The sequence below is a fragment of the uncultured Acetobacterium sp. genome (assembly GCF_927416815.1).
GTDB lineage: Bacteria > Bacillota > Clostridia > Eubacteriales > Eubacteriaceae > Acetobacterium.
In genome coordinates, this window is the sequence record NZ_CAKMJU010000068.1 from 1 (window position 1) to 57,671 (window position 57,671).

General features: G+C 46.6%; 49 protein-coding genes, 1 pseudogene and 2 riboswitches (1 of these 52 running past the window's edge). Of the genes and pseudogenes, 36 read left to right on the forward strand and 14 right to left on the reverse strand.

The genetic code is table 11. The annotated features are described in order from the left end of the window. Window positions 1–420 (forward strand): annotated as a pseudogene (locus QZ998_RS10395) (hypothetical protein); the annotation flags it as partial. Between the two features lie 215 nt (window positions 421–635). Here the strand turns inward: QZ998_RS10395 and QZ998_RS10400 are convergent. Together QZ998_RS10400 and QZ998_RS10405 are read right to left on the reverse strand one after the other, a co-directional pair. Continuing rightward, window positions 636–2,045 (reverse strand): trimethylamine methyltransferase family protein, encoded by a 1,410-nt coding sequence (locus tag QZ998_RS10400; RefSeq protein ID WP_296560358.1) that lies wholly within the window; start codon window positions 2,043–2,045, stop codon window positions 636–638. A 392-nt stretch (window positions 2,046–2,437) separates the two neighbouring features. Next, on the reverse strand, window positions 2,438–3,223 hold the full coding sequence (locus QZ998_RS10405; RefSeq protein WP_296560359.1) for a PepSY domain-containing protein: 786 nt from the start codon (window positions 3,221–3,223) through the stop codon (window positions 2,438–2,440). Between the two features lie 170 nt (window positions 3,224–3,393). Continuing rightward, window positions 3,394–3,477, reverse strand: a riboswitch (cyclic di-GMP riboswitch). A 159-nt stretch (window positions 3,478–3,636) separates the two neighbouring features. On the opposite strand from QZ998_RS10405, the gene QZ998_RS10410 reads away from it, so the two are divergent. From QZ998_RS10410 to QZ998_RS10445, 8 genes are all read left to right on the forward strand, one after another. After that, window positions 3,637–5,886: an HD domain-containing phosphohydrolase gene (locus QZ998_RS10410; RefSeq protein ID WP_296560362.1), complete on the forward strand. Its 2,250-nt coding sequence runs from the start codon at window positions 3,637–3,639 to the stop codon at window positions 5,884–5,886. A 256-nt stretch (window positions 5,887–6,142) separates the two neighbouring features. Beyond that, a complete protein-coding gene (locus QZ998_RS10415) occupies window positions 6,143–6,511 on the forward strand; it encodes an HsmA family protein (RefSeq protein WP_296560364.1) in 369 nt (122 codons plus the stop codon). Window positions 6,512–6,602: 91 nt separating this feature from the next. Further along, window positions 6,603–7,604: a DUF3089 domain-containing protein gene (locus QZ998_RS10420; protein ID WP_296560366.1), complete on the forward strand. Its 1,002-nt coding sequence runs from the start codon at window positions 6,603–6,605 to the stop codon at window positions 7,602–7,604. A 158-nt stretch (window positions 7,605–7,762) separates the two neighbouring features. Next, window positions 7,763–7,933 (forward strand): hypothetical protein, encoded by a 171-nt coding sequence (locus tag QZ998_RS10425; RefSeq protein ID WP_296560368.1) that lies wholly within the window; start codon window positions 7,763–7,765, stop codon window positions 7,931–7,933. Between the two features lie 44 nt (window positions 7,934–7,977). Beyond that, window positions 7,978–8,478 carry a hypothetical protein gene (locus QZ998_RS10430; protein ID WP_296560369.1) on the forward strand — a complete coding sequence of 167 codons (501 nt, stop codon included), beginning with the start codon at window positions 7,978–7,980 and terminating at the stop codon, window positions 8,476–8,478. Between the two features lie 57 nt (window positions 8,479–8,535). Continuing rightward, complete coding sequence (locus tag QZ998_RS10435) at window positions 8,536–9,594, forward strand: cobalamin-dependent protein (RefSeq protein WP_296560370.1); 1,059 nt, start codon at window positions 8,536–8,538, stop codon at window positions 9,592–9,594. A 5-nt stretch (window positions 9,595–9,599) separates the two neighbouring features. Next, entirely contained in the window at window positions 9,600–10,607 is a 1,008-nt protein-coding gene (locus tag QZ998_RS10440; protein ID WP_296560371.1) for a GGDEF domain-containing protein, read from the forward strand. Between the two features lie 5 nt (window positions 10,608–10,612). Beyond that, window positions 10,613–13,186, forward strand: coding sequence for an HD domain-containing phosphohydrolase (locus tag QZ998_RS10445; RefSeq protein ID WP_296560374.1), 2,574 nt, complete (start codon window positions 10,613–10,615; stop codon window positions 13,184–13,186). Between the two features lie 241 nt (window positions 13,187–13,427). On the opposite strand, the gene QZ998_RS10450 is transcribed toward QZ998_RS10445, so the two are convergent. The 5 genes from QZ998_RS10450 to QZ998_RS10470 form a co-directional block, all read right to left on the reverse strand. Then, window positions 13,428–13,937 (reverse strand): GGDEF domain-containing protein, encoded by a 510-nt coding sequence (locus QZ998_RS10450; protein ID WP_296560375.1) that lies wholly within the window; start codon window positions 13,935–13,937, stop codon window positions 13,428–13,430. A gap of 1,015 nt (window positions 13,938–14,952) precedes the next feature. Further along, a complete protein-coding gene (locus QZ998_RS10455) occupies window positions 14,953–15,372 on the reverse strand; it encodes a DUF2177 family protein (RefSeq protein WP_296560378.1) in 420 nt (139 codons plus the stop codon). Between the two features lie 11 nt (window positions 15,373–15,383). Then, a complete protein-coding gene (locus QZ998_RS10460) occupies window positions 15,384–16,139 on the reverse strand; it encodes a DUF1295 domain-containing protein (protein ID WP_296560380.1) in 756 nt (251 codons plus the stop codon). Beyond that, window positions 16,121–17,422 carry a DegV family protein gene (locus QZ998_RS10465; RefSeq protein WP_296560381.1) on the reverse strand — a complete coding sequence of 434 codons (1,302 nt, stop codon included), beginning with the start codon at window positions 17,420–17,422 and terminating at the stop codon, window positions 16,121–16,123. Before QZ998_RS10465 ends, QZ998_RS10460 begins: the two co-directional genes overlap by 19 nt. A 50-nt stretch (window positions 17,423–17,472) precedes the next feature. Beyond that, a complete protein-coding gene (locus QZ998_RS10470; protein ID WP_296560382.1) occupies window positions 17,473–17,952 on the reverse strand; it encodes a DAK2 domain-containing protein in 480 nt (159 codons plus the stop codon). Between the two features lie 334 nt (window positions 17,953–18,286). Between QZ998_RS10470 and QZ998_RS10475 the strand changes: the two genes are divergently transcribed. From QZ998_RS10475 to QZ998_RS10490, 4 genes are all read left to right on the forward strand, one after another. Beyond that, on the forward strand, window positions 18,287–18,979 hold the full coding sequence (locus QZ998_RS10475; RefSeq protein WP_296560384.1) for a molybdopterin-dependent oxidoreductase: 693 nt from the start codon (window positions 18,287–18,289) through the stop codon (window positions 18,977–18,979). A gap of 126 nt (window positions 18,980–19,105) precedes the next feature. Further along, a complete protein-coding gene (locus tag QZ998_RS10480; protein WP_296560386.1) occupies window positions 19,106–19,693 on the forward strand; it encodes a type IV toxin-antitoxin system AbiEi family antitoxin in 588 nt (195 codons plus the stop codon). Further along, window positions 19,690–20,592: a nucleotidyl transferase AbiEii/AbiGii toxin family protein gene (locus tag QZ998_RS10485; RefSeq protein WP_296560387.1), complete on the forward strand. Its 903-nt coding sequence runs from the start codon at window positions 19,690–19,692 to the stop codon at window positions 20,590–20,592. Before QZ998_RS10480 ends, QZ998_RS10485 begins: the two co-directional genes overlap by 4 nt. A 108-nt stretch (window positions 20,593–20,700) precedes the next feature. Beyond that, window positions 20,701–21,156, forward strand: coding sequence for a DUF1499 domain-containing protein (locus tag QZ998_RS10490; RefSeq protein WP_296560388.1), 456 nt, complete (start codon window positions 20,701–20,703; stop codon window positions 21,154–21,156). 171 nt (window positions 21,157–21,327) lie between these two features. Here the strand turns inward: QZ998_RS10490 and QZ998_RS10495 are convergent, their stop codons facing one another. Continuing rightward, a complete protein-coding gene (locus QZ998_RS10495) occupies window positions 21,328–22,746 on the reverse strand; it encodes an FAD-dependent oxidoreductase (RefSeq protein ID WP_296560390.1) in 1,419 nt (472 codons plus the stop codon). A 215-nt stretch (window positions 22,747–22,961) separates the two neighbouring features. Between QZ998_RS10495 and QZ998_RS10500 the strand changes: the two genes are divergently transcribed. From QZ998_RS10500 to QZ998_RS10565, 14 genes are all read left to right on the forward strand, one after another. Then, a complete protein-coding gene (locus QZ998_RS10500; protein ID WP_296560392.1) occupies window positions 22,962–23,558 on the forward strand; it encodes a CDP-alcohol phosphatidyltransferase family protein in 597 nt (198 codons plus the stop codon). After that, window positions 23,545–24,279 carry a TVP38/TMEM64 family protein gene (locus QZ998_RS10505; RefSeq protein WP_296560393.1) on the forward strand — a complete coding sequence of 245 codons (735 nt, stop codon included), beginning with the start codon at window positions 23,545–23,547 and terminating at the stop codon, window positions 24,277–24,279. The genes QZ998_RS10500 and QZ998_RS10505 overlap by 14 nt, the downstream gene beginning before the upstream one ends. Next, window positions 24,279–24,965 (forward strand): extracellular solute-binding protein, encoded by a 687-nt coding sequence (locus QZ998_RS10510; protein WP_296560396.1) that lies wholly within the window; start codon window positions 24,279–24,281, stop codon window positions 24,963–24,965. Before QZ998_RS10505 ends, QZ998_RS10510 begins: the two co-directional genes overlap by 1 nt. Continuing rightward, the gene (locus tag QZ998_RS10515; protein WP_296560398.1) at window positions 24,911–25,543 is read left to right on the forward strand and encodes an ABC transporter substrate-binding protein; all 633 of its coding nucleotides are present in this window, start codon (window positions 24,911–24,913) and stop codon (window positions 25,541–25,543) included. The genes QZ998_RS10510 and QZ998_RS10515 overlap by 55 nt, the downstream gene beginning before the upstream one ends. 24 nt (window positions 25,544–25,567) lie before the next feature. Next, window positions 25,568–26,692 (forward strand): FAD-dependent oxidoreductase, encoded by a 1,125-nt coding sequence (locus tag QZ998_RS10520; protein WP_296560400.1) that lies wholly within the window; start codon window positions 25,568–25,570, stop codon window positions 26,690–26,692. After that, the gene (locus tag QZ998_RS10525) at window positions 26,682–27,581 is read left to right on the forward strand and encodes an ABC transporter permease subunit (protein ID WP_296560402.1); all 900 of its coding nucleotides are present in this window, start codon (window positions 26,682–26,684) and stop codon (window positions 27,579–27,581) included. Before QZ998_RS10520 ends, QZ998_RS10525 begins: the two co-directional genes overlap by 11 nt. Further along, window positions 27,578–28,378 carry an ABC transporter permease subunit gene (locus QZ998_RS10530; RefSeq protein ID WP_296560403.1) on the forward strand — a complete coding sequence of 267 codons (801 nt, stop codon included), beginning with the start codon at window positions 27,578–27,580 and terminating at the stop codon, window positions 28,376–28,378. Before QZ998_RS10525 ends, QZ998_RS10530 begins: the two co-directional genes overlap by 4 nt. 9 nt (window positions 28,379–28,387) lie before the next feature. Then, on the forward strand, window positions 28,388–29,413 hold the full coding sequence (locus QZ998_RS10535) for an ABC transporter ATP-binding protein (protein WP_296560405.1): 1,026 nt from the start codon (window positions 28,388–28,390) through the stop codon (window positions 29,411–29,413). Window positions 29,414–29,654: 241 nt separating this feature from the next. Then, window positions 29,655–31,625, forward strand: coding sequence for an EAL domain-containing protein (locus QZ998_RS10540; protein ID WP_296560406.1), 1,971 nt, complete (start codon window positions 29,655–29,657; stop codon window positions 31,623–31,625). A gap of 59 nt (window positions 31,626–31,684) precedes the next feature. Beyond that, complete coding sequence (locus QZ998_RS10545; protein ID WP_296560408.1) at window positions 31,685–33,136, forward strand: glycosyltransferase family 4 protein; 1,452 nt, start codon at window positions 31,685–31,687, stop codon at window positions 33,134–33,136. Further along, window positions 33,105–33,281, forward strand: coding sequence for a hypothetical protein (locus QZ998_RS10550; protein WP_296560410.1), 177 nt, complete (start codon window positions 33,105–33,107; stop codon window positions 33,279–33,281). Before QZ998_RS10545 ends, QZ998_RS10550 begins: the two co-directional genes overlap by 32 nt. A 36-nt stretch (window positions 33,282–33,317) precedes the next feature. Further along, entirely contained in the window at window positions 33,318–33,989 is a 672-nt protein-coding gene (locus tag QZ998_RS10555; RefSeq protein WP_296560412.1) for a hypothetical protein, read from the forward strand. Between the two features lie 13 nt (window positions 33,990–34,002). Next, window positions 34,003–34,683: a zinc ribbon domain-containing protein gene (locus QZ998_RS10560; RefSeq protein WP_296560414.1), complete on the forward strand. Its 681-nt coding sequence runs from the start codon at window positions 34,003–34,005 to the stop codon at window positions 34,681–34,683. Between the two features lie 54 nt (window positions 34,684–34,737). Further along, the gene (locus QZ998_RS10565; protein ID WP_296560415.1) at window positions 34,738–36,465 is read left to right on the forward strand and encodes an HD domain-containing phosphohydrolase; all 1,728 of its coding nucleotides are present in this window, start codon (window positions 34,738–34,740) and stop codon (window positions 36,463–36,465) included. 129 nt (window positions 36,466–36,594) lie between these two features. On the opposite strand, the gene QZ998_RS10570 is transcribed toward QZ998_RS10565, so the two are convergent. Continuing rightward, window positions 36,595–43,278 carry a non-ribosomal peptide synthetase gene (locus QZ998_RS10570; RefSeq protein ID WP_296560417.1) on the reverse strand — a complete coding sequence of 2,228 codons (6,684 nt, stop codon included), beginning with the start codon at window positions 43,276–43,278 and terminating at the stop codon, window positions 36,595–36,597. Window positions 43,279–43,661: 383 nt separating this feature from the next. Between QZ998_RS10570 and QZ998_RS10575 the strand changes: the two genes are divergently transcribed. Next, window positions 43,662–44,705, forward strand: a complete 1,044-nt coding sequence (locus QZ998_RS10575; RefSeq protein WP_296560418.1) for a sensor domain-containing diguanylate cyclase — start codon at window positions 43,662–43,664, stop codon at window positions 44,703–44,705. Window positions 44,706–44,859: 154 nt separating this feature from the next. Beyond that, window positions 44,860–45,129: a late competence development ComFB family protein gene (locus tag QZ998_RS10580; RefSeq protein ID WP_296560420.1), complete on the forward strand. Its 270-nt coding sequence runs from the start codon at window positions 44,860–44,862 to the stop codon at window positions 45,127–45,129. Window positions 45,130–45,248: 119 nt separating this feature from the next. Here the strand turns inward: QZ998_RS10580 and QZ998_RS10585 are convergent, their stop codons facing one another. The 5 genes from QZ998_RS10585 to QZ998_RS10605 form a co-directional block, all read right to left on the reverse strand. Then, window positions 45,249–46,454, reverse strand: a complete 1,206-nt coding sequence (locus QZ998_RS10585) for an aspartate kinase (RefSeq protein ID WP_296560421.1) — start codon at window positions 46,452–46,454, stop codon at window positions 45,249–45,251. A 79-nt stretch (window positions 46,455–46,533) separates the two neighbouring features. Next, window positions 46,534–47,289, reverse strand: a complete 756-nt coding sequence (gene dapB, locus QZ998_RS10590; protein ID WP_296560423.1) for a 4-hydroxy-tetrahydrodipicolinate reductase — start codon at window positions 47,287–47,289, stop codon at window positions 46,534–46,536. A gap of 9 nt (window positions 47,290–47,298) precedes the next feature. Further along, window positions 47,299–48,177 carry a 4-hydroxy-tetrahydrodipicolinate synthase gene (gene dapA / locus QZ998_RS10595; RefSeq protein ID WP_296560425.1) on the reverse strand — a complete coding sequence of 293 codons (879 nt, stop codon included), beginning with the start codon at window positions 48,175–48,177 and terminating at the stop codon, window positions 47,299–47,301. A gap of 306 nt (window positions 48,178–48,483) precedes the next feature. Next, entirely contained in the window at window positions 48,484–49,482 is a 999-nt protein-coding gene (locus QZ998_RS10600; RefSeq protein WP_296560428.1) for an aspartate-semialdehyde dehydrogenase, read from the reverse strand. Window positions 49,483–49,567: 85 nt separating this feature from the next. Then, a riboswitch (Lysine riboswitch) is annotated at window positions 49,568–49,740 on the reverse strand. A gap of 128 nt (window positions 49,741–49,868) precedes the next feature. After that, a complete protein-coding gene (locus QZ998_RS10605) occupies window positions 49,869–50,063 on the reverse strand; it encodes a DUF1858 domain-containing protein (protein WP_296560461.1) in 195 nt (64 codons plus the stop codon). A 186-nt stretch (window positions 50,064–50,249) separates the two neighbouring features. Between QZ998_RS10605 and QZ998_RS10610 the strand changes: the two genes are divergently transcribed. The 7 genes from QZ998_RS10610 to QZ998_RS10640 form a co-directional block, all read left to right on the forward strand. Continuing rightward, window positions 50,250–50,525, forward strand: coding sequence for an HPr family phosphocarrier protein (locus QZ998_RS10610; protein ID WP_296560434.1), 276 nt, complete (start codon window positions 50,250–50,252; stop codon window positions 50,523–50,525). Between the two features lie 190 nt (window positions 50,526–50,715). Then, complete coding sequence (gene cobS, locus QZ998_RS10615; RefSeq protein WP_296560436.1) at window positions 50,716–51,477, forward strand: adenosylcobinamide-GDP ribazoletransferase; 762 nt, start codon at window positions 50,716–50,718, stop codon at window positions 51,475–51,477. A gap of 144 nt (window positions 51,478–51,621) precedes the next feature. Then, window positions 51,622–53,592 (forward strand): YgiQ family radical SAM protein, encoded by a 1,971-nt coding sequence (locus QZ998_RS10620; protein ID WP_296560438.1) that lies wholly within the window; start codon window positions 51,622–51,624, stop codon window positions 53,590–53,592. After that, the gene (locus tag QZ998_RS10625) at window positions 53,573–53,947 is read left to right on the forward strand and encodes a metal-dependent transcriptional regulator (RefSeq protein ID WP_296560440.1); all 375 of its coding nucleotides are present in this window, start codon (window positions 53,573–53,575) and stop codon (window positions 53,945–53,947) included. Before QZ998_RS10620 ends, QZ998_RS10625 begins: the two co-directional genes overlap by 20 nt. Before the next feature lie 201 nt (window positions 53,948–54,148). Continuing rightward, window positions 54,149–55,516 carry a 23S rRNA (uracil(1939)-C(5))-methyltransferase RlmD gene (rlmD, locus tag QZ998_RS10630; protein ID WP_296560442.1) on the forward strand — a complete coding sequence of 456 codons (1,368 nt, stop codon included), beginning with the start codon at window positions 54,149–54,151 and terminating at the stop codon, window positions 55,514–55,516. Between the two features lie 345 nt (window positions 55,517–55,861). Then, entirely contained in the window at window positions 55,862–57,472 is a 1,611-nt protein-coding gene (locus QZ998_RS10635; RefSeq protein WP_296560444.1) for a restriction endonuclease subunit S, read from the forward strand. After that, on the forward strand, window positions 57,473–57,671 hold the start of the coding sequence (locus QZ998_RS10640; protein WP_296560446.1) for a class I SAM-dependent DNA methyltransferase. 1,283 nt of this gene lie beyond the right edge of the window; only the first 199 of its 1,482 coding nucleotides appear in the window; the start codon lies at window positions 57,473–57,475; its stop codon lies beyond the right edge, outside the window.

Sequence of the window (57,671 nt, forward strand, 5' to 3'; positions counted from 1 at the left end):
GCCGGCAGCGGCTGGACGAAAAAGTACCCGGAACGGGAATTTGCCGACTATTATCGGGCGGGTTCCTTGAAAATAATCGACTGCGAACGTGATTTAAAACAGACTGCAGCACCCTGGACGGGAGCGCTGCCGGAGCTGCAAACCTACGAAGAACGGGGCGCCCGGATGCTCAGCAAAAGCGCCTGGCAGGGGAAGTGTTTGACCTGCTACTGGGCAGCCATGGCCAATGTTGAAATCCAATGGGACTTTGATCGTGATATTAAGAAATATCGCTTTGAAACCTATTGTTACGGGCCCAAATCCTGTCGGTATTATAAAATGGGTCGGAGCCGGTCGGTCCCTTATAAAAATCGGGATTCCGCCATCGATGACGGCTACCTGGACGAGCTCTGCACCGAAGGCCGGGATGATGATGACTAAACTCGCGACAGCCCATCCGGGTCAAGATAAACTTGGCGGGCCCGGAAGGGTTAGGGTACTGGAGTTTGACTTTTTCAAAGTCATTGAGCCTTTATAATTTATCAAAAGAACCGTCCCCTTGATATTCAAAAGTGCCTCAAAATGATGTGATCAGCATAGCAGGTTTGGATCAAGCATGCGATACGTCATCTTTTGAGGCACTTACACGTTATCAATTAAAATTTACATTTACTAGGCAAATAAGGTTGAAGGATGTTTTTCTGGGTAGCGGTAAGATCTGGTAATTGATAACGTTCAATGCGGTTGGCTAATTCGTTTTTAACGATCAAGTCAACATCGGTCTTCTCGGGACTCATATCATCAGAAACGCCATACTTACTAAAAATTTCACTTAAGTAATGTTCATCTCGATAATTCTTAGGCGTTCGACCGCTCAAGAAGGTATTTTTTTCTTGTGCAGTTTTCAGGTTTTGCATATATTTTGAGTCGACCTTTAAGTTAACGCCTTGCAAGGAGCGATTAACATTTCGCATCATTTCTTCATCTAGAATTAACTTTTCAAAGCTACCACAATACCATGCCGACATATGACCGGGATAACACCAAACGGTATCAATATCGGTAATATAGTAAGGGAGTATGGTGGTCAGTAAACTTTCAACACCGGCCTGATAATCGACCTTGGCCGAATCCGCTAAACTGCCAACCATTGTACAGCCGATCTTTAATTCTTTGCAAAACTCATAAAAAATCGTCGAGATGTAAACGGTTTCAGCTGTTCCGTAGGCTGGCTGGACACTTCTCATATCGGTTGAGGCGGAACATGGACAGAGCGTCACATCAATGCCGGGAGAGAGAAGCTGGGCATACACAATTCCGGCAAAAGAAAGGGCAAGGTCATGAATGGCAAGGCCAAGCAAACTAGGTGGTCCAGTTAAGTTTGTTAAGGTACAGGGGCAGATGACGATATTCTGTTTTTCGTCAATTGTTGCATCTAAATTTTCTAAGCATTCATAATCATAAGCTAATGGGGACATGGGGCAAAGTCCTTGTCCCATTATCGGCTCATCCCATTTATCATGGAATTTCTTGACCAATTGGAAGGCACCTCTCATGCTTTGATAGATATCGCCATTTTTTGAGTTACCAGCGGTCGCCCTCATTCCATTGGAAATCCATTTATCACTGTATTTAAGGAGCATGGCAATTTGTCCAATATATTGATCCTCCGTATCATTTCCTTCTGGTTCGACCACACTGGGATTAGCACACTCGTACAAATCTGAAGTTTGGGTCAATTGATACATTTTGATAACATCGTCAATCGTTCCTTTTTGGTAATTTTTTGACTCGTTATTATAAATTATCGGGACGTTACCAAAAGGGCTGGTTGCAGTAATTCGCTGTGGGGTAAGATCAGTATAATCATATTTTGGCAAGCTACTCAGCGCTTTTTCCAAGAGTTCGTTAGAAATAAAAACGCGGTCTCCCTCTACTTTTGCACCGTGCTTTTTAAATAGGTCTAACGCCTTTTCAGTACCAAAAGCGATCCCAATATTTTCGAGAATGTCTCTGATATACTTATGAATCTCTCCAATTGTGTTAGCATCTAATAATCTTGGCATGTTTTTCTCCTTAATCGATATATTTTTTAAACGATTGTTATTTTATCGATGGTATTTACGATGCGTTTGTTATTTCCCCTAAGTTATTATGAAAAAATTTTAGCATGGAATTAACAAACCAGTCAAGCTCTTATTAAGTATGTTGGTCTTTTGCTAGCGGTGTCATGTCTTAACAGAAGGAACCCGTGCCTGACAGAACCTGTCGAGGCCACAAGGGAGCGGCGACGGTGTACCGAATCTTGACCTTTTTGGAAGTCGCCAAGCCGCTGCAAATTAAAATAGGGGACAAAAAAACAGGCGATCGGCCAGTAGCCACGGGGGTACTGGCCGGCCTACCTGTTGTTGCTGATCATCAAGAACGGCGGCGTGGTTCTAAATCAAGTCATCCGGTCTTATTTTTTGCTGTTTCCTTTAGGTTTTGCAGGTGCTTGATTGCTTTGGTCAATGGCTTTATCTTTTGTTTTTTCAATGACCGGCTTTTTAGCATGCTTGTCATTGGCTGCTTTTAAAATGTCGCCGGTGGTCGCATCAATTTTTATCGGATTCGCTTTTTTACCGGTTTGAATAATAACCTTGTAAACCATCACATCGTTGTCTGCCCCCAATCGGATCGAAACAAATGCGCCGTTACTTACCGAATCCAGGGCAATCTGTACGGCGTTTTCAAATGAAACGGCTGGCAGAACCACTGCGGGTTTTGCGGTTGTCGGATCGGTTACTGGATCGGTTACTGGATCAGTTACTGGATCGGTTATTGGGTCGGTTATTGGGTCGGTAGCTGGATCAGTTACTGGATCGGTTACTGGATCAGTTGCCGGATCTGTTACTGGATCAGCTGTCTCAGGTTCGTTTTCCGATTCGAGTTTTAACACGGCACCGGTTATCGCATCAATTTTTACCATATGCATCACTGCGCCGTACTTAACCTGAATCTGGTACACTTTTACAGCATGCTGTTTGCCAAGTTTAATGGAAACTACCGAGCCTTGGGGCACCGCTTCTAAAGCAATTTCGATGGCTGCGCCAATGGTGAGGACGCCAGATTGGGGCTCTTCCGCAACAAGCGGTGGATCTGGCGTAACCGGGTTCGCCACAGCTTCCGTTTCAGCAAACACCATCCCGGTGGTGCTAAATGCTAACAAGCCGCTTAAAACAAACGTGACTAATCGTTTTTTCATCGTGTTGATCTCCTTTTATTTTTTAAAATGACAGGCGCTTGCGAAGCTCGATGTAAAGCCCAGGGCACTTTCGCAATGACCTATTTAAAACCTAATCCAGCATTAATATTTGGCAATAAAAAAACAACGTCATGACACGTTGCACAAAAACACCATAAACGGGTGCTATGATTTGCAACTGGCTGTCATATAAAAATTACTTAGACCCTCTAGCTTTGCGTCCCTACCTTTCGATAAGTTTGCCAAATATTTAATTATCATCATAATATTACAATTTTCTGTTTTTGTCAAACTAAATATTAATTATGAGGAACCCGTGCCGACCCCAAACGATAGAAACCGGCAAACCGGGGTATATAGTGTCATATCAGAATCATCGGAATCCAAAAGCGGTTGGAGAAAGAGGAAAAAATATGAAACAGAATGACCGGAACTTTTTGTGGAAACGGATTGCCAAGAAGAAAAACACCGAAAGCCAGCAAGCGACCATGGCCCCGAAAGTCAAGAAAGCCTGGCGGAGACGGCTGGGCGAAGCGGATTATCAGGAGATGATGGTGGAGTGTAATTCCGAGGCGATGGCGCTGCTGGTTAAAACCGCGGGCGGCTGGGTCTATTGTTATAACAACTGGGAGCACGAAAAAATGACCGGTTTCGGCCAGAAAGCGATTCGCAATCAGCATTTAAAAACGGTGCTCGGGGAAGCCTATTATCAGGTCTACGAAAAAAACGCCGACTATTGCCGGGAAAGTGGGGAAACCATTCTTTTTAAGGGCACGGCCTGCTGGAATGGCGAAATCAGGGAGCGGATGTGTCGGATGACTCCGGTTGAAAATGACGGGCAGGACTTTATCGTGGTGACCGAGTTGAACACCAAAGTGCTTAAGGACTGGATGGCTAAAAACCAGCTGGCCACGACCCGCTTTGACCAGATGTTTCAGACCCACACCGCCACCATGCTGTTGCTCGAACCGGAGTCGGGGCGCATTGTCGATGCCAACCCGGCGGCTCTGGCCTTTTATGGCTATTCCCTGGAGGAGCTCAAGACCATGACCATTGACCAGCTCAGCACCCTGTCTGAGGCGGCGGTTGATGATCAGCGGCAGTCGTCCTTGCTGTTTCCCCACCGGCTGAAAAGCGGCGCCATCCGGATGGTCGATGTCCACGCCAGCCTCCTGGAGATTGACGACCAGCAGTATCTTTTTTCGGTCATCACCGATGCCACCGAACGGGAACAAAATGCCGCCGCCCTTTATCGGCAAAAGGAGCTCCAGAAAACCGTCATGGATGCCATCCAAGATGGGGTGATTGCCACCGATGCCGCGGCTAACATCAGCTACCTCAATCCGGCGGCCGAGCTGGCCAGCGGCTGGCAGCTTTTGGATGTACTGGGCAAACCCTTTGAGGTGATTTTCCCGATCTGTCATGAATATACCCGGGAGCCCCTGACCGGGCTGGTGGCTCAGGTTCTTGAGGACGGCCAGGGCCAGCAAATCACGGCGCCCACGGTGCTGTTTAACAAGGATGGCCTGATGATTCCGATCGAAACCAGCCTCGCCCCGATCCGTGCCAAAAACGGCAGCATCGACGGCGTGGTGATGGTCTTTCGGGATATTACCTTATCCCGGGAAAAGAAACGCCGAATTGAATACTTAAGCTACCACGATGCCCTGACCGGCCTTTACAATCGGCGCTTTTATGAGCAGTATTTTAGTCAGAAGGCGATCAAGCTGATCCATCCGATGGCCTTTGTGATGGGCGACATCAACGGCCTGAAGATGACCAACGATGTTTTTGGCCATACCATCGGGGATCTGCTGCTCCAGTCGATTGCCAAAACCCTCAAGCTTGTGGCTGGTGCCCGCAATCAGGTGATCCGCTGGGGCGGCGATGAATTCATGATTGTGATGCCGGGGTCGGATCTCAAGGATGCCGAAAGGCTGGTCAAAGGGATCAAGGAACAGCTAAAGGACATTTGCATTAACGGCACCATTGAAGCCAGCGTTTCCTTTGGGATGGCGCTTAAAAAGAGCCGTGATGATGAACCCGGGGCAGTCCTCAAAAAAGCCGAGGAAATGATGTATCAGATCAAGCTGTTAGAAAGCAAAAGCATGCGGGGCACCACCATTAACGCCCTGCTGGCAGCCCTCGATGAAAAAAAGGCCGAAACCAAGGCTCATACCATGCGCTTGTCCGATCACGTCATGAAGCTGGCCGAGCTGTTGGCTCTCAACGTCGAAGCCAAGAACCGCCTGATCCTGCTGACCATGCTCCATGATATCGGCAAGGTGGGGATTCCCGATCACATTCTCGGCAAGCCCGGCCGCCTGACGGAGGAAGAATGGCAGATCATGCAAACCCATTCGGAAATCGGCTATCGGATCGCCACCAATGTGCCGGAACTCCATGTGGTGACGGAGGAAATCCTCCATCATCATGAGAAATGGGACGGCAGCGGCTATCCGGCCGGCCTCAGCGGTGAAAAGATCCCGCTTAACAGTCGGATTCTGGCCGTCGTCGATGCCTATGACGTGATGACCCATGATCAGGTTTACCAGCCCGCCCGCTCCCATGAAGAGGCCATCCGGGAATTGCGGGAGCAGGCCGGCAGCCAGTTTGATCCCCGGCTGGTAGACCGTTTCATTAACCAGCTGTCCCACTGGTGATTGCCGAAATACCGAAACCATTACAAAGAAAAAGAGGTGACTTATGAAATCAAAAATTGACGGGATAATATAGACACCCCGAGCTGAATGTTCAAGCAACCACTTTTTCGGTATCAATCGTTTGAGTTGTTTCTGAAAGAGCTGCTAAAATAAATCATGTCACGTCGATGTGATTTTATTTTTATTGTCAAATGAACAATGTTCAGATACTGGGTCGGTTTATTTTATCAAAGTCTAAAAATCAGGAGGATTTATAATGTTAATTTATGCAAGCACCGCCATTACCCTGGCGCTGGTGTTCTATTCAATCGGGGTCTGGGCTGAGAAGCTTCAGGGCCAGCTAAAGGTGTGGCATCTGGTCGTGTTTTATCTTGGTTTGGCGTGTGATACCACCGGCACCATGCTGATGGGCGAACTGGCAGGCGGCGTCACGCTGTTGAGCTTTCATGGCCTGACCGGCCTGCTGGCGATTCTGCTGATGCTCTTTCATGCGGTTTGGGCCACGGTGGTTCTGGTCAGGAATGATCAGAAAGCCCGGGCCAGCTTTCATAAATTGAGTCTGATCGTCTGGTTGATCTGGCTGATCCCCTTTGTTTCCGGGGCGATTTTTGGGGTGGCGTTCTAACCGCCATCAGGTTAAAAAAGCTGTGATTTAACCCGGCTGATCGGGTATAATAAAATCAGCAACCTGAAAGGGGTTAAAGGAGAAATGAGAAATGAAAAGAAAAAACATCGCTTTGTTGGTGGTGGTTGTCGGTCTGGGTCTGGTTCTGTCGGGATGTGGGGCCCCGAAAGATGTCACCGATTACTCAAAAGCTGAGCATTGGCTCAATATCCCCAGCAGCACCGACAAGGCGGTCGATGTCTTTTATCTCTATCCCACCACCTACGCGCCAGCCGATCAAACCAATCCCAGCATCAGCACCATTGATGACGCCGGCATGATGGCCAACGCCAAACTGGCTTATGACCGCCAGGCGACGGCCTTTGAAACGGTCGCCAATATCTATGCGCCGTTCTACCGCCAGGATAACCTGTCACCGGTCGATCGGGAGGAAACCATCGCCGGGATTCCGACCACGGATGCTACCGCGGCCTTTGAGTACTACATCAAACACTATAACAACGGCCGACCCTTTATCCTGGTTGGTCATTCTCAGGGTGCCGACGTTACCAGCAACCTCTTGTCGGGCTATTTAAAAGACCATCCTGATGTCTACAAACGGATGGTCGTGGCCTATGTGGTCGGCTATACTGTCACCGAAGATTACCTGAGCGCCAATCCCCATTTGAAATTTGCCGAGGGCTCCGATGATACCGGCGTCATTGTTTCTTATAATACCGAAGCCCCCGAGGTTTTAGCCCCGGGCAACCCGGTCATCACCGCCGGCGCTCTGGCGATCAATCCGATCAACTGGAAACGTGACGAAACCCTGGCCACCGCCGCCGAAAACTTAGGGTCGATCGGGATCAATAAAGATGGTTCGGCCAAACGCAATGCCGAAGGAATCATTGAACCGGTGATGAATTTTGCCGATGCTCAGATTGATCTGGACAAGGGCGCCCTGATCTGCAGCACCGTTAATGTCGATCTCTATTCGCCCGGCAGTGCCACCTTTGGCAAAGGCGTCTATCATACCTTTGATTATCCCTTTTATTATTTCAACCTGCGCCAAAACGCCGAGAACCGCAGCGACAAGTATTTAGAGAAACAGTGAGGTAGAGGAGTAAAACTTATTTAATCGCTTGTCATACCGTTATTAATAATCGACAATAGCAAGTAGCTGGCAGACTTACCATTGCGCAACCGTTTCTGGTGTAGAAACTCATTCTAATATGCGCTGATAATCGCATTGAGCGATCTAAAGGAGAAGATATGAAACCATTGACTTGGATCAGATCAACCAGCCCGGCGGGGGAAAAGCCCGTGATTGTCTCAGAATATCTGCTTAATGAATTGGGCATTTTTGTCAAGCGTGAAAAACGGATGCCGAAAAAAGCCGGGCTGACGGCCTTAGCAACGCCCGGGGCAGCGGCATTTGGATAGCAAAAACGGCAAGCTTAAGGCTGAAAAAAAGGAGCGTGTGGCTGATGAAGACCAAGACAATCACCCGGGCAGCGATGACATTGACACTGATTTTTATTTGCTTTTCAATTTTTAAAGGCACCACTAATATTCTAAATGCTTTATTTATCCCGCTTGTTTTATATTTCGGTTTGTTTAAGCTAAAAAGCCGGGAGTTTATAGCAGTCACGATTGCCGCGATGTTATTTTGTTTTATTTTTTTCAAAGTCCAAATCATCTTTGTTTTGGCCTATTGCAGCATCGCTTTGCTGTTAATATGGCTCAATATAAAAAGCTATGGCTGGCTTTTATCAGTTGCGCTACTGACGGTGGCTATTGGCGTCAGCTTCTTTATCGCACTGACGATGACCGATTTTATCTTCGGGACCCAGATAAATTTTATGCTGATCCGGATGCTGGGTGGCAATTTGATCGCTTACAGTTTGCTGTTGCTGTGTGAAGGCCTGTTAATCAGCCTGATTCAAATTTCTGCGATCTGGAAATTCGGCAGCAGAATGATGGTCTAGGTTGGCAAACGACAGTCCTGCAAAATGACAATTTATTTTATGAAAGGCAGGTCCATGATGGAAAGTACACTGTTATCACAAAAAATAAAGACCGATCGCGAACTGATCGCGACAAACACATTTGAGCTGCAAATGGCCAAGATGCCCGAGTTAATGAAGCGCTATTCAGCCCGCCAGCTGGACAAAACCCAACAGGATATCCGTTATCATATCCAGTTTCTAATTGAAGCGGTATCCGCAAAAAGCCCCGTTTTATTTGCTAATTACCTGCTTTGGCTAAAGGAAATCCTGGATAACCTGGGTCTCCCGCCGGAAGATCTCAAAATGAGTATCCATTATCTGGCAGATACCCTCAGGGGTCTTTATTGCGCAGACTACGAACAGGATATTGCCCCGATTATCAATGACGGACTTCAAAAGCTTGAAATCACAGAGGTTCACACTGAAACCTTTCTAAAAGCAGGTCTTGCCCATACCGAGCTGGCCAAACGCTATCTGGCGGCCTTGTTGACTGGCGACCGCCATCAAGCCAATGAAATGATCCAGGCGGCGGTCAAAAGCGGCATTCCAATCAAGGAAATTTATCTTCAGGTGTTTCAAAATACCCAGTATGAAATTGGCCGGCTCTGGCAAATCGACCAGATTACGGTGGCCCAGGAACATTATTGCACGGCGGCTTCGCAATTCATCATGGCCCAGCTGTATCCGTATATTTTTACCGTTCCCAATCAAGGCATCACGGTTCTGGCAACCTGCGTGGGTAAAGAACTCCACGAAATCGGTTTGCGGATGGTAACCGATCTGATGGAATTATCGGGCTTAAACACCTATTATCTTGGGGCAAACGTTCCCACCGCAAGCATTATCAGCGCCATTAACCAAGAGCAGGCCGATATTTTGGCCATCTCAGCGACGATGACCTTTCATGTGTCGGAAGTCAAAGCTTTAATTGACCAGATCAGAACAGTCGAAGGGGGTCAAGACATAAAAATCATGGTCGGCGGCTATCCCTTTAATATTGATGGGAATCTCTGGAAACATGTTGGCGCCGATGGTTATGCAGCTGATTCGGAAACAGCGGTGCTACTGGCTTATGATCTAGCCAAAAGGAGTTGAGGGCGATGGGTGATCAGTCACAAACGATCCAGGATATTATTTTAGCCTGTAATTCAGAGGGTGTTGTCAAGAGCATTCTCTATCAGAATGCTAAGTTTTGTAATCTTTTTGAAGAAGGGGAATATTTTTTTAAGAATGTTCAGGTGGAAAGTCTGGCAAAGGCCTTGTCGTTTTTTTCAGAAGTCAAAGAAATTAAGCGTATCACCAATTATGAGATCAATTTTGTTTGCAATCAGACGGTTGAAACCTTGATTTTTTCCGGTTCTTATGACGAGCAGGAGTTGATTATTCTTGCTTCATCGCGGTTGGGCGGGTTTCCCTTGTACGATGAAATGATGGAGATCAATAACGAACAGGTCAATCTTTTTCGCCAGGAACTTAAAAAGAATAGCCTTAAGCAGCAGTCCGCAGACAATAACGAATATAAGTTTTACGATGAAATCAGTCGTCTTAATAACGAATTGACGAATGTGCAGAGAGAACTGTCAAAAAAGAATATCCAACTCAATCAGCTCAATCTTAAACTTGAAGAATTGACGATCCGGGATCCGCTGACGAACTTATACAACAAGCGCTATCTTTACACCAAGTACGCCGAAGAAATCACCCGGGCCCAACGCTTTCAATACTCCATCTCGCTGGTGATGATCGATATTAATAATTTTAAGCAAGTCAATGATCGCCTTGGCCATCAGGAGGGGGATCGGCTCCTGAAAAAATTTGCTGAATTATGCCAAGCAAATATCCGGGCCGGGTTGGATTATCCCTTTCGGGTTGGTGGTGATGAATTTGTGCTGCTGCTGACCCATTGCGAAGAAGCCACCGCTGAGAGCATTTTAGCACGGTTGGATTGTGAATTTAGTAAGCATACGGAGATTGCCTCTTTAGCCCATGGGAGCGTCAGTTTTATTGGTGGTAGCAATGATGAGGTGGAACTGGTTTTAAAAGAAGCCGATGTCAGGATGTATGCCCATAAAAATAAAATCAAGGCTTTAATGGACACAAAGGGATAGTTGTTATGCGGCCGCTAAAGGACAGCTCAAAAAACGGCCACCACGGCGAAGCCGATCCTCAAGAAAGGAACCAAAAGATGAAGCTGCTCAATAATCAAAACGCTGGCTCAAAAACCGTCAGAAACAATCGCTTTAAAAATAGCTTCACCAAAAAACAAATGATTTTGGGGGTTGCCTTGTTGACCGTTTTTGTGCTCGGCTTAAGCGGCTTATATTTGGGCTTTAAATGGCATCGCTATCAGCAGATGGCGGCCAACGAGGCCATTCAATTGGGGCAATCGGTGGAATCACAGCTGCATGTCGAGCATGTTGCCAACCTCTCCGGCGCCGCCGGGGATCTTGACAGTCCCGATTACAAGATGATCAAAAAAAGTCTTATTGACCTGGTTGCAGTCACCAATCCCTTTCATTTTGCTTACCTGATGGAGGAAAAAGAGGGTCAGATTATCTTCCTAGTTGATTCCGAGCCACCAGATTCGCCGGACTACTCGCCGCCGGGACAGGTTTATGATGAAGCGGATGCCGTCCTATGGGATGTTTTCGATTCTGGTCAGACGGTGCTGAGCCAGCCCTCAACCGATCGCTGGGGCACCTGGATCAGTGTTCTCGTGCCGGTAAACGATCCCCGCAGCGGCGAAACCTTGGCGGTCTTTGGACTGGACTATACGGCGGCGGAGTGGAATGCCAAGCTCTGGCAGAAGATGGTACCAGATCTGATCATTGTTTTTGTGACCTGGATCCTTTTTTCGGCACTGCTCTATATTGCCTTTCAGAACCATAATATTAGAAAACTGGCCCATAAAACCGCTTTGGATGAAGCCCTCTATCACAATGTCTTTGATCAAACCCCGGTCGGGATTGCTGTCGTCGAGGATAAAAGCTTTTTATCCCAGTCGCAACTGGGCAGTGCTAATATCAATCCGATGTTTGAAAAGATTGTGGCACGAACCAGCGCCGACCTGGAGCAACTGAAATGGCCCGAAATTACCCATCCCGATGATCTCCAGGAGGATCTGGAGAAATTTGATTTGTTCTACCGGGGTGAAATTCCTGGTTACTCCATGGAAAAGCGCTTTATCAGACCGGACGGATCGAGTGTCTGGACCAACATGAAGATTGCCCCGCTGCGGGGTCTACCTTATCCGCACAGCATGCATTTATGTCTGATTGACGATATTAGCAAACGCAAAGCAACCGAAGCGGCCCTAAAGCGGGCGCTGGAGCGGACCCAGTCGATGATCAATAATCACGAAGCGGTGATGCTGCTGATCGAACCGGAATCGGGTCAAATCATCGAGGCCAACACCGCCGCCAGCCACTTTTACGGCTATACCAAGCAGGAACTGCTAAGCATGACCATTCAGGACATTAATACCCTGGACAAACTGGCATTGCAGGCCTTGCGGATGCAGGTTCTCAATAAAGGCCATAAATATTTTACCTTCCCCCACCGGTTACAAAGTGGTGCGATCAGAATGGTTGATGTATATAGCAGTCCCATCGACTACGATGAGCAGAAAGTGCTTTTCTCGATCATCTTCGACGTGACTGAAAGAGAAGAGATCGCCAAACAAAATGAATTTTTAGCCTACCACGATTACCTGACCGGCGTCTATAACCGTCGCTATTTTGAAGCAGAATTCAAACGCCGCGTCGATCGCGGTGAATTTCCAATTGCAATCCTGCGGGGCAATATCGATGCCTTTAAAGGCTTTAATGTCGACTATGGCCATTTAGAAGGCGATCAGCTCTTGGTCAAGATTGCCCAGCGCATCAAAGCCCGGATCAATGATCGGGATACCCTCGCCCGGATTGGCGGCGATGATTTTGCCATCCTCGTATCCGGCAAACATGAAACAGAAATCCGGCAATACTTGGACAAGCTGAATCATCAGACGGTCAATGATTTTATGAACCTGGAAAAATATAAACGGGTTGATGTCTCCTGGGGTTATGGCATTCAAAGAAACAAGAAAGACCCCTTAGATCAGATTTATGATGAAGCCGAAGCCCATATGAACAACCGTAAGTATTACAATCAAAAGAGTATCCGAAGCAAAACCATTGATGTGATCATGCAGACCTTGTTTATCAAGAGTGAGCGGGAGAAAAGGCATTCGGAACGGGTCGGGAAACTGTGCGAAAAAACGGCGGAGAAACTGAATTTAAATAAATCACAGCTGGATAAGGTGCGGGTTGCCGGCTACCTCCATGATATCGGAAAAATTGGTATCGACGAAGCGATTCTTAATAAACCCGGCCGGCTCAATCCACTGGAGTGGGAAATCATGAAGCTGCACCCAGCCAAAAGCGCCGAAATTCTCGCCACCACCCGGGAGTATGCGGATATTGCCGAGATTGTCCGCTCCCATCATGAACGCTATGACGGCAGCGGTTATCCCAAGGGCTTAACCGGCTCCGAAATCCCCTTAATGGCCAGGATCATCGCCATCAGCGATGCCTATGACGCAATGACTGAAAAAAGAACCTACCGTGACCCGTTAAGTAAAGCCGCCGCGGTGGCCGAGCTGAAAAAATGCGCCGGCACCCATTTTGATCCTGTGTGGAAACGTGCCTGACATTAACTTATAAACTTATGACACACTCCATTTCAGTAAAGTTTATTAAACCCGTTTCAGACCATCGGCATCAAGATAAACCTAGCGGGTCCGGAAGGGGACGGGGTACTGGAGTTCGACTTTTTCAGAGTCATTGAGCCTTTATAATTTAGCAAAAGAACCGTGCCCCTGATATTTTACATAAAAAGAATTGGTCTAAATAGTGAGATGCAACATCAAATAGCAAAAAACAGAAAGTGCATTATGAACTTGTTCGATTGCGCTTTCTGTTTTTTGTTTCATACATTTTTAAATCGGCCAGATGTAATAGATCACTGAGCTTACGCGCATCGGTAGGGAAAGTGGCATATCCAAAGCTAAGCCCTTTAAAATCAAGGCCTTCCAAGTTGGTGGCACAATTAAATTTCTCCAGTTGTCGGCAAAAGGGCTCGATCTCAAGAGATTTTGACAGGATAACGAATTCATCACCATGGAGTCGATAAAGACCCTCGTTTGGTTTTAAGTATTCGCTGACTGATCTGGCAAACGCAATCAGATAGGCATCCCCGGCAGCGTGGCCGTAAAGATCATTGATCGATTTGAAATCATCCAAATCCAAAAAAATCAGCGAAAATGGGGTTTCATTAGCAATTTCATTCTGAGCATCATCGTATAATCCTTCGCGGTTCTTCAACTGAGTCAAGGCATCAATTTTTGTTATTTGACTTAAGGTTTCAGCTTTATGCTGAGTGAACACTAACTTATAAACCATCTGATAAGATAAGATCGCATTCAATATAATGATCAACAACATGATAAACTTCAATTGATGAGAACTGCCCTCAATAAAGATATAATTCACAAGAAAAATAGTGAAAAACCATGACAGGCTAATAAGTAAGAGTGAATTTTTCATGCGCGTTTCGATATTATTAAGAATGTAAATAAATGTTTTCGTTACAAACTTCAAATAATAAGGAAGGCTGATCAGATAGAAAAGGGTTTGAACAATAGTAACGGATAAACCTAACCACCTGAATGGAAATAAATACCCCACCTGAACTGAAAATGAGAATACAAAAACCGTATAGATCCATGAGGAGGACATAATAATGATCGTGTCTTTTAAAGACTGGTCAAACAGATATTTCAAAGGCAGTGCATAGAAAAAACCGCATAGAAAAAAATGCCTTTACCATTAAAATCCAATTGAATTGGGAGTTTGAGAAAAAGCAGAAAGAAGAGCCCGGAAATGATAAGGGTAATAATTGTCATGGATATGATTGTTTTGATTTCAGACATCTTTTTTTGAGAGCATAAATAGGTTGTGTAACTATTGACACTCAGCATTTCGAGTAGAATGATTAGGGTAAAATAGTTCAAGCTATCAGCTCCTTCCATAGTGTCTTATCCGGAAAATAGATTTTTGTGCGAATATCGAAACAGGGCGACAACTTTTACATGTGTGGTAGCCGCATTTTTGAATTATACCATGAAATTATCCGTAAGAACAAGGAGATGTTTTGTTTGTCACACCAATAACAACATGCTAAAATGTGAAAATAAGCAGCCTGGTTTAGTTGTGGCGGAACAACCTAAGGTAATGAATTGTAATCGACCGTGCCTGAAATTTACTTATAATTTGCTTATAATTAACGTAGAGAATGCCTGACACGAGTATCGTCGTGTCAGGCATTCTCCTCGTTCGATAAACTTTATTAAACTCCTTTCAGGCGATCGGGATCAAGCTAAATGGGTCAAGCCCCGGCCGGCCTGTGATGGTTAGCTTAACCGACTAATTTTATCAGAAAATAACTGATGATGGCGGTTGCGCCGCTCACTGCACTGCCCCAGATCAGGTCAATCACGGTGATGAAGGCCGGCCAGTCTTTAATGGTCGCCATATTGGTCAGGTCGTAGGTGGAGTAGGTGACCAGACCAAAAAACATCCCGGCAAAAAGGGCGAATTGCCAGCTCGCCTTGGTCAGGGCATGGTCAATGACAAAAAATAGCAGTCCCAGGATAAAGATCAGATAGAACAACAACGCCGCCCAGAGGTTGGGGTTAGGGGCCATCAGATAGCCTAGATATTTGCTGTAAGTGTTCTTGGCAATGACCAACAGCCAGACCATATCAATGACCAGAAAAACCGCCAGGGCGATGAAATAATGCTTGAAGTTTGCCAATGTAAATAACGATTCCATCATAAATCCTCCTTCTATTTTTTGGGAAACCAGGGAATAAAAATACTGGTTTTGCTGGCATATTCCTCAAAACCCGGTTTAGTTTTCATCGATTTTTCCAAAAGCGGAATCCCCGAAACAAATAATAGCAGACAGGTGATGGTGATCGGGCTGATGATGGCAATCGGACTGGTGCCGCCGCTCAAGGCAATCAGGAAGATTCCCCACCACATGGTCGCCTCACCAAAATAATTAGGATGCCGTGTAAACCGCCATAGACCGGTCTGCATGATTTTGCCACGGTTGTCGGGATTAGCAATAAAGACCTTTAGTTGATAATCACCAACCGCCTCAAAAAAGAATCCCAGAATCCAGATGCAGGCGCCCACAATCATCACCGGCAGGCTCACCTGACTCACCTGCGACGGGAACAGGATCACCGCCAGGGAAACCAGAAACATGAAGACCCCTTGCAGCATATAGACCTGTAAAAAAGCCCGGGGAATGACAAACTTACCCCACTCTTTGCGCCAGGTTGCATACCGGAAATCTTCCGGTTTTCCGAGATTTCTTTTCAAGATATGGTAGAACAGTCGCAGCCCCCAGATCGACACAAAAAGCGTCATCAGGATTTGTGGCAGGGGCTGACTTTCGCTTCTTAAAAAGACAAACCAGGCGACCATGACAAAGCCGATACCCCAGCCCATATCGACAATTGAATTGTTTTTGATGAGCGTACCCACGATAAAAAAGATGAAAAAATACACAAAAATTAACAGCATGACGTCCATTTGTTTTCCTCCTTAATTTGATCTGATACAGACAGCAACCGTTCCAATACCGAATTGATTGCGATGATTGACGAAATTTCGGCGATGAATTCTGGTTCTTTGCCAACGATTTTAACCAGCTTTTTCTGGTATTCCAGGGCCAACTCGAGGTTCTCGGCATGGACAATACTGTAGCCGTCAATCCCCTTGGTGGCCATTGTTTTTTCCACCAACTTGAGTATTTTTCTGGTAATCCCTTCTTTGCTCAGAGCGGCACTAAAAGTAGCGCCGGCACCTTTTTCATCTAAGGTCATAATCGGGCGGAGACCGACCATTTTGCCAACCCGGCCGACCGTGTTGCTGACTCGGCCACCCCTTACCGCATAGTCCAGGGTGTCCAGGCAGACATATATTTTGGTCTTGGGGATGGTCTCTTTTAGTGCCGTGACAATCTCCTCATGGCTTTTGTTACGGGCGACTAGTTCGGCGGCCCTTTTCACTAGCAGTCCCTGGGCGCCTGAATTTAAGCGGCTGTCGATGACGGTGATCTTTTTTCCTAGCTCTTCTAATTTTTTTGCTTCCCGGCTAACCGTTTTAAAGGTGCCGCTCAACTGGTCTGAAACCGTAATGAACAGGATCGAATCATAGTTTTCGGCCAGTTCCTCAAGCAGATTAGCGACGCGTCGCGGTTCCGGCTGGGAGCTAGTGGGATATCCCGTAGCGTCATTAATCAGGGCGTCGAGCTGGTTTAGCTTAATGGTCTGTTTATCGAAATAGGGGTTTTCACCAAACATCAAACCCAAAGATAGGGTATGAATCTGATGTTCAAGCTTGAAAGACTCCGGCAAATCGGCAATCGAATCGGTCACAATGGCAATCTTTGCGCGCTGATTGATCTTGATATTTCTTTGAAAGCGCATGTCTTCAATCTTTTGTTGGATAATCGTGCCATCCTGCAGGAGTCTCTGTACCACCGCATCGGGTTGGTCGGTATGGACATGGATCTTCATTTTATTAGCTTGGGAAAAGACAATGATTGAAACCCCCAGGGCGGTCAGATCATTTTTTAGGTCGGTCACAGTCGTCGCAGCATCCAAGGCTGCTGGCTTAAGTTTGATCAAGAATTCGCTACAAAACTGTTTTTCGCCCGGTTCCTGGTCATCGAAATAAACAGGCTGCTTGATCACGGGGTCACTGCTGCTTGCGACTTGCTCTTTTAGAAAAAAGCGGTTGATGCCCTTTAAAAAGTTAACAAAACCCTGGGCTCCGGCATCAACAAGGTTATGTTTGCGTAATATTTCCATTTGCTGGGTGGTTTTTTCAAGCGATTCCCGGGCGATTTTATAAGCAGCAACTAAAAAATCATCAAATCCCAGATATTTCTCATGATTAACGAATAAAAATTCTGCCAGTCGCTGATTACCGTAATCATCGTGCCCTTAACTGGGTTTTCGATGGCCTCATACAAATAGTCGACCGCTTTAAAGGCCGCCTGTGAGAATTCTTTTTTGCCAATTTCATCATAGGCCGAACTTTCCATTGCCAAGCCGTTGATATAGGATGCGAAAATAATCCCTGAATTCCCCCTGGCATGAGCCATTCCGGCTTCTGAAATCGCGGTCATCATCCCGCCGAAAGCATCCTTCCGGTGGGCTAGTTCAACCATCGCTGTTAACGTTGTCACCAGATTTGTTCCGGTGTCGCCATCGGCAATCGGGAAGACATTAATTTCGTTGAGATGCTTATTATGCAAGCCAACCTCTTCAGCGCCACAACTAAACCATCCAATTAGGTCATTTCCGTTGATTTTCTGCGTTAAAATCACTTCATTCATTGTGTCACCTCATTGTCTATGTGAATCAGTTGTCATGATCAACTAAACGCTACCTGAATTACTCGTATGATTCTGATATGCTTAAAAAAACGATTCCAACAATTGAGATCTTTATTTCTACATTGCAACATTAAATTACCCTATGATGCAATCATTTTCAAAAATATTGATTATCACAGTTCACTAAAGATAGGATTAAAATCGGCAAGTTACCTAAAGAGTAATCGCCAATCTGGCAAGGCGTTAGGCGGCAGGAATTTGGGGTATACTAGATTTTGAAACGAGCAGTCTAGATAAATTGGATCTAAAATAAAGAATAAAAGGAGAGCTGGTCATGCGTCGCATAGTTATTTTAGTCGTAACGGTTATCGCAATTGGGATGACGGTTTACCTTGTCAGTACGATGAACTTTTTTTCACAAAAGAATAATAATGGCCAGCAAGATGCAGTTTCACAGGCAACGGCCAGCCGCTATCAAGAACTGGAAATCCGTGAATATCAGGGGGTGCGCCTGGATCCGGCGATTGGCCCCCGCGATAATTCAATCTCCGGGATTCAAACGGTAGACCTTAACAGCTATCAGCTGCAGCTGACCGGCCTGGTTGACAAGCCAACCAGCTTGAGCTACCAAGAGGTCTTGGCCAAGGAAGCGGCGCAGCGCCTGATCACCCTCTATTGTGTCGAAGGCTGGCAAGCCACGGTGCTCTGGGAAGGCGTGCCGATCACCGATCTGCTGGCCGAAGCCGGGATAAAAGACGAGGCCACCACGGTAATTTTTCACTGTGTCGATGGCTATACCACCGCAATGCCGCTGACAACCATCAAAGACAAGGATATGTTACTGGCCTATTCATCCAATGGCGTGGTATTGCCGGCGTCAATGGGATTTCCCTTTATTGTGGTGGCCGAAGATAAACTGGGCTATAAGTGGGCCCGGTGGGTTGATCAAATTGAGCTGTCCAGTGATGAGGGCTATAAAGGTTACTGGGAAAAGCGCGGCTATCCCAACGACGCCACCGTGAATTAAAACGACGAGCGGTCTTAATAAATTTAAAGCAAATGCGGCTGATATCTAAAATAGCCGCATTTGGTTTAAAATAAATTGATAACTTGCTGCGTTTTGGGTATAATTTACCTATGGAGGTGTGTGCAAATGAAACAAGAAGTGCAAATACCAGCAGGGAAGAAAATTATTAATATAAACGAACTAAAAAAAATGGGACTTAGCTACTATAAGATTAATCAGGCTGTTGAAGCAGGAAAGCTTACAAAGCTAAATAAAAGTAATTATGAAAACTGTGAATTCAGCGGCGAGGTTTCAGATTTTGTCTATGTTTATGCTTATGCACCAACCGGTGTCATTTGCTTGATGAGTGCCGCGGTATACTACGGTTTGTCTAATTATTGGCCGGATTCAATAGATGTTGCAGTACCAAAGAAAAAAAATATCACGACCTTACCAGACTGGCCAACACTCAGTTTATATTATTTCGAAAGAGATCGTTATGAAACTGGAATTTTAGAGCTAAGGACGGGGGAGCATAAATTTAAAATTTATGACATCGAAAAAACGGTTGTTGATATTATTTACTACCGTAATAAGATCGGGATTGAAGAAACGAAAGAGATATTGACAAAGTATTTAAAAAGAGAAGATCGTAACATCAACAAATTATATCGCTATGCTGAGCTTCTAAAGTGTAACGATATTTTAAAAACCTATTTGGAGGTGCTGATTTGATAAGTGCTGATTCCATTAAGGCTAAACTAAAAAATCAGGCATCGGGTCGTGGACAGTTGTATCAGGAAGTTTTGACAGCATACGGCTTGGAAAGAACAATTTATCGGATTTCGGTATCTGAATATTGTTATCATTTCACGTTAAAGGGAGGCATCTTTTTATATGCACTCTTTGAGGGTGATTTTACCCGGGCAACCACTGATATCGATTTGCTGGCTCAGTCGATAAGCAATGATATTAGTGAAATGTCATCCGTTTTTGAAAACATTTTTTCCCTTCAAGTGGATGATGCAATGTATTTTGATTTAAGCACGATTCGAATACAATCAATTACAGAATTTAAGGAATATCACGGAATAAACGTATCGGTTTTAGCCTATTTGGATAAAACTAGAATTCCGATTTCTATTGATATTGGCTTTGGTGATGTGGTTCACCCTGACCGGGTTTTGATGGATTTTCCGGTACTACTTGATATGGAAATCCCGAAGATTTATGCTTATTCATTAGCTACGGCAGTATCAGAAAAATTCGAAGCCATTGTTTCACTTGGTTATGCCAATAGTAGACTTAAGGATTTTTATGACATCTTTATTTTGCTTTGTAACTTTGACTTTGATGCAAATGAACTGTGTGAAGCCATCAAACTGACGTTTTCTCACAGAGGAACACGATTGGACGATATTGTTGCGTTTGAAGATGGCTTCGCGGATGATACGACCCGTCGAAACCGATGGAATGCTTTTGTTAAAAAGAAAAGAGCGATGGTTATTATTGAATTTAGTGATTTGTTAGGAAGTATGAAACTATTCTTAGAACCTGTGATTAACGCAATTAATAAACAAGAAAAATTTGCGGGAGTATGGATTTCGGAAAAGAAAATATGGCGGTTGTTGTAACAAAAAAGCATCAACCGCGTCAGCTCATTATCATCAGATCACGCACTGTTAATTGACCCGGCTGATCGGCTATAATGATTATAATTAAGCAAAAAAAGGAGCGTTCTAATGATTAAATTTATTACCGGAATTACAGCAGTATTGATTGTCCTGGCGGTGGGCACTTTAGTTGTCAAAAACCAGAAACCGCAAATTGAATTGGGGGTGGCGCACAACAAGCTTCGTGAAATACCCACTACACCCAACGCCGTTTCGACGGAAACGGTGCAAGCGGACAAGTTAATTAAAGCACTGCCATTCAAGCAAACATTAGCGGCCTCAAAAGCGGCCATGAAAGCGGCGCTCGCGGCCTATGGCGGCATCGAAATAAAAACAGAAACCGACAACTATATCTATGCCGTTGCCACCACCGCGACCCTTAAATTTCACGATGATATTGAGATTTATTTTGATGAGGATAACAACCGCGTCCAGTATCGGTCGGTATCACGGGCCGGCTATTCTGACGGCGGCTTAAACAGAGCCCGATATCAAGCCATTGCGGCCGCCTATCAAAATAATTAAGCATCAATTTAAGCCCGTCCTGCCCCTGACAATCGTGTCATCAGCTTAAAATTTTATTGCAAAATAAAAATAGCCCAATTTTGCCAGCAATCCCTCTGGGATTAAAAGCGACATTGGACTATTTTTAGGTTGTAGCGTGACCGCAAGGCTAGCTTTTAAGGGGCGCTTAGACTAGCGAAAGAAAAGCGCTTTAATCAGCTTGGCCTGCCACGGCTTAAAGGAAGAACGCAGGGCCTGTCGTGATGCTGCCTGAAAGATTTCGGCTTGACTTGGATAGGCAAAGATAAACTTTAGAAAGGTTCCGGGGCTAAGTTTCTGTTGAATCGCCAGGCTGGCAAGGGGCATGATTTCGCCGGCTTTGTCACCGACTAAGGTAGCGCCGATTAATTTATTGCGGTTGCCGACGATCAGTTTTAAAAATCCCTGGGTATCATTTTCAGCCTGGGCCCGATCATTGTCCGCCAGCGGGACCAGAATGGCGCTTTTAAAGCACTTGGCTTCCCGAGCCATGGCTTCGGTATAGCCGACATGGGCAACCTCGGGTTTGGTGTAGGTTGTCCAGGGAACCGCCGCGTAGTTGGCTTTGGCGCCTAAGTGGAAAAGACTGTTTTTGATGACAATGCCGGCCTGGTAGCTGGCCATATGGGTGAACTGATAGGGGCCGGTGACATCACCGCAGGCATAGATATTTTTAATGTTGGTTTGCATTTTCTTATTGGTGATAATATAACCACGCTTATCAACGGCAATACCCAGCTGATCAAGACCCAGACCGGCGGTAACCGGCGCGCGCCCCAGTGAAACCAGCAGTTGGTCGCCATTGATTTCTTGGCTGACGCCATCTTTTTCGATCAGCACCGCAATCCCATCGGCTTTTTTTGAGACGGCCAGGATTTTGGTCGATAATTTGAGGTTGATCTTTTCGGCGCGGAAGATTTTCTCCATCAGCGGCCCGACCTCCTGATCATCTTTGGTAAATAAGGCGGGGCTGAAATCGATGATCGTGACGGCGGAACCAAGATGGCAAAAACCCTGTCCCAGTTCCAGGCCGATCGGCCCGCCGCCTAATACAATCAAATGGTCTGGCCGTGTTTTCAGATTAAAGATATTCTGGTTGGTCAGGTAAGCAACGGTGTCTAAGCCTTTGATTGGCGGGACGGCTGCCGTCGAGCCAGTGGCAATGACGATCGCTTTGCAAGTAATCAGCTGGTCGTTAACCGCGACCGTGTGGCGGTCTTGCAGCTGCGCTTGGCCAACCACCACGGTAACCCCTAAAGCTTCAAATCGTTCGACTGAATCATGTGGTGCAATGGTGGCAATGACCGCTTGAACACGGCTCATCAGTTCATCAATCTTGACCGCATCAATGGTGGCATGAATCCCAAAGCTTTGGGCATTAGCAATCTCTTTGGCCAGATGAGCCCCTTTTAAAAAACTTTTGCTGGGGACACAGCCGGTATTGAGACAATCGCCGCCCATTTTTTCGCTTTCGACCAGCACCACCCGGGCGCCCAATGCGGCCGCACCAGCCGCTACAACAAGTCCGCCGCTGCCGGCGCCGATAACAACAAGATCAACTTGTTTTTTCATGGTAAGTACCTCTTTCGTTAATAAAATCGGGTTCAGGCATACAATATGCCTGTCGAACATGAGCGGATCATGATAATCATTGATAAAGACCAACTATTCTGTTATTCTTAAGGGGAGTCACCGGCACACAAATATCCTGCCAGCAGGTTGATTCTGATAAGAAAAAAATGAGTAACACATATAGGTGTAATACATAAACGAGGGGGGTGGCTACTGTGATCGATACAAAACTGCGAGGCGTCTTTCAGCCGCTTTTTAATGGCCTGGCGCGGGGCTTAATTAAATTGAAGCTAAGCCCGAACACCATTTCACTGGCGGCCTTTGGCGTGGGGCTTGGAGCCAGCTTATCAATTGCCATGGGGCATCTTGTGCCAGCCGTGATCTTGTTATGGCTGTCTGGCTTGTTGGATGTTTTAGATGGCAGCGTCGCCCGTTTGACGGCGACCGCATCACCGCTCGGCGCCTATCTGGATCTGATTTTTGATCGGATGGTCGAGTCGGCCGTGATTTTGGCTTGCTTTTTTTTATTACCCCAATATGTGCTGGCCTACCTCTTATTTTTTGTGGCGGTCTTATTTAATTTTACCACATTTATCGTTGCGGGCGCACTTATTAAAAATAACAGCACCAAAAGCATGCATTATGATATTGGCATCGTCGAAAGAACCGAAACCTTTATTGTCTTCACGCTGATGCTCTTGTTTCAACCCTTTGCCGGCCTAATCTTAATGATTTTTAATGGCCTGATCTTTTTAACCGGAGGTCTCCGTTTTTTGCGGATTATCAGGAGCGCTGCCGATGGCCTTTCTTAAAAATCAAGATGACCAGCGGATCCGCTTGACAACCTCGCAAAAAAAAGCCGTGAAAAACATCTTGCTGCTATTACTACTGCTGGTGCTCATCGCTGGCGCTTACGATTATTGTGATGATTTAAGCCGACTGATCGGCCTGCTGTCGGCGGGATCATTGGATGATCTGGTTACGTTGATCGCTTCCTTTGGTTTATGGGAGCCGGTGATCAGTATTCTGCTGATGATTTTGCAGGCTTTTATTGCACCGATTCCCTCATTTCTGATCACCGCCGCTAACGGGGTCATCTTTGGGGTCTTTGGGGGGATTATGATCTCCTGGCTGGGCGCCATGCTGGGGGCTGCCGGAACCTTTTATTTAGCCCGTTATCTGGGACTGGCATTCGTCAGAAAAATTCAAAAAAGTGGGGGATTGATCAAAAAAGTTGATGAGATCAGCGGCCGATATGGGACTAAAGTGGTGCTGCTGGCCCGCTTGCTGCCTTTTATTTCATTTGACTTTATCAGTTATGCCGCCGGTTTAAGTAATATCAAAGCCTTGCATTTCTTTATCGCTACCGGCCTTGGGATGATCCCGGGAACCATTGCCTATGTCCTTTTGGGTAATCAAATATTAGCCTTAAGCCGATATTCTGTCGGGATTACGCTGCTTGTCCTGATTGCCACTGTCGTGGCTTTGATCGGTGCCAAACTTATAAAAAAATTTCAGTTAGGAAAAAAATGATGAATATGAAGCATAACAGCAATCGTTTAATCAATAGGCTGGCGGTAAGCCTATTGATCGTGATAGGCGTCCTCGGATTGGGAGCCTGTAGTCAGTCAGCCCAGCAGCCTAAAACAGTGGCTGATTTCAAGTCCTGGGATGAGGTCAGCAGCGCTGGTCAAGATCAGCCAGTCACCATTTTAATGTGGGGCGGAAATGAAAGTGTCAATCAGTACATCGATCAGTATGTTGCCGACCATGTCAAAGAAGCCTATGGGATTTCCTTAAAAAGGGTGCCCATGAATGCCCCTGATTATATCACCAAGCTGCTCAACGAGAAAAAAAGCAAGCTCGAGGCAGGCAGCGCCGATTTGGTCTGGATCAATGCCGAAAACTTTGCCACCGCTAAGGCGGCGGGTTTGCTGGCGGGGCCGATAACGCCCTTGTTACCCAATCTAAACCGCTATTACGATTTGAGCGCCGCCGATTTAAATTACGATGCGGGCATCCCCATCGACGGATATGAAGCGATCTGGGGGCGGGCTCAGTTGGTCATTAGTTATGATGCGGCGGTGGTGCCCAACCCGCCTAGAACCTATGCCGAACTGCTGGCTTGGCTAAAGCCAATCCCGGCAAGTTTACCTACCCCCGCTTGCCCGATGATTTTGTCGGCAGTGCCTTTGTCCGAAACGCTTTTTATGAATTAACCGGCCAGTCGGACATCTTTCAGGGTGATCTCAGTGCCGCCGAATTTGAGGAGTTGGCCCAACCGGTGGTCGCCTATTTCAAAGCCTTAAACCCCTATCTCTGGAATCAGGGGCAATCATTTCCGGCCAGCCAGGAACAATTGGATGCCCTCTTTAAAAATGGCGAGGTCGACATGACGATTGGCTTTGAAGTCGGTAAGACTGCCGGTTTAGTGGCCGCACAGGTTTATCCGGAGACTGTCAAGAGTTATGTTTTTGATAGCGGCACCATTGGCAATGCCCATTATCTGGGGATTCCCTTTAATGCCCCCAATCCGGCCGGCGCCTTGCTGGTGATCGATTTTCTGCAAAGTCCGGAAGCCCAAATCGAAAAAATGAAGCCGGCTGTCTGGGGGGATATGCCGGCGGTGGCGGTCGATCAGCTCAGTCCGCCCCAGCAGGCGTCCTTAAGGGCGGTCGAAGCGGAATCGGGCGCCCTGAGTCTGCAAGAACTGACCGCCAAACGGCGACCGGAAATGAAGGCTGTCTATCTGGAGTGGATCAAAAATCTCTGGGTTGAGCAGATCGCCGGCCAGTAAAAATCAATCGGAGGGTTAAAAGCAATGAAAACACTTGTTTTAGTGGGTGGCGGACATGCCCATGTTCACGTCATCAAGCAGTTGGCCAAAGCACCAATAACCGATGTTGCGGTGATTTTGATTTCGACCAATAAAAAACAGTATTATTCGGGAATGGCATCGGCCTATCTCGAAGGCCTTTATACCGAGGCGGACTTTTCCTTTGATTTACCGCGACTATGCGCCCACAGCGGGATTAGCTTTATTGAAGATACCGTTACGGCCATCGACCCAAGCGCTAACAGCCTGGAAACCGCCGCCGGCTTACGGGTCGCTTTTGATATCCTGTCGCTGGACACCGGCTCAGAACTGGCCGGAAAAAATATTCCGGGCGCCCAGGAATTTGCCCACATGATCAAACCCTTAGGCAATTTAATCGGCCTAAAGAAAGCCTTAGAAGCTGCCGATCGGCCGCTGAACATCGTGATTACCGGGGCCGGCGCGGCCGGCGTCGAAATAGCCTTAGCGATCCGTTCCCTGGCGACCCAAAAGGGCCAGTCCTTTACCATCACCATCATCGAAGCGGGTTCAGAAATCATGTCCGGCTATCTGCCCGGTGTCAAGCAGGCCTGTCAAAAAAGACTGGCGGATGCCGAGGTCACATTACTGACCAAGCAACGGGTGACAGAGATTACTGACAAAGCCCTTCTGCTCGAATCCGCAAGGCTGGTGCCCTATGACCTGATCATCTGGGCCGCCGGGGCAACCGCCAGCCGCTTCTACCGGGAGTCCGGCTTGCCAGTCGATCAAGGAGGTTATCTGCTGGTAGAACCAACCTTACAGGCAGTCGATCATCCCCACATCTTTGGTGCCGGCGATTGCATTGCCTTTAAAGATTACGATTATGTCAAGAAGGTCGGGGTTTATGCGATCAGGGAAGCCCCCTTCTTATGGGAGAATCTTTGCAACAGCCTGGCCGGTAAGCCCTTAGTAAGCTATCAGCCGCAAAAATCATACCTGGCCATTATCAACCAGGGTGATCGCTGTGGACTCTTATCTTATGGCGGTCTGGTGCTCAAGGGCAGGCTGGTCTGGCGCTTAAAGGACGCCATCGATAGCCGTTTCATGAAGACGTATCAAGCCGCCAACGAGGACGGGGATGATGACTAAGGGTTCCGGGCTGCCCTCAAACAAGCCCACAGCACCGCTTTTTTTACTGGTGCCGGTGATCCTGATTTACAGTCTTTTGATCGGCGGCGGCCTCCTGCAGCTGATCATTGAAAGCAGCGGCTTTATCCCGGCCCTGGGCTTGCAGGAAGTCAGCTTAAGCCATTACCTGAAAATTCTGGGCGATCCAACATTTTTAGCAAGTCTGGGTTATTCGCTTTATTTGGCTTTTGTTTCGGCCAGTCTGTCAACCCTCCTGGGCCTGTTAATCGCCTATAAAATGGTCTTTTCTAAAAAGGACAGCATTAAAAAATTGACCCGGAAAATACTCCAGGTCGGCGTCGTCCTGCCCTATTTATTGGTGGTTTTTTTAGTCATGCTGATGCTGTCAAAAGCCGGATTGGTCTCCCGAATTGCTTATCAGGCCGGCCTGATTGGCGGTCTGGACCATTTCCCCAATCTTCTTTATGATCCCTGGGGCGGGGGCATTATCCTGACCTTTGTGGCCAAAGGAACGCCTTTTATTGGCTTGTTTGCCGTGACGGTGATGGCCAATATCAGCGACACCTACAGTCAGGTGGCCAAAACCCTGGGTTTGAGCAATTTTATGATTCTAAAAAAAATAATTCTGCCGCTGTCGTCCAATGCGATTGTCTGGAGTTCAGCGATTATTTTTGCTTACAATTTGGGCTCTTTTGAAGTGCCCTATTTATTGGGCAATGTAAAAGTCGTCAGCCTGTCATCCCGACTCTATAGTTTATACATAAGTCCCCAGATTGACACCATCCCAACGGCCATGGCCATGAGCCTGACGCTTTTGCTGGTTGGTCTGATCAGCGTTTGCATCTATGGGCTGCTGCTAAATCGGCTTTTGAAGGGGAAGAGCAGATGAAAAAAATTTTACCAGGAGCCCTGATTGGGCTATTGATCGGGCTGCTGCTAATACCACTGCTGCTGATTATGCTCTTATCCTTTTTTTCCTATTACAAGTATCTGCAAGTAGTGCCGACCGCTTTTAGTCTCGCCAACTGGCAGCAGCTGTTAACCCAAAACCGCTTGTTTTGGACTGGCTTAATAAACAGCCTGGTAATTGCCACCGCCACTGCCATCGGCGCCACGATCGTCGGCTTGATGACCGGCCGGGCCCTGACCCGCTACCGCTTCAGGGGTCAGAAGCTGCTCCTCTTATTGCTGTCGCTGCCGCTATTTATCCCCAGTATCGCCTTGTTTATTGGGGTTCATCTGATGATGATTCAGCTAGCTCTGATCAATACCTATCTGGGGGTGATCCTTGCCCAGATGATTATTTCGATCCCCTATGCGACAACCATCAGCATGGCTTTTTTCGCGGGGATTCCCCGGGATATCGAAGATCTGGCCCGGACCCTGGGTTGCTCAAATAAAAAACTGTTCTTAAAAGTCATGGCGCCGCTGCTGCTGCCGGGCATTTTGTTATCGCTGTCGATTTGTTTTGTGCTGTCTTTTTCAGAATATTTTTCGGTTTTTTTAGTCGGCGGCGGCCGGATTATTACCCTCTCGATGGTGATGTTTCCCTTTCTCAGCAACAGTGATTACGGTAACGGGGCGGCCATCAGCCTGGTCTTTTTAGGAGTCAATCTGGCGGTCTTTATCGGTGCTGATGTGGTGATCCGAAAAAAAGTCAAAGGACGGCCATACTTATATGAATAGAGGTGAAATGTGACGAAATTAAAGGTTACCGGCCTATGTAAAAGCTATGATCATAACGCGCTGTTGCGGGATATTAATTTTGAAGTCGCGGAAGGATCGCTTTTTTCGATATTAGGAGCATCGGGCTCTGGCAAAACGACGATTTTAAAAATCATCAGCGGGCTGATTCCGGCCGATCATGGCCAGCTCTATTTAGATGGCTGCGAGATTAGCCGGCTCAAGCCGGAAGAACGGGGGATAGCCTATGTTTTTCAGGAGCCGCTCTTGTTTCCCCATTTAACGGTTAAAGACAACATTGGCTTTGGCCTGATGATCCGAAATGTTAAGCCCGCAAGGATTGAAAACCGGGTTGACCAGTTATTGACCTTGTTAAAAATCGAAGACCTCAAAGACCGCCGTCCCTTTGAAATTTCTGGTGGTCAGCAGCAACGGGTTGCGATTGCCCGCGCCTTGGCCACAGAGCCGCCGCTGATTTTGATGGATGAGCCCTTTTCCAACCTGGACCCATTACTGCGACAGGAAATGGGCGCCTTGTTGAAGCGTCTGCAGCAGCAGCTGGGGCTGACGATTGTCTTTGTCACCCATGATCTCAACGAAAGCCTGATTTTGTCCGACCAGATCGCCTTAATGGCCGATGGTAAAATCCTTCAGAGCGGCCCAGCCAAAACGGTTTACTATCAGCCTGGCAGTCGCCAAATTGGAGCCTTAATGGGAGCCGGTAATTGGATTCCCGGCCAGATTGAGCAAGGTTGCTTCCGCTCTGCCCTGGGGAGCTTTAACGCCCACGGTCAAGCACCGGGGCCAGCCCACTTGTTTTTAAGGCCCCACCAGGTCGACATCGCGCCACCCTCGGCAGACAATCGCTTTAAAATTGTCAAGATTGAGACCCAGGGTAAAGAGACCCGCCTGTTTCTGGCTTACCAAAACGGCCAGCTGCTTGTCGATACCTTTAAGGACCTTACCGCTCAAGCCGGGGATTGGCTGGGTTTACAGTTTCCCAGCCACCGGCTCCACTATGTCCGCCTAGCGGTCTAGAGGGCTAGTGCCGGGTTTTAGTAGCGGAGATTTAATTATTTTAAAAATGCATATCCTTGACGGCAACTTTCCTTTATTTCAGGTTAAATTTGTGTTATTATAAAGTCATTGTTATTAGCAAAAGATTAATTGAAAGAGAGCAAACATTTCGCAGCATAAAGGTGAGCCGCAATTGTGAAAAGTAAGATTATCATTGTCGACAGCATCATTGGCCTGGCAGTAATCGGTTTGATGGGGTGCTATGAATAAGATAAAAACTATCCCAGATGTCCTAAATAAAATAAATGAATCAACCGGGGATCAGGCATTGATCTGCTATTATGAAAATATCATGGTTAGCATGTATGCTTCAAGTCTCTTGTTTATTGCGGCCATCATGAATTTTCTGGTTCGTTTTAATCTTCAGCAGTACAGTGTCAGCCAGTCATTGGTTGACAGCATTATCTTTATTTTGCTGGCGATCCTGTTTTCCGTTGCGGTTAAATTAAAAATTAACGTTAAGATTATGAATTGGATTATCGCAATTCTATCCGGTCTGACACTGATTTATATTTTTATTCGTTTTTATGATGTCATTGGTCCGGCTGTCTGGACGATTGCATTTATCCAATTATCATTGGCACTGGTGCGTATTTCAAAATCGATGCTGATCGTATTGGAATTGGCAACCATCATCGCGTTTTTCTATTCGATATATCATACTTTTGAAAATCAATTTCTAGATCTGGATTTAATCTACTATGTCGTTCAGTTTGTTTTATTCCTCGTGTTAAGTATAATTCTTGCCTCTGTTCATCAGATCAATGTTAACCGCTACTTTTCAGTGGAGAAAAAGTACCGCGAAGTGACTGAAAAAAACACCGAGATCGAGTTGTTAAATGATGCAATAAAAAAATCCGAAGAGCAAGCCATAGACATTGCCTACCATGATATCTTGACCGGTTTGCCTAACCGCTATTACCTAATGACAAACTTAAATACAATTATCCAGCAGTGTAAATGTCGAGACCGTTTCCTGGGTGTTTTTTTCATGGATCTGGATGATTTTAAATTGATTAATGATACCATGGGCCATGATGCTGGTGATGAATTGCTAAAAATAGTAGCCCGCCGTCTAAAAAATAGTATGCGGGAAAATGATTTAGTGGCTCGGATTGGAGGGGATGAATTCATTATTCTGATCCAAAGTTTGGGCGAGGGTCAAGCCATGGATACGGTCGCAGATCAAATTCTTGACTGTTTTAAACAGCCCTTTAATTTAGGTGGACAGAAATGTTATATTACAACGAGTCTGGGTTTGGCTATTTGCCCAACTGATGGTGATGATGGCGAAACGCTGATAAAACATGCCGATATAGCCATGTATAAAGCCAAGGAAAAAGGTAAGAACCAGTATGTCCGGTTTTCTGAAGCCATGAAAAAACATATTCATGAAACCATGGAAACTACCCACGAATTATATGAAGCTTTAAATAACCAAGAATTTGAGATGTTTTATCAGCCCCAGATAAATGTATCAAGTGGTAAAATTGTTGGGATCGAGGCTTTAATCCGGTGGCACCACAAAAACAGGGGCTTGCTGTTAGCTGATCAATTTATGAAGATTGCCGAGCAGACAAGCCTAATCAATGAGATCGGTGAATGGGTTCTTTATACCGCCTGTCACCAGGTAAAAAATTTCCAGGATTTGGGCTCAAAAGACCTGCGAGTCAGCGTTAACTTATCCGCTCGCGAATTGCTACACCCTAAAATAGCCGAACGGATTGAGTCGATTCTTGGCGAAACCGGTTTATCTGAGGATTGCCTTGAACTGGAAATTACCGAAAAAACAGCGATGCTGGAAAAAGAAAAAATGCCTCAGATCCTGGACACCCTGAAAAAGATTGGCGTGCATATGACAATTGATGATTTTGGGTCTGAATATGCTTCATTGAATTATTTAAAGAAGTTGCCGATTGATCGCATTAAAATTCCGATGCTAAATATCAATGGGGATATCAATAATGATACCGAGAAGGCATTTACCAAAGCAATCATTGTTTTAGCACGAGGTATGGGTTGTTTGGTAACCGCTGAAGGGGTTCAAACAAAAAAACAGTATGAATTCTTAAATCAGCGAATATGTGATGAAGTACAGGGATACTATTATCATAAACCGCTATCGGCAACTGCGTTGAAAAAATTATTGGATGACCAGTTAAAAACCAGCTAGCATCTTAATTATAAAAGACTAACTATATGGTAACTAAAGCCAGCAAGCGAGGAGATATGATGCAGATTGTTATGGTACACGGCTACTTTTTAAAGGGAACCGGCAGCAACCTATTTGTGGAGAATAGCTGTCGGGAATTATGTAAAATGGGTCATCAGGTGAATCTTTTCTGTCAGGAAAATGATCCTGATCAATTTGACTTTATCGAAAAAGCATTCGATTTTAATGACCAAAACAGTCAAAGTTGGATCGTTTACCAGAACGAGACCGCTTATCCGGGCAAGTGCCACCTGTATCGGCCTAACCTGAACGGTTTTTTACCGGTTTATGTTTATGATGACTATCAGGGCTATCAGGTCAAAACTTATACCAACTGCAGCAAAGCAGAAATTGAGTCCTATCTTGAGAATAACCGGCGAGCGATCGATACGGCGCTGATCAGCAGGCAAACCGATATGGTTTGGACCAACCACACGATTATGCAGCCGGTTTATGTCGCCCGAAGTCACTTGGGTCTGGGTCAATGTCATCATGTCATGACGGTTCATGGCAGCTGTTTGAATTTCTCGGTCAGAAACAGTGGCCTGCTTCAGGATTACGCCCGCGAAGCGATTGCCAACGCCGACCGGATTGCCTTTGTCAGTCATTTTTCAGAAAATGAGTTTCTCGAATTTTTTGACAATGATCTTGAGATCAAAGAAAAATCAATCGCCATCCCAGGCGGCGTGGATCTGCAAAAGTTTATCACCCTCACGGACAGCAGTCAAAAACAAGCGGTCATTGACAGCCTTGTGAGTGAACTGAAACTAGCAGCCCAGCAGTTGGGCAGTAAGCCGAATCTCGATGACGGGCTCTGGAAAACCGATCCCGATATTATTGCTAAGCTTGAAAAAATTGACTTTGGCAATGAACAAATCGTTTTATATTATGGCAAATATTTATGGACAAAGGGTATCCAGCTGATCATTGCAGCCGCGCCGCTGATTATGATGGATCACCATCAGCTGCGCTTTTTGCTGGTCGGGTTTGGGTCATCCCGATCCTATTTCGAAGCGATGATTACGGCCTTGGACCACGCTGATCAAGCTGCCTTTATCGAGCTGATTAGCCACCCGGAAACCGCTGATGGCGAAATCGACCCGAGTTCAGCCCGGTTCTTTACAGCCTTACTCAAAAAACTGGATGATCCGGATTTTGCCAGCGCTTATTTTGCCGAGGCCAAAGATAAAATTGCAGCAGCCTTTGTCCTGACCGGTTTTTTAGGCCATAATCAACTAAAATGCCTGATCGCCTGTGCCGATATTACCGTGGCAACCTCAATCTTTCCCGAAGCCTTCGGTCTGGTCGCCGCCGAAGCCCTATCATCGGGGATTATTCCGGTACAAACCGATCACAGTGGCTTCTCCGAGGTCATTAAACGTTATATCGACGAATTTGATGATGTTTTTGACCGACACAGCTTGAAGCAACTGGCCTTAGATGATCAACTGGTACTTAAATCTGGCCAGTAATATTTCTGTTTTGCTAAGCGATTATCAGGCGATGAACAGCCAGGAAAGACAGCAGATTCGGGAACGGGCCAGAAAGATCAGTGTTGACAACTACTCCTGGGAGTCGGTGGTTAAAAACTACATCAATCCTTTGATTGAAAGATAGACTAAAATCAAGAGATTCGAATAAGTGGAGGAAGCGATGAAAACATTTAAGTACAGTACCATTGTGACCCTAATCCTGACGCTATTATCAGCCATTGCTATTTTCGCCATTGATGATGTGGTTCCAAATATCTTAAACGGTCCAATGAAAGACCATATCCTTGATAATATGGATAACTACAATGCCTTTCTATTTGGTATTTTTACTGGTTCGCTGGTCAGTTTTATCGTTGCGGTGGTAGGTTATGCCACTGAGCGAAGACGGCTGATTGCTGAAATTTGGAACAATGCCAGAAAGCTGACCATTGATTTTAAATTATTGTTGCTGGATAACATCGATTTCAAAGATTTGACCCAAGACAAGCTTTCGAAAACAATTGAAGATCAGCAAGGATTCAACCAACAGGTTAGAGAATGGTTGACTTTTCACAGTTCACCCTACATGATGAATATTATGCAGCTGGATTTTTTGATTAATCATGGCGAAACCGCCAATCTGATTAAAACCCTCGAAAAAAATATAAAAATACTTCGCAGTGTCGTTGATGGTTTTATGAACGCCTATTTAAATAAACGGTTAAAAGATAACTATGGTGATGTCGACATCGAAAAACTGTTTGCCGTAATAACAGATCAGGATGAAGAGAAGGTTCTTCAGACTGTGGAGGATCTGCTGGAGGATATCTTTAAATTTCTCAATAAAAAATAAAGGAGAAGATCTCATGAAAATAATGACTTGGTCACGACCAACTAGCCCGGTGGGTGCAAGCCCGGTGATCGTTTCGGAATATGTACTCAATGAGCTGGGCATTTTTGTCAAGCGTGAAAAACGGATGCCCAAGAAAGCCAAGTTTACCGCCCTGACCGGTTTTCGCGTTGGCTATGCAGCCGTTCCCGGAACCGACTACCGCGCCGCGCCGCTCGATCGCAATGCGATTCTCTGGCACAAGATCACCCGCATCCAAGCAGCCGGGGAGAGTTGCCTGACCATCTCGGGAAATCGCCAGGACACGATCAATCTGTGTTTTGATCCGGACAATCGCGAGGCGGTTCGGGAATATATCAAAACGATGCGACAACAGCACCCGATCGTTCGGGCAGCCGATTACGACGCGGCGGCCTGGCTGTGCTGGCGGGACGATGATGACTGGGGTGATCCGCAACTGCCGCTGACCGAGATGGTCGCCCTAGAATTAGAGACGGAGCGCTTTATTGAACCCGAAATTTTAGCAGAAACCACCCTGATCGGAGTCCGCGAAACACCAGCATCCCAGGAATCGCCAAAATCTCAGGCCTTCACGGTGCCAAATGATCGTCCGAAATTCTGTCATAACTGCGGTGAAACCCTGGCTCTTGATGGAAATTTCTGTCCCCACTGCGGTAGCCCGATTCAGCCGGATTAAGCCAGCATCGAAGTAACCGATCTAAAATGACATCAACGAAATGAGGAGTTAGCAATGGAAAGAATTCAGGTAGCAGTCAATCATCAGATTCGCATCACCATCGTCGGCCTGTGCTTGCTGGCGACGATTTTTGTCGCGGTTTATTTTAATTACTTTAAGGGCATTGATGTGGTTTATACCCATCTCTTTTATGTCGTGATTGTGATGGTGGGTTTGTGGTACAAGCGTTATGTGATCCAGCTGGCGATATTTCTGGGACTATTCCATATCGTGATGGACTATCTCAGCAATGGTGCCTTTTTAATGCCGCCGCTGCTACGCGCCAGCATTTTGCTGTTTGTCGCCTCGGGGATCTATCTTCTGATCAATCAGCTGGAATGCAGCCATAAAAATCTCGATCAGGTGATGAAAAGCGTCGGCGATGGCATTATCGTCGTGGATCTGGACCAGCGGGTGACAATGCTGAATCGCGTCGCCGAAGAACTGACTGGCTGGTCGAGTGATGAGGCTCGCGGCGAAAGCTTTGCGCAGGTCTTTAAACTGTCCCATGAAAACCCCGAATATCAGGTGCCCAATCCAGTTGATGCGGTCTTAAAAACCGATTTGCCGACCGTCTCTACCAAACATGCGGTGATCACTGATCGCCAAGGCAACCGCTTCAATATTGAAGACAGCGCCACGCCAGTAAAGGACGCTGAGGGCATTACCACCGGGGTGGTGTTGATTTTTCGGGATATTACCGCACAGCGGGCGCAGAACGAACAAATTGAATACCTGAGTTACCACGACCATCTGACCGGCCTTTATAACCGTCGTTATTTTGAGAAAGAACTTAAACGGATCGACGGTCGCCGACATTTCCCGCTATCGATTATTATGGGCGATATCAACAATCTCAAAATGATTAATGATTCTTTTGGCCACCTGGCTGGCGATGAAGTGATTTATGCGGCCGGCAAAACGCTAAAGAAATTCTGTCGACCAAACGATGTCATCGCCCGCTGGGGTGGCGATGAATTTGTCCTGATGCTGCCTAATACCGATGAGGCGACTACCGAAAAAATTGTCACGCGAATGAACCAGTCGGTCGCCCTGGCGCCGGTTGATCAGGGGATGCTGTCAATCGCCTTTGGTTGGGACACCAAAAGAAATCTCTCCGAAGATATCCAGGCAGTCTTTAAAAATGCCGAAAACTATATGTACAAGCACAAACTGCAGATGAAACCGCAGGTTCGCGAGGATACCATTCGCATCATTATGGCGTCGCTCTACGAAAAATGCGAAATTGAAAAAAGTCATAGCGAGAATGTCCGTCGTTATGCCCAGCAAATTGGCCAGGCAATGGATCTTACTGAACCGGAAATGGAGACCCTGCATTGGGCGGCCTTGCTTCACGACATCGGCAAGGTTACCCTTGCAGCGAGGGTTCTCAAAGAAAAGACGGCCTTAACAAACGATCAGTGGGTGGCGATCAAACGTCATCCCGAAATTGGCTATCATATTGTCAACACCTCGGCAGACATGGCCGAAATTGCGCTGGCGATTCAGGGTCATCACGAGTGGTGGGATGGTAGTGGTTATCCCAAGCATTTAGCAGGCCGAAAAATCCCCCTGAGTGCCCGGATTATCGCGATTGCCGAGGCCTATGATGCAATGTTGACCGACCGCCCCTACCAGCCGGCACTGACAAAAGCGGCGGCGATCGCGGCGATCCTCCAGGGTTCTGGCAGCCAGTTTGACCCGGCTATCGCGGCGCTTTTTGTAAGCCTGGTCGGGAATTAGGTGCATCAAAAATCCTGAAGTTTGGCCAGACTCCAGTCCGTTTTAGGCAAAGAAAAAAGCCGGGTGACCGGCTATTTCTAATCAACTTTATTATTGCAGGCACGCGCTAAACAGCGCGACCTGCTTTTTTTAATTCTCGTCAATATCAAAGAACCCCAGCCCATCGAGGGCTTTTATCGATTTATGCATATAGGTCTCGTTGGTAATCGGCCAGCTGTGGCCAATCCGATACAATACTTCCGAACTAAACAAGTTAGTCGGATCAATCGGGTAGATGTTATTAACGGTATCGCTCGTCAGATAGACAATCAGCCCAGAAATTGCCGGCGCCACCTCGGGGTCAGCCATGCCAGCTTGCAAAGCCGCGTCAAAATCACGATCGCTGACGATTTCGATGTCAAAGCCGTAGGCGATCATTTCTTTTAGGACATCGGCCATGAACACCGTATGGTTATTGTAGGGATGAAAGACCGTCAACTCCGGGTTGGTTTCGGACAGTTTTAAAATAGCCTGGGCGGTCAGGTCAATCGGTGAAAACTCGACCGGCTGGCTTAAGCCACTAAGGGGAAATTTGCCGAGAATCTTATAACCCTTCAAGCCGCGCATAAAGCCATTATGGAGAAAGTTGATCTGGAATTCGCCATCGCTGTTACGACTCATCAGATTGCCCACCCGCATAATTTTAGCGACCAGGTCGCCCTTGGCGACGGCAGCCAAAACTGCCCGTTCGGCCAGAAACTTGGAATGAACATAGGCGTTCTCAAGGCTCTGGCCAAAGTAGAGCTCGTTTTCTTTAATCCGTTTATCGGCTGGTGGGCAGCCGTTTTTACCTTCACCGGCAATGCTGACGGTCGATACCTGGATCAGTTGCATGGCGGTTTTTTGGCACAAAGCAATCAGGTTTTCAACCCCCCGAACATTGATTTTTTCGAGGGTATCATCAGCCACAAAATGCTTGACGCAGGCGGCACAATTAATGACGGTGTCAGCCCCACTGCTTTCAAGCGCGGTCAGGCTGTCAGGCTTGGTGATATCACCCTCAACACAGAAAATCCGCTTGCCAAAAAGCTCCTCATAATCACGGTCAAAATAGTAGACCAGCATTGTTTTAATGCGCTGTTCCAGCGACCGCGCCTTGCCCTTGCGGATAAAGCAGGTCACCTTGCCCTCATAATGATCGATAAACTCCTTAAGGACATGGGTACCCAGAAAGCCGGTCGCGCCAGTTAAGATGATATCGCCCAGCGGGCTGGTGGCCAGGCTGGCCAAATTGCTAACATCGTTTTTGGCCAGCACCGAGGTCAGGCTCGGGTAGTCAAAGTTGACAATTAGATCGGTCGGGTCAATTGCTTTGGCCTGATCCTTTTCAATAAAGGCGGCCAGTTTCTGAACCGTTTTATACTCAAAGATATCCGCGTAGGCCAGCGGAATCTGCTGGCTCAGGCACTTCATGGCCACCTTGGTAGCCGAAATCGAGGTGCCGCCGATGGCAAAGAAATCATCCAGTACCGAGACGGTCTCAAGCCCCAGGGTGGCACTAAAAATTTCGACCAGCTGTTTTTCCAGCGCTGTTTCGGGAGCCAGATAGTCGGCAATTTTGATTCCGGTTTCGGGCTGGGGCAGGGCTTTTTTATCGACCTTGCCGCCGGGGGTCACTGGCATTGCCGCCAGATGGACATAAAAGCTGGGGATCATATACTCGGGCAGCTGCGACAAGAGCAGATGATGCCAGACCTTGGGGTCGATTTGGCCCTCGGGTCGGGTGTAGTAAGCGACAATATATTGATTACCGGCCTGCTCTAAAACAGTCACCGCGGTTTCTTTGATCCCGGGATGGGCGATCATGGCGCCTTCAATTTCACTCAGTTCAATCCGGTAGCCGCGTATTTTAACCTGTGAATCAATCCGACCAATGTACTCAATCAGGCCGTCACCGCGGCGGCGCACCATATCGCCGGTGCGGTAGAGCACTCGGTCTTCGGCACCGTTGGTAAAAGGATTATTGACAAAGGCGGCGGCGGTTTTGTCAGGCAGATTATGATAGCCCCGGCTAATCTGGCGGCCAGCATGGCAAAGCTCTCCCGGCATCCCCACCGGCACCTGATTCATTTGTTCATCAACGATATAGGAAAAGACATTGATCAGCGATTTGCCAATCGGGATATTGTGGTATTCGCGATCAACGTTAAAAATCGTCGAGACCACCGTGCTTTCGGTCGGGCCATAGGCATTGACGACGGTATAGGGACGGTCGTAGTAATGTTTTAGTTTTTCGCCGCCAACGATGAAATGGGTCAGGCTACCGCCGTCGGTCAGATTGTCGATGATGATCTCGCCCATCTGGGTCGGGATCAGGACCACGTTGATGGCCTCTCCTTTTAAAATTTCGCAGACTTGAATGGCATCCTTGCGGACGTCTTCGGAAAACAGGTAGAGGCAAGCACCATTAGCCAGGGTCGGGAAAATTCCCAGCACCGAGGCATCAAAACAAAAGCTGGAATACTGGGCACACTTGGTGTTTTCATTGAGCTTACGGGCCAGGCTTTCATTGTAAATTAAGTTACTCAGATTACTGTGGCTGATCATCACGCCCTTGGGTTTTCCGGTCGAGCCGGAGGTATAGATCATATAGGCCAGGTCTTCGCCCTTTGCTTTGTCGGCCGCCCAGCTTTTATCCGGCAGGGGAAAGCCGCTGGCGGTGACGGTGTCGAGGTTGATGGTCTGGTTGGTAAAAAACCGGCTTAGCTGTTGGTATTCATCGACATAAAGCAGAATATCAGCAGCCGAATCGGCCATCATGTATTGGAGCCGGTCTTCGGGATATTCGGGGTCTAGTGGCACATAGGCAGCGCCGGCCTTCATGGCGGCAATAACGCCGATGATAAACTCCCGGGTTCGGCCGGACAGGACTCCGACAAAGTCTTCTTTCTTAACTCCGGCGGCCAGCAGCTGGACGGCCAGGGCATCCGAGGCGGCATCGAGCTGGGCATAAGTGATGCTACCCTTACGATCCTGGACGGCGGGGTGATCGGGGTATTGGGCAGCGGCGGCAACAAACAGATCGATAAAGGTGCGGCCGTAGAAGCGGGGATCATCGACCATCTCGCGCTGCTCATCAAAGAGCAGTTTAATTTGATCCAAATCGTCGGTAACCAGAGCCTGTTGGGCGGCCAGGGCGAGATTCTCAAGCAGGGCGTTGATGGAGCTATCTTCATAAAGATTGCTCTCGAAGCTGGCGCGGAAATGGTAGCGGCCTTGATGGATTGACACTTCCACCAAAATCGCCGCGATGATCCCTTCGCTGATGACTTCCTGGGCTTGGGTCGGCAGACCGGCAAGGCTGTTAAACTCAAAATTATCACCCTGATAAACAAACATCACCTCGGCGCTGATACCAAAGGCGCGGCTGATTTCGGCAAAGGAATAGCTATCATGATCCATGCTATCGAGTAGCTGGTTTTTGGTGGCCGTAAAGAGCGCCGTTGCCGAAGTCTCAAGCCGACAGTAAACTGGCAAAGTTTTGACGTACATCCCGATCGAGCGGGCCGTCCGGGAATCACTGCGGCCGTTGTAGATGGTCGTAAAGACGCTGTGATCGCTATGGTTGTAGCGGCCTAAAAGATAGCCGAAGAGGCCGACAAAAAAGGCATTGGCGGTAATCTTATGGGCGTCGCAATAGTTGGTCACCGCGGCAACATCAAGACTAGCCGGCACCAGGTTTACTTGACCGAGGCTTTTGACGGCCTCGTTTTTGTCTGGTGCGAGTAAGAAGTTGGTCTCGCAGCCGTCCAAAAGCGCCCCGTAATAGGCCTTGGCGCGCTGATAATCGGCCCCGGCGCGGCTTTGCTGTTCGTCCCGGGCGGCTTCAAAACCACTGTAGCTTTCCGGGCTCAGCGCTTCGCCGGCATAGGCACGGTTAATATCTTCAATTAGAATCACTAGCGAGCTACCGTCACAGATGCTGTGATGGATATCGATAAAGAAATAGTTGCCGGTTATGGTTTGATATAGGGCAGCATTAAATAACCGGCCTTCAACCAGCTTAAAGGGAGTGATCAGTTTTTCGATCTCCAGATAGTCTTTAATCCGCAGCGTAAAGGGATCGTTATCGCGGCGCCGCTGCATAATTTCGCCGGCATCGTCCATATAGAAGCGGGTTTTAATATAGGGATGGGCAGCAATAGTCGCTTCGATCGCATGTTTAAGCCGCCCCAGATCGACATCCGGATGGAGCTTAAACAAAAAGGGAATATGGTAAAGCAGTTCGTTCGGTTTGGCCATCGATTCGACAAACAGCCCCATCTGGGTTTGGGTCAGCGGGTAGGCGTTCTTTTTGGTCGCGGCGGTGGCCGGGTCGGCGGCTGTGGCGGCGGTCAGGAAGGTTTCGAGCTGGGCGACGGTGTGATGGGCCTTTAGATCCCGGCTCTTGACGACCACCCCAAACAGCTGCGCCAACCGTACGTTCAGGGTGACAGTGCCAATCGAAGTCAGGCCGGCTTCATGGAGGTCGGTGTTGATACCGAACTGGTCATGACCGAGAATTTTAGCGACGCAGTCAAAGATTTGCTGCTGGGTCGGGTTTTGCGGCAGAGTCAAGTCAGTCTGTTGCTTTACCGGCTGGGGCAGGGCTTTCTTATTGACCTTCAGGTTCTGGTTCAGCGGGATCGCCTCCAGTTGCATGGTTACCGCCGGCACCATATAGGGGGGTTTTTCAGCCTCAATAAAGGCGTTGAGGGCGGCAATGTCGACCGGCGCTGCAGCCACCACATAGGCGACAATGTATTTAACGCCGCTGGGATCATCATAGGCGACGACGGTGGTGTCTTTAATGCCCGGGAACTGGCGGATCACCGCTTCAATTTCAGTCAGCTCGACCCGGAAACCGCGAATTTTGACCTGGGCATCGCGACGGCCGACAAATTCAATATTGCCATCGGGCAGATAGCGGACAATATCACCAGAATAATAGATTCGGTCGTAAGGCTCCGAATCATCAAAGGGGTTGGCACCAAAGACAGCGTCGGTAGCTTCTGGGCGATTTAAATAACCCCTGGCCACGTGCATCCCGGCAATACACAGCTCGCCGGGGACACCAATCGGCAGCTGCCGCTTATAGCGGTCGAGGATATAGAGCTTGACATTGTCCAAAGCCTTACCGATGGGGATATTATCATAGTCGCGATCGACTAAAAAAATAGTGACATTGATACTGGTTTCAGTGGGACCATAAATGTTATGAAAATGGTAGCGGGGCGGGTGAATCGTCGCCAGCTTTTCACCCCCGACAGACAAGTGTTTGAGAGAATTATTGCTGATCGTATCAGCAAACTGACGACCCACCTGAGTGGTCATAAAAGCGTGACTGATGCCATGGGCTTCAAAATAGTCATTAAGACGCAACAAATCAAGGCGGATCTCATCGGCGATGATATGCAGGGTTCCGCCGACGGTCAGCACCGGATAGGTGTCCATCATATTGGCATCAAAACCAAAACTGGCGTAGGCCGCCACCCGGGCGCTCTCATCCAGCTCATAGTAGCGGTTGTACCAGTGGCAGAAACAGACCAGGTTGCGGTGTTCGAGCATCACCCCCTTGGGTACTCCGGTCGAGCCGGAGGTGTAGAGCATGATCATCAGATCTTCAGGGCGCGGGTCTTCAAGCCCTAACTCAGAATCCGGCAGGCTATTGATTTCCTGGGTCAGGATCACCTGACCGCGATAATCAGGCACCAGCACCAGCATCGCCTGATCAGCAATCAGCAGTCGGGCGCTGGTATCCTTGATCATAAAGCCCAGGCGGTCGATCGGATAGGATGGATCGAGCGGTTGATAGGCGGCTCCGGCTTTAAGCACGGCAATCGCGGCAATCGTCATAAACTCGCTTTTGGCGACCAGAATCGGGACAATATCCTCCCGGCCGATGCCAAAGCTCTTAATGTGCTTGGCCAGCCGGTCGGTGACGGTATCGAGTTGCCCATAGGTCAATCGGATATCCTGATAGACCAGCGTGACCTGATCTGGTGTTTTCTTTGCTTGTTTGCGCAGCATCGAAACCATTGTCAGGCTGGTGTCGTAAGCAACAGCGGTACGATTGAAGGCGTCACAGCGCAGTTGGTCGGCAGCTGAAATCAGGCTTATCTCAGATAACTTGCTTTGACTTAGAAAACCGCGGATGGTATTTTCAAAAAGATCAGCAAAGCTGCGGATGGTAGCTTCCTGATATAAGTCACCACGGTAGTGCAGGCGCATTTCATAGCTGTCGCCTTTGGCTGAAATAACGACCGCCAGATGGGCATGACCCAGATCCGGCGGTGCTGCTGAGGGCGCTTCAAAAACAAAGCGCAGATCGGCTTTGAGATCGAGCTCCGCAGCCAGTTTTTCAAAGGAGCAGGCAGTCTGGCGGATGGTTTCCTGATAAATGGTCTGAACACCATCGAGATATTCAAAAACGCGCTGGTCTTCATTGATTTTAAGATATAGTGGCAGCATTCTGTCGCGGTTATCAACCGGTGAAATGCAAAAAAGACTTTCATCCTGGCCGCTAAACTTAGCCAGGCTATAAGAAAATGCCGCTAAAAAAAACACCTTGGCGCTTACCTTACTAGTAGCAAGCAAAGCGGTTAAGGCAGTGGGGGTAAAGATTCGCGAAAAATCGCTGCTAATCGACTGATTGGGAGCGGCCTGCTGACTGATCTTTTGGGGAAAATCATAAATCGGGTTTGAATCGGTTTCCAGGCCGGCCAAAATGCCGGAAAAGTATGAAAGGCTTTGGCTGATCGTAGCATCGGCTTGGTTGTTGTTGAAATTTTTCATGTGTCATTGATCCTTCCAGAGTGAATAATTTTGAGTTAGGGGATGATCATCGGGCTCATTTCTTAAGAAAATCTGGCTTAATGAGACAAAGGATCTTTAATGGTTACATTAATTCTAACGAGTGAAGCCACTAAAGTAAAGAAAATAACGCATAATTGGATCGATTAAAAAAATAAATGCTGTTAAACTAATTTCGATTTACAATTAAATTCGATTTAAAACTAATTTCAATTTAATGCGAAAATGGCTAAGCTGTTTGACTCGATAGCCGATAAAACTAAGTATGGAGAAGAATAGAACATTAAGATTTTTATGATATTTTTTATGATATAATACTTCGAATTATCAAAAAACAGCTAAGTGAGGGGAAGGTCATATAAACCATGTTAAGTAATGATGCTAGAGCGATGATTAACTATGTTAATGCAATTTTAAATAATAAAGTACAAGACCATGACATCCCTGAGATCGCTGAGGGTGATGCTGACTTTTTAGAACTGAAAGAGAGCCTGCGAAGTATCAAACTGTGGGAAAAGATGACCAGAGACAGTGAAGCGCGTCATCGTCTGATGACTGAAAATGCCAGCGACATTATTGCAACGGTGGATTTGTCCGGTAATTTTACCTATATCAGTCCATCGGTTGAAAAAATGACTGGCTATACGCCGGATGAAGTTAAAAACCATTATCGTGAAATCGGCTATTTTCTGCCGGGGGTACAAAAAGAGATGGATCGTCAGAGGATGCGGATTAAAGCCATGGTTGAAAAGGGTCAGCGCTTTGATCATCTCAATTTTGAGCAACGCCAGGTTCGTAAGGATGGTGTAAGTATTTATACCGATACCGTCTTATCGGGCATTTATGATGAACACAATAACTTTCGGGAACTGCTGGCGATTAGCCGCGATATTACCGATAAAGTGAAAATTCGCAAAAAAATCATTGAACTTGCAGAAACCGATAAACTGACCAACCTCTATAATCGGGTCAAACTCGATGATACGCTCGAGCATGAATTGTCTCGTGCTAAAACAAGAGCCGCAACCTTTGCCTTGATCATGATCGATATTGACGACTTTAAACAGATCAATGATTGTTTTGGACATTTGGCTGGCGATCTGGTATTGTTTGAACTGGCCAAGCTTTTTAAAGCGATGATCCGGTCTGCTGATCTGATCGGCCGTTGGGGTGGCGAGGAATTTATGATCATTCTCCGGGATACCGATGCTTCGGGGGCAATGAAACTGGCTGAAAAAATCAGAAAAGGGGTCTGTCAGAAACAATTTCTCGAACACCAGCACATCACCATCAGTTTAGGGGTCACTGTTTTTAGTGATGATGCGACGGTCTACAGCATCATATATCGCGCCGACCAGGCCTTATACCAGGCCAAGAAAAATGGCAAAAACCAGGTTTGTCTGATCTGAAATTTTTTTGATTTGCGACTGAAAAGCAAATATCAAATTTCGAACTGAAAACGGTTGAAATAGAGTTGTTTTAATAGTATACTAGGGAGTAGAAGTATCCGTTTAACTAAATCACAATAAAACAACGATATCGATAAACTTTGGAGGAGAAGAGATGTTAAAAAATTATATGGAGGATGCGGTTGATTCATTTTTACCGCATATGCTCGAACAGTATCCGGATCTATGCCGCTGCGAAATGTGCATCGAAGATATTAAGGCCATTGCGCTCAATAAGCTAAAACCAGCTTACTTTGTAACCCATGAAGGGCTGCTGTTTTCAAAAATTGATGAAATGACGACTCAGCATAAGGCCGATCTGACTAGTGAACTGACCCGAGCCATTGATATTGTCTCGAAAAACCCTCGTCATGCTAAAGAATAAGAAAAAGCTTTTTCATTAAATAAGTCCGCAATCCAAACTTTCGGTTTGGCTTGCGGACTTATTTTTACCTGTAATTGGGGATTGTACGGATGAATTGCTGATGATTCTTATCGTGAATCTTATAATTCAAAGGCTTCGGCAGTGGCGGTGACCGCGATATCCTTATCAACTGAGGGAATGATACAACTGATGCGGATTTCTGAGGTGGTAATCATCAGCATCTGAATGTTGTTGTCGGCTAATAGCTGAAAAAATTTGGCTGCGACCCCGGACTGGCTGCGCATACCAATGCCGACAACCGACAGTTTTGAAATATTTTCATCAATGATGACCCCGATCCCGGGATGTTTTTCATGAAAAGTAGTCAGAATCTTTTTCGCATCATGAAGATCGGCAGCTGGTGCGGTAAATGAAATATTTATCAGACCATCAATCGGAGCACTCTGGCTGATCATGTCGATGTTAATACTTTTGGTGGCAAATTGACTAAAAAATTGCGAGGTGATATTCGTGTCAAAGGGAATATCACGAATGGTAATCATGATTTCATCATTGTCAATCGCCACGCCGGTGATGGATTGTCCTTCCATGCTTTTTTCTCCTTTTTTTATGATCGTTCCCGGAAGCTCAAATTCGCTGGATGCTACCCAGATGGGGGTCTCATATTTACTGGCCAGCTCAATTGCCCGGGGATGCATGACGCCGGCGCCGAGGCTAGCCATTTCTAACATTTCTTCATAAGAGACGGCGTCAAGCTTCTTGGCTTTGGAATAAAGTCGGGGATCAACCCCGTAAATGCCTTCAACATCGGTGTAGATTTCGCAGGGGGCATCGAGAACACAGGCCAACGCAACAGCACTGGTGTCAGAGCCGCCGCGACCCAGGGTGGTGACGTCATCATTTTCGTTGACGCCCTGAAAGCCAGCTATGATGATAATTTTTTCGGCGTTTAATGATTCCAAAATTTTAGTGGTATCAATGCCGGCAATCCGCGATTTGGTATGACGGCCACTGGTGCGGATACCGACCTGGGGGCCGGTAAAAGAAATGGCATCGTAGCCGAGTGATTGCAGCGCCATCGACAGCAGCGAAATGGAAATCTGCTCGCCGGTTGATAGCAGCCGATCGAGTTCCCGTTTGGATGGGGCGGGATTGATGGCATAGGCCAGCTTGACTAGCTCATCAGTGGTTTTGCCCATCGCCGAAACGACCACGACAATCTGGTGACCGCTATTTTTCTTGGCGATGATGCGCTTGGCAACATTTAAAATCCGTTCGGTGGAACCAACCGAGGTGCCACCGTATTTCTGAACAACTATGTGCATGGGATTAACCTCTAAATCAGTAGCAGTTATGATTAATCGACTGTTATATGATCCTTTCTTATCTGGAATGATGGGGGGGTTAGTCGTTGACGACCATGGCCATGTCGTAGAGGCCGGGCGCCTTTCCGACCAGGTATTGGGCGGCTTTGACGGCGCCTTCGGCGAAGACTTTTTTGGAAAGCGCCATGTGGTTGACCTCGATGATCTCGTCGTTGCCGGCGAAGATTACCGAATGTTCGCCGGGGATGGTGCCGCCGCGGATGGCGTGGATGCCGAGTTCGTTTTCGGTGCGTTTGGCATCGCGGCCATAGCGGCCAAAGCAATAGTCTTTTTTGCTTTCAAGGCCTGCGTTGATGGCGTCGGCTAAGAGTAAGGCGGTGCCGCTGGGGGCGTCAATTTTTTTGTTGTGGTGCTTTTCAATGATTTCAATGTCAAAGCCGCTTTCGAGCTTGGCGACCATTTCAGTGAGCATCTTGGCAATCAGATTGATCCCCAAAGACAGGTTGGCGGTTTTAAAAACCGGAAATTCTTGCGAGCCGGCTTTAATGGCGGCCAGATCATCGGCAGACAGGCCGGTGGTGGCGATCACAATTGGGATTTTGTTGCTTTTAGCAAAGCCGAAAATCGCCGGGAAGGCGGCAAAGTGCGAAAAATCGATGATCACATCGACCGCTTCGGTGCAAGCTGCCAGATCGGTGTAAACCGGAAAGGGCAGGCTGGTATTGGTCTGTTGATCAAAGCCGGCGACCACCTGGGTGTCGGGATTGGCGGCGATAATCTGCTGCAGGGTGCCGCCCATCGCTCCGGAGACGCCGCTGAGTAAAATATTAATCATGGCAGCCTCCTATAATAAGCCGTAGGTTTTTAAATCGGCAATCAGTTTTGCTTTGTTTGATTCTTCCATTTCGATTAGCGGCAGTCGCATTTCGCCAGAATCTAGCCCCATCAGAGCCATCGCCGTTTTTATCGGAATCGGGTTGGTTTCATAAAACATCGCCCGGTTAACCAGGTTGGTGCTAAATTGCAGCTCGCGGGCTCTTTTTAGATCGCCGGCCATAAAGCTGGCCACCAGCTCGTGCATCTCGGCAGGAATAATATTGGCCGAGACTGAGATCACGCCCTTGCCGCCAACGGACAGGATCGGCAGCAAATGGTCGTCGTTGCCGCTGTAAATATCAATATCATCGCCGCAGACTCGGGCGATTTCGGTAACCTGGCTGATATCGCCACTGGCTTCTTTAACGGCCGCGACATTGGCGATTTTGCTCAGTTCTTTAATGGTTGAGACCTCAATGTTCAGGCCGGTACGGCTGGGCACATTGTAAATAATTACCGGAATGGTAATGGCATTGGCAATCGCCGAAATATGGGCGATGATTCCGCGTTGGGTCGACTTGTTGTAATAGGGGTTAATGATCAGGGCGGCATCGGCGCCAGCCTGCTCGGCTTCTTTAGACAGCATAATTGAGTAGGCGGTATCATTACTACCGGTTCCGGCCACAAAGGGTACCCGACCGTTAATGTACTTGCCGGCATCGCGCAGCAGTTCTAAATGCTCATCATCGGTCAGGGTTGAGGTTTCACCGGTAGTGCCGGCAATTAGAATGGCATCGGTTTTTTGTTCAATCTGCCAGTCAATCAGTTTGTGAAAACGTTCAAAATCAACTTTCCCATCTTTAAACGGGGTAACCAGTGCGACACAACTTCCTGTAAAAATACTCATTTTCAATCTCCTTTGATTTTGGTTTTTTGGTTTGTTTGAGATACCGTGCCGATCAATTGTTAATCTGTTGTTCGCTGCGCCATGCGAAATTCGCTACGCTCCTTTCGCATTGGTCGCGGGCAGTCGCCAACTATAAGCAAGCTTATGATTGGCTCGTTGCCTTCGCGAAAATCGGACAGGTTACGCCGTGTCCGCTCCGATGCGTAGGGACTGACCCCTAGGTCACAACATGATGTAACAATTGTCAGTACTGGGTTAGTGCTTTCAATAATTTTCATTAAAGTCATTGATACTTAATTTAGTGGCCTAAATCAAGCCGCGGTTAATCAGCTCGAAGGCAATCTGGACGGCATTAGAGGCGGCGCCTTTGCGGATGTTGTCGGCAACGACCCAGAGGTTTAGGCCATTTTCGATGCTGTAATCGCGGCGCAGCCGGCCGACATAAACGGCGTCAGTGTTTTCAGCTGTCCGCGCCAGCGGGTAGACATTGTTTCCGGGATCATCCTGGAGAACAATCCCCAGGGCGGTGCTATAAAGCTGGCGGATGGCCGAAAGCTCAAAGGGCTTTTTCAGCTCAACATTGACACTTTCGCTGTGGCTGTAGTAAACCGGCACCCGGACGGTGGTGGCGGTGATCCGCAGGCTGTCGTCATGGAGAATCTTCTGGGTTTCGTTGATCATCTTCATTTCTTCTTTGGTATAGCCATTGTCCAGAAATACATCAATGTGAGGTAAAACATTATAGGCAATCGGGTGGGGGTAAAAGGAATTGGCCTCGCCCTTGATCCCTCTTTCGAGATCAGCATAACCGTTAACGCCGGAGCCGGAAACGGCCTGGTAGGTTGAATAGACAATCCGCTCAATTCCGAAAGCATCATACAGCGGTTTTAAAGCGACAACCGCCTGGATGGTCGAGCAGTTGGGGTTGGCAATGATATTTTTATGCCAGTCCAGATCTTCCGGGTTCACTTCAGGAACAACCAGGGGAACCAAGGGATCCATCCGGAAGGCGCTGCTGTTATCAATCACAATCACGCCTTTAGCGGCAGCCACCGGGGAGAACCGCTCACTGGTGTCACCACCGGCCGAGAATAGGGCGATATCAATGTCCTGATCAAAGGCTTCGTCACAAAGCTCTTCAACCAGATAACTTTTATCGTTGAAAATAATTTCTTTACCGACAGACCGTTTGGAAGCCATCGGGTAAAGGTTTTTTACGGGAAATTTAAGTTCAGCCAGCACCTGGAGCATTTTTTGTCCAACCATCCCAGTGGCACCAACAACTGCAACGTTATAAGATTTCATAAGACCTCCTAAAATTTGATATGAAAAAAGCCAGTAACGGGTACCGGCTAAAATTCAAAGAAACACGCAAATGTGTTTTCTGTGGGTTTTAGATAGCACTCCATCATAAAAATGATGACAGTCTTACTGCTCTTAACAGTAAGCCCAGGAACATGGGGGCAATTCATGATCCTTCGGCGAGCTTTCCTTTCACAACGCGTCATCCCATATGCCATGGTCTTCGCCGCTAATCTTAAAGTCCGCACCTCTATCGAAGTATTTGATTCTCTCCATTGTAACAATTATATCCCGTGATTTCAAGGGGCGATTCATAAAAAGCGTAATAAAATTAAAAATTAAAAAAAAGCAACGTATTTTTTAAAATACATTGCTAAATGCTGACTTAATTATTTTGTCATATCAACTGCGTCTAAGGCGTCATTGATTGACTTAATCAGTACGTCTACATCAATACCGTGTGCCAATGCGCCGTCTTCAATTGTTTCAAAACGTGCCGCCATACAACCAAAACAGTGCATCCCATAAGCCTGGAATACGTTGACAGAATCCGGATATGCGTTAACAGCATCCAGGATGCCCATATCTTTAGTAACTTTCATTTTTTTCACCTCCGCAAAGTGTTAATCTCATTTTACATATCATACATTATAAAACTTAAAAAAAGATTTTACAAGCGAAAAGAAATAAAAGTGCGACCCTTGCTAAAATGACGGGGTGAGGTTATAATAGTAGCATAGGGGAATTTTATAGTAAAGGGGTGGATTATAGTGATAGTTGAAAAAGTATTTGTAACGAACAAAGCCGGGCTTCATGCAAAACCAGCATCTCTTTTTGTGCAAAAAGCCAATGATTTTAAAAGCGAAATCTATATTAAAAAAGAAACAACCCGGGTTAATGCCAAAAGCATTATGGGTGTGATGATTTTAGCCGTTCAAAAAGGCGATGAAATACAAATCGAAGCAACTGGTGAAGACGAAAAAAAAGCGGTTGAACAATTAAAACAACTGATTGAAGATCGTTTTAATTTTGTCGATGAAGTTTAAGTTTAAGATAATGACATTCATAAAAACGAAAATTCAGAAAACAAGACCCGCATAAAGTATGAATGCAAATTCATGCTTTTCTTTTTTCGGGGTTTTGCCTGAGTAAAATTTATTTGGCACTTGTGAAATTAGCAGCGATGCGCAAACATTTTTACAATGGCCTGATGACGATCAATCATTGGAGAACAGCATGCGAAAAATTTTAATAGCCATTTCTTTTTTTACCCGGATACCGATCAAACTCAAAGATGTCAGTGCCGAGGAGTTTTATGACGCGATGATTTTAATCCCCCTGGTGGGGGTTTTTATTGGCCTAATCCTATTTGGAGCGGCCAACTTATTTTCCTTGATCCACTTTATTCAGCTCCAGGCGCTGCTTTTGGTAATCGCCTATATCTGGCTCACCGGTGGCCTCCACCTGGACGGCTTTGCCGATACCACCGACGCCCTCTTCTCGGCTAGAGACCGCGAGAAGATGATGGAAATCATGAAAGACAGCCGCCTGGGAGCCTTTGGCGCGATCGGGCTGATCTTACTGATTATGACCAATTGGATGGCCTATACCATTATTTTGCCCGAACATGCCACCGCGATTCTGATCATGCCGGTCTTTGGTCGGGTGGCCGCGATAATGTCGACCTGTTTTTCGACCTACGCCCCTGGCGGCGGTGGTTTGGGTAAACGCTTTGTCGAAATGACCGGGCTGCACCATTTTGTGATTTATCTGGTCTTAATTCTGGCTTATGCAACGCTGATTTTGGGCTTGCCGGGTTTACTGACGGTACTAATCTGTTTATTACCAGCGCTGCTGCTGATGAAAAATCTCCAGGCTAAGATCGGCGGGATGACCGGCGACACCATTGGTATGACGATTGAGCTCAACCAGACCTTTTTTCTGGTCGTCTACAGTGTCATGCTGATTAACTTTCCGCTCGAGCTTAAGCTTTTTTAGGAAATAAATAATCATGTCAGGCTTTTATTCAGCGTGATTTAGCAGTCAAAAGACACGCTGGTAAAAACACAGCTGCTTTACTTATGCGAAATCATTTTATAATTATGATCATATCATGTGAAAAATTATTAAGAAAGGGTATGAATGAAGAAATCAAGCAAGGATCACCGGCAAAAAACCTGTTTCGTGAAACCCCGCCAAGAAAACACGGATTTTCTGCCGATGTCAAAAAATGAGATGACCGCCCAGGGTATTGACCAGTGTGATTTTATTCTCGTTACTGGTGATGCCTACGTCGATCATCCCTCTTTTGGGGCGGCCATTATCGGCCGGCTACTCCAATCCAAAGGCTTTTCAGTGGGCATCATCGCCCAGCCTAATTGGCAGGAAAACGCTGATTTTAAAAAGCTGGGCGTCCCGCGACTGGGTTTTTTAGTGACCGCCGGCAACCTCGATTCAATGGTCAACCATTTTACAGTCAATAAAAAACGCCGTCACGAGGATGTCTACGCCCCTGGGGGCAAGGCTGGTTTGCGACCAGACCGGGCGACGATCGTTTATTGTGGGAAAATAAGAGAATGCTTTGGCGATATCCCGCTGATCATCGGTGGGATCGAAGCCAGTTTGCGACGCTTTGCCCATTATGATTACTGGCAGGAAAAGGTCAGACGGCCAATTCTGTTTGATTCCCGGGCGGACCTACTGGTTTATGGGATGGGCGAACTGGCGATGCTTGAAATTGCCCAAGGCCTGGACGCCGGGATTCCGGTCGATCAGCTGACCCATATTAAAGGAACCGCGGTGATTGGTAAGGAAGTTGATGAGCTGGATGGGGTTCTTTTGCCAGCCACTGAAGTCGTGATGGCCGATTCCTTGGCTTACGCCAAGGCGACGGCGCTGATTTATCAGAGTAACAATGCCCATGACCCCAAAACTTATTATCAGCCGACCGGCAATCGCACCCTGTGTCAGAATCCGCCGCAGCTGCCCTTAAGCCAGCAAGCCTTTGATGCCCTTTATGACCTGCCTTTTACCTATCAGTGGCATCCCGCCTATGACGCGGTTGGGGGGGTACCGGGGCTGACTGAAGTCAAGTTTAGCATTACCGCTAACCGGGGCTGTTATGGCAATTGCACTTTTTGTGCCCTGGCCATTCATCAGGGCAAATACGTACAAATGCGTAGCCGTGATTCGATTGTCCGGGAAGCCGTCCGGATGACTAAAGATCCTGATTTTAAAGGCTATATCCATGATATCGGCGGACCGACAGCCAATTTTTCACATCTGGCCTGCAAAAAGCAAGAAAGCCGAGGCTATTGCAGCAATCGCGAATGTCTGGCACCAGAGCCCTGTCAAAACATTGACTCCAGCCACAAACCCTATTTAGAAACGCTTCGGGCGGTTCGCAAATTGCCGGGAATTAAGAAGGTTTTTATCCGCTCAGGAATCCGCTATGATTATCTGGTGCTGGATAAGGATAAGGCCTTTTTCCGGGAACTGGTCGACCACCATATCAGCGGACAGCTACGGGTCGCTCCCGAACATGTTTCGGATACGGTGTTGGCTTACATGGGTAAACCAGCCTTTAAGGTTTATGAAAATTTTGCCCGACATTTTAAACAGATTGATGGGCAGCTTGGCAAAAACCAGTTTGTCTTACCCTATTTTATTACCGGACATCCCGGTTGTAGTCTTCAAGATGCCGTCAAACTGGCCGAGTATATCCGCGATATCGGCTTTTTCCCGGAACAGGTGCAGGATTTTTATCCAACCCCCGGTTCAGTGGCCACCGCCATGTATTACACCGGGATCAATCCGCTGACGATGGAAGCCGTCTATGTACCACGGGGACGCGAAAAAAACATGCAACGGGCGCTGGTTCACTATCAAAAGCGCGAGAATTATCTACTGGTTCATGAGGCACTAACCAAAGCCTATCGCGAGGATCTCATCGGTTCCGGGAAAAAGGCATTGATACCGGAGAAGGTAAAGAGTTCAGACCGTCAGAGATCCACCGAAAAAAAATCGCGTTCATCCCAGTCATCCCCATCAAAACAGTCAAAAATAAATCAAAAAGATAAAAGTAGAGGTAGAAATGGAAAAAAAGTTAACTGAATCCATTGAGGATTATATCGAAACCATTTATCTAGAGAGTGAAAAGCACGGTAAGGGCGTGCGGATTACCGACATCGCCTTAGAATTAAGTGTCAGCAAGGCCAGTGCCAATGACGCTGTCCGCAAACTCAAAGAGTTGGGTTATGTGGAGCATGAACGCTATGGACAGATTTACCTGACCGAAACCGGAAAAAACCGGGCGGTCAAGGTCTATGAAAAACACCGGCTAATTACCGAGTATCTGGTAAAAGCCCTGGATGTGTCTTTGCCTGTTGCCGAAAAAGATGCCTGTAGCATTGAGCATGTCATCTCAGAAGAAACCTTTGAAAAAATGAAAAACTATCTCAATCAGTAAAAAATAAGATTGCGGCAAAGAGCCGTACCGATCAATTGTTAATCTCTTGTTCGCTGCGGGATCGGACAGGCATAGGCCGTGTCCGCCCCGATGCGTAGGGTCTGACCCCTTGGTCATTGTCGGTACTGGGTTATATTTTGCTGCGAATCTTTATGAAGATAAAATAAACAATCACAAAATAAGAAAATTAAGGAAGTAAGTATGAACGAAACAAACAAGCAGATTATAGTTGGCCAGCAGTATACCATCGAAATAGTGGACATTACCCATAGCGGTGAAGGGGTGGGTCGGCTTGACAACATGATTGTCTTTGTTGAAGGCGGCCTGCCCGGTGACGTGGCAGAAGTTGAAATTAAAAATGTCAAGAAAACCTATGCGCAAGGAAAATTGCTGTCGATTATCGAATCTTCGCCGGAACGGGTTACGCCAGAATGCCCCTATTTTGAGCAGTGTGGCGGTTGTCAGGTTCTCCATATGAGTTATCAGGGACAGTTACGGGCTAAGTCAAAAATGGTCAAGGATGCACTCGAGCGGATTGGCGGACTAAAGGAACTTGAAGTCGCCCCAATATTGGGGATGGCTGATCCCAGGCGCTACCGCAATAAGGCACAGTTTAAAGTCGATAACAAGGGGATGGGCTTCTATGCCAAAAAATCCCACAACCTGGTGCACATCGCGGATTGCCTGAACCAACCGGAATCAGCAGCAGACGCGATTAAAACCGTTAACGCCCTGATCAAGGATCTCAATTTAAGTATTTATGATGAACGCACCCATAAGGGCTATATTCGGGGCGTCCTCCAGCGGACTAACCTGCAGGGCGAGAATATGATCACCCTGATCATTAACGGTAAGGATTTAAGCCAGCGTCAGGCCATTGTCGAAGGTATTTTGGCAGGGATTCCCAATGTCAAAAGCATCTACGTTAATATCAACAGCGAAAAAGGCAATGTCATCCTGGGTCGAAAAAGTCTCTGTGTTCATGGCGCTGCCCGCTTAGTTGAACAGATTGGCGAGCTGAGTTTTTCGATCTCACCCAACTCTTTTTTCCAGGTCAATTCGAAGCAAACCGTCAAGCTCTATGATACCATCAAAGCTTTTGCCGATTTAAAGGGAACCGAAACGGTTTTTGATTTGTATTGCGGCACCGGCACTATCGGTCTTTATCTGGCTGCCCAGGCCAAACAGGTGATCGGGATTGAAAGTGTCGGTGATGCCATTCTCGATGCCCGCGAAAATGCCGGCCTCAATCAGATTGAAAACGCCAGCTTCCATTTAGGCCAAGCCGAAGATGAAATGCTGAAGATCATCAAAGATCAAGGCCATAAACCCGACCTGATTATTCTCGATCCGCCTCGAAAAGGCTGCGAAGAATCGCTGTTAGCGGCCATTTGCGAATTGGAAACGGCGCGAGTCATCTATGTTTCATGTAACCCGTCAACCCTTGCCAGAGACCTGAAGTATCTGACCGAAGCCGGTTATGCGATAAAGGCTGCTCAACCGGTGGATTTATTCCCGGGGACTGGGCACGTGGAGACAGTAGTATTGATGTCACGGGTTGAGAAATAAACTGCTGAAAAACCTGAAACACAGGTAATTACGGGGTTTAATGATTTTTGAATATCACCAATCTTCCAGAATCCCTTTAAATATTGATAATCGAGAAAATATCAATGGTCAGGTTGAGTTGATGGGATTATTTTTGGATAGGTTGTGTAGACAGCATTGATTTTCAAATATGAATATAGATTTTGATACAATATAGGCCACCTTGTGATGAGGTGGCTTTTTCTGTTTGGACAGAAATGTCTTTGTGATGTGGTTAAACGGATAAGTTTATTTATTTAGTATTGACATACTAAATAAATGGAAGTATAATTTATTTAATTCAAATATACAGAAAGGAGGATTTAGATGACCAACACGATTAAAATGGTATTAAATGAGTTATATCTACGAAATATTACTACCAGAGAACAGCTATTGAGTGAAATTCTTCGTGTGAAAATAACCAGTGAAGCAATTACTGAGCAGCAAATAGTCATAAAACAGGATAAAGAAAAATTGTTTCAACTGATGAAAACATCAACAGAAAAAGAATTGGGCTTCTTTCCAGCGGACAGAGACGACTTTTATGAAATCTTCCACGCACTTGAAGAAATAGACATAATCGATTTTACTTTGGAAATTTTCAAGAATGACAGATTGGGTGTGATCGTCTCACCAAAATATTTGACATCTTTTATCAGAGATCGCATTAAAAAGTCTAAACCGAGAACAATTCTCATTACTGAAGCGGAAAAACATCTGGCAGGGCTGAAGGAATTGGTTGATGAGTTTAGTGATACGCACATAACCTTAACAACGCAGCATCAATTGATGAATGTTCTCTTGAAATTTGTATTTAAAGAATACGCAAGAGTGAAAGTCATGTTTGAATCGATTTATTCAAACTGTTTGGTTGATTCAAAATTTGATTATATTTTCTCAATGCCAAACTTTGGGTACAAACCAGATGAAATCGGGATACCTTTTATGACAAAGGATAGTGATGGGATTGCTTTAGAAAACATGCTGACTCATTTAGATAAAGACGCTGTTTTGGAGATCATTCTTCCAGCTAAGATAACCTTTGCAGTATCCGGCTATGAAAAGCTCCGGGATCACATTACCAAACATTATCACATTCAAAATATTTATATCCTCCCTGAGGGGACTTTCCGCCCGACTACAGCGGTCAAGACTTATTTGTTATCGATTTCCAATCGACCCATCGAAAAAATGGAGGTAGGCGCACTGGCTCTTAATCAGGATAAGTTTGAAGCGACTGACGTGAAGAGCCTTACCCAGTCGGCTTTTTTAAAACATCAGGACTGGCGAATCGAGCTGCTCCTTTCAGAAGACGATGAAAACATCCAGAAGTTTAAGCATTCCCCGCTGGAAAAAATCAAGTTAAAAGAAGTAGCCGAAGTGTTTCGGGGGAAATCAATTCTTAAAAAAGATACCAAGGTCGGCAACATTGGGGTCCTTAATATTTCTAATGTCAATCAGGGAGAAATTGATTACAGCGAGATGGATAGTATCAACGAGGATGAACGTAAGATCAGACGGTACCAGCTGGAAGATGGGGATGTGGTGCTGGCCTGTCGGGGAACCGCCATTAAAACAGCCGTATTCACAAAACAGCAACGGATCATTATTGCTTCGGCCAATTTTATTGTGATCCGACCTCTAGAAAATGAGACCGGCAAAAAAGTCCTGGGTGAATATATCAAGATCTTTTTTGAAAGCCCTACTGGTTTAGCCATTATTAAAAGCTTCCAGCGGGGGACCAATATTATGAATATTAACCATGCCGACATCATGGAAATGGAAATTCCGCTACTGGATCTAGTTACACAGCAACAATTGATCCAAACTTATGAGCAAGAACGGCAGCAATACACCAAAACCATTCAGGTTGCCGAAACCCGGTGGAACCAGAGCAAAATGCAAATATACAACAAATTACAAGGAGGATCATAAATGGCAGTGAATATGGAAATCGAAAACAATTTGTGGGCAATGGCCGATAAACTCAGAGGGAATATTCAACCTGGGGATTATAAGGATGTGGTGTTAGGGCTGATCTTTTTAAAATATATTTCCGACAGTTTTGAAGAAAAGTACAATGAACTGGTGGCCGACGGCGATGAATTTGAAGAAGACCGCGATGCCTACGCTG

What these genes read in the sequence shown, in the direction of transcription:
- QZ998_RS10400 (WP_296560358.1), bottom strand. Translation starts at nt 2,045, where the DNA reads ATGCCAAGATTATTAGATGCTAACACAATTGGAGAGATTCATAAGTAT.
- QZ998_RS10405 (WP_296560359.1), bottom strand. Translation starts at nt 3,223, where the DNA reads ATGAAAAAACGATTAGTCACGTTTGTTTTAAGCGGCTTGTTAGCATTT.
- QZ998_RS10410 (WP_296560362.1), top strand. Translation starts at nt 3,637, where the DNA reads ATGAAACAGAATGACCGGAACTTTTTGTGGAAACGGATTGCCAAGAAG.
- QZ998_RS10415 (WP_296560364.1), top strand. Translation starts at nt 6,143, where the DNA reads ATGTTAATTTATGCAAGCACCGCCATTACCCTGGCGCTGGTGTTCTAT.
- QZ998_RS10420 (WP_296560366.1), top strand. Translation starts at nt 6,603, where the DNA reads ATGAAAAGAAAAAACATCGCTTTGTTGGTGGTGGTTGTCGGTCTGGGT.
- QZ998_RS10425 (WP_296560368.1), top strand. Translation starts at nt 7,763, where the DNA reads ATGAAACCATTGACTTGGATCAGATCAACCAGCCCGGCGGGGGAAAAG.
- QZ998_RS10430 (WP_296560369.1), top strand. Translation starts at nt 7,978, where the DNA reads ATGAAGACCAAGACAATCACCCGGGCAGCGATGACATTGACACTGATT.
- QZ998_RS10435 (WP_296560370.1), top strand. Translation starts at nt 8,536, where the DNA reads ATGGAAAGTACACTGTTATCACAAAAAATAAAGACCGATCGCGAACTG.
- QZ998_RS10440 (WP_296560371.1), top strand. Translation starts at nt 9,600, where the DNA reads ATGGGTGATCAGTCACAAACGATCCAGGATATTATTTTAGCCTGTAAT.
- QZ998_RS10445 (WP_296560374.1), top strand. Translation starts at nt 10,613, where the DNA reads ATGCGGCCGCTAAAGGACAGCTCAAAAAACGGCCACCACGGCGAAGCC.
- QZ998_RS10450 (WP_296560375.1), bottom strand. Translation starts at nt 13,937, where the DNA reads ATGGTTTATAAGTTAGTGTTCACTCAGCATAAAGCTGAAACCTTAAGT.
- QZ998_RS10455 (WP_296560378.1), bottom strand. Translation starts at nt 15,372, where the DNA reads ATGATGGAATCGTTATTTACATTGGCAAACTTCAAGCATTATTTCATC.
- QZ998_RS10460 (WP_296560380.1), bottom strand. Translation starts at nt 16,139, where the DNA reads ATGGACGTCATGCTGTTAATTTTTGTGTATTTTTTCATCTTTTTTATC.
- QZ998_RS10465 (WP_296560381.1), bottom strand. Translation starts at nt 17,422, where the DNA reads ATGGAAATATTACGCAAACATAACCTTGTTGATGCCGGAGCCCAGGGT.
- QZ998_RS10470 (WP_296560382.1), bottom strand. Translation starts at nt 17,952, where the DNA reads ATGAATGAAGTGATTTTAACGCAGAAAATCAACGGAAATGACCTAATT.
- QZ998_RS10475 (WP_296560384.1), top strand. Translation starts at nt 18,287, where the DNA reads ATGCGTCGCATAGTTATTTTAGTCGTAACGGTTATCGCAATTGGGATG.
- QZ998_RS10480 (WP_296560386.1), top strand. Translation starts at nt 19,106, where the DNA reads ATGAAACAAGAAGTGCAAATACCAGCAGGGAAGAAAATTATTAATATA.
- QZ998_RS10490 (WP_296560388.1), top strand. Translation starts at nt 20,701, where the DNA reads ATGATTAAATTTATTACCGGAATTACAGCAGTATTGATTGTCCTGGCG.
- QZ998_RS10495 (WP_296560390.1), bottom strand. Translation starts at nt 22,746, where the DNA reads ATGAAAAAACAAGTTGATCTTGTTGTTATCGGCGCCGGCAGCGGCGGA.
- QZ998_RS10505 (WP_296560393.1), top strand. Translation starts at nt 23,545, where the DNA reads ATGGCCTTTCTTAAAAATCAAGATGACCAGCGGATCCGCTTGACAACC.
- QZ998_RS10510 (WP_296560396.1), top strand. Translation starts at nt 24,279, where the DNA reads ATGAATATGAAGCATAACAGCAATCGTTTAATCAATAGGCTGGCGGTA.
- QZ998_RS10520 (WP_296560400.1), top strand. Translation starts at nt 25,568, where the DNA reads ATGAAAACACTTGTTTTAGTGGGTGGCGGACATGCCCATGTTCACGTC.
- QZ998_RS10525 (WP_296560402.1), top strand. Translation starts at nt 26,682, where the DNA reads ATGATGACTAAGGGTTCCGGGCTGCCCTCAAACAAGCCCACAGCACCG.
- QZ998_RS10530 (WP_296560403.1), top strand. Translation starts at nt 27,578, where the DNA reads ATGAAAAAAATTTTACCAGGAGCCCTGATTGGGCTATTGATCGGGCTG.
- QZ998_RS10540 (WP_296560406.1), top strand. Translation starts at nt 29,655, where the DNA reads ATGAATAAGATAAAAACTATCCCAGATGTCCTAAATAAAATAAATGAA.
- QZ998_RS10545 (WP_296560408.1), top strand. Translation starts at nt 31,685, where the DNA reads ATGCAGATTGTTATGGTACACGGCTACTTTTTAAAGGGAACCGGCAGC.
- QZ998_RS10550 (WP_296560410.1), top strand. Translation starts at nt 33,105, where the DNA reads ATGATCAACTGGTACTTAAATCTGGCCAGTAATATTTCTGTTTTGCTA.
- QZ998_RS10555 (WP_296560412.1), top strand. Translation starts at nt 33,318, where the DNA reads ATGAAAACATTTAAGTACAGTACCATTGTGACCCTAATCCTGACGCTA.
- QZ998_RS10560 (WP_296560414.1), top strand. Translation starts at nt 34,003, where the DNA reads ATGAAAATAATGACTTGGTCACGACCAACTAGCCCGGTGGGTGCAAGC.
- QZ998_RS10565 (WP_296560415.1), top strand. Translation starts at nt 34,738, where the DNA reads ATGGAAAGAATTCAGGTAGCAGTCAATCATCAGATTCGCATCACCATC.
- QZ998_RS10570 (WP_296560417.1), bottom strand. Translation starts at nt 43,278, where the DNA reads ATGAAAAATTTCAACAACAACCAAGCCGATGCTACGATCAGCCAAAGC.
- QZ998_RS10575 (WP_296560418.1), top strand. Translation starts at nt 43,662, where the DNA reads ATGTTAAGTAATGATGCTAGAGCGATGATTAACTATGTTAATGCAATT.
- QZ998_RS10580 (WP_296560420.1), top strand. Translation starts at nt 44,860, where the DNA reads ATGTTAAAAAATTATATGGAGGATGCGGTTGATTCATTTTTACCGCAT.
- QZ998_RS10585 (WP_296560421.1), bottom strand. Translation starts at nt 46,454, where the DNA reads ATGCACATAGTTGTTCAGAAATACGGTGGCACCTCGGTTGGTTCCACC.
- dapB (WP_296560423.1), bottom strand. Translation starts at nt 47,289, where the DNA reads ATGATTAATATTTTACTCAGCGGCGTCTCCGGAGCGATGGGCGGCACC.
- dapA (WP_296560425.1), bottom strand. Translation starts at nt 48,177, where the DNA reads ATGAGTATTTTTACAGGAAGTTGTGTCGCACTGGTTACCCCGTTTAAA.
- QZ998_RS10600 (WP_296560428.1), bottom strand. Translation starts at nt 49,482, where the DNA reads ATGAAATCTTATAACGTTGCAGTTGTTGGTGCCACTGGGATGGTTGGA.
- QZ998_RS10605 (WP_296560461.1), bottom strand. Translation starts at nt 50,063, where the DNA reads ATGGGCATCCTGGATGCTGTTAACGCATATCCGGATTCTGTCAACGTA.
- cobS (WP_296560436.1), top strand. Translation starts at nt 50,716, where the DNA reads ATGCGAAAAATTTTAATAGCCATTTCTTTTTTTACCCGGATACCGATC.
- QZ998_RS10620 (WP_296560438.1), top strand. Translation starts at nt 51,622, where the DNA reads ATGAAGAAATCAAGCAAGGATCACCGGCAAAAAACCTGTTTCGTGAAA.
- QZ998_RS10625 (WP_296560440.1), top strand. Translation starts at nt 53,573, where the DNA reads ATGGAAAAAAAGTTAACTGAATCCATTGAGGATTATATCGAAACCATT.
- rlmD (WP_296560442.1), top strand. Translation starts at nt 54,149, where the DNA reads ATGAACGAAACAAACAAGCAGATTATAGTTGGCCAGCAGTATACCATC.
- QZ998_RS10635 (WP_296560444.1), top strand. Translation starts at nt 55,862, where the DNA reads ATGACCAACACGATTAAAATGGTATTAAATGAGTTATATCTACGAAAT.